The organism is Georgenia ruanii, assembly GCF_009193175.1.
GTDB lineage: Bacteria > Actinomycetota > Actinomycetes > Actinomycetales > Actinomycetaceae > Georgenia > Georgenia ruanii.
Genome location: NZ_VUKE01000007.1, coordinates 1 through 57,156, shown reverse-complemented (window position 1 = coordinate 57,156; position 57,156 = coordinate 1). Strand labels below are relative to the sequence as shown.

Genomic DNA, 57,156 nt, shown 5'->3' with positions numbered 1-57,156 from the left:
CCCGATCTCGGTGATCTCCGCACCGGCGGGCGAGCCGCCGGTGGTCTCGAGGTCGGTGACGACGAAGGTCACCTCGTGCAGCGGGGTGCCCAGGTCGTCCAGGCCGAGCTGGACGGGCCTGCCCTGCCCGGTGGCCGCGCGGGTGGCGTCGTCGAGCGGGAGACGGCCGCCGGGGGCCACGTCGAGGAGCGAGCGCTGCATGAGCGGCACGCTACGTCCCGGCACCGACATCGCCGGTGAGGCCACCGCGGCGTGGCCGCCCGGACGGCCGCGCGCCGCACCGGGCGCAGGGGCCCTGCGCGGCGCCTACCGGCTCAGCTCGCCGCCTCGGCGGCGCCCTGGGCCGCCTCGGCGGCGCGCTGGGCCGCGGCGGCGGCGCGCTGGGCCGCGGCGCCGGCGTACAGGTCCTCCACGGTGTCGGCGTGGTCGGCGAGCACCGCGTCCCGCTTCACCTTGAGCGAGGGGGTGAGGTAGCCGTTCTCGACCGTGAAGTCCGTCGTGAGGACGCGGAACTGGCGGATGGACTCGGCCCGCGAGACCTTGGCGTTGGCCCGGTCGATGGCGAGCTGGAGGTGCTCGCGGACGAACGGGTCGGCCGCCGCCCGCTCGACGGTCAGCGCCGGGCGGCCGTGGTTGGCCAGCCATCCCGGGAGCATCTCGCCGTCGAGGGTGATCAGGGCCGCGACGTAGGGCCGGTGGTCGCCGACCACGACGCACTGGGAGACGATCGGGTGGGCCCGGATGGAGTCCTCGAGCGGGGCCGGCGCGACGTTCTTGCCGCCGGCCGTGACGATGATCTCCTTCTTCCGGCCGGTGATCCGCAGGTACCCGTCCTCGTCCATCGAGCCCAGGTCGCCGGTGTGGAACCACCCGTCCACGATCGCCGCCGCGGTGCCCTCCGGGTTGTTGCGGTACCCGCGGAAGACGGGGATGCCCCGCACGAGGATCTCGCCGTCGTCGGCGATCCGGACGGCGGTGCCCGGCAGGGGTGGGCCGACCGTGCCGATCTTGATCTTCTCGGGCCGGTTGACGTTGGTGGGTGCGGTGGTCTCGGTCAGCCCGTAGCCCTCGAGGACGGTCAGGCCGAGACCGCGGTAGAAGTGCCCCAGCCGCTCCCCGAGCGGGGCGCCGCCGGAGACGGCGTAGGTGGCCTGGCCGCCCATCGCCGCGCGGATCTTGGCCAGGACGAGCCGGTCCGCCACCCGGTGCTGCAGCGCCAGGGCCGGGCGCGGGCCGCCGGTGTCCAGCGCGCGGGAGTAGGCGATGGCCACCCGGGCGGCCCAGCGGAAGATCCGCAGCTTCAGCCCGCCGCCGGTCTTCTGCTCGGCGCCGTTGTAGACCTTCTCCCACACCCGCGGCACCGAGAGGATGAAGGTGGGCCGGAAGGTGGCGAAGTCCGCCACCGCCTGCTTGGTGTCGGGGGTGTGGCCCAGCGGGGTGCCGGCGAGGAGGACGAGGACCTCCACGAACCGGGCGAAGACGTGGGCCAGCGGCAGGAAGAGCAGCGAGCGGGCGCCCGGCTGCTCGAAGACCTCCCGGATGGCGTCGATGGCCTCCAGCCCGAGCAGGACGAAGTTCCCGTGGGTGAGCTCGGCGCCCTTGGGGCGCCCGGTGGTGCCGGAGGTGTAGATGATCGTCGCGAGGTCGTCGAGGCCCACCGCCGCCCGGCGCGCCTCCAGCGCGGCGTCGGGCACGTCCCGGCCGAGCTCGGTGAGGGTGGCCAGGGCGCCGTCGTCGATGCGCCACACCGGGCCGAGCGCCGGCAGGCCGCCGTCGACCGCCCGCGCCGCCTCCACGGTGGCGGCGTTGTCCGCGTTCTCGACGACGACGGCGCGGGCGCCGGAGTCGGAGAGGATCCAGTGCGCCTGCTCGGGCGAGCTGGACTCGTAGATCGGGACGGGCACGGCGCCGGCGTGCCAGGCGGCCAGGTCGAGCAGCGTCCACTCCAGCCGGGTGCGGGACATGATGGCCACCGTGTCCCCGGCCCCGATGCCGGCCGCCATGAGCCCCTTCGCGAGCTCCTCGACCCGCGCGAGGGTCCAGGCCGCGTCGTGCGCCACCCAGGCGCCGTCGACCTGCTCCTCGTAGAGCACCTGCTGGGGCCGGAGCCGCGCGTGGTCGACGAGGTAGTCGGTGATGCTGCGGCTCGGGTCGACCTCGACCCGGCGCGGCATGCGGAACTCGTCCATGCTGTCTCCATCGGCAGGCGGATCAGTGCAGGTCGCGACAGCGTACCGGCCCGGTCCGACGGCCCGGCGCGGGTTGGGGACGCCCGGCGTGGCGATTCCCCCGTGGCGGCCGGACCGGCGACGATCGGGCGGAGCGGGATTTCGACGAGAGGTGAGGCATGGACGCCATCGGCGTGGACATCGGCGGCACCAAGATCGCGGCCGGGGTGGTGGACGGCGCCGGTGCCCTGCGCGCGCAGCGGCGCTACGACACCGACCCCACCGACCCCGTCGCCATCGAGAGCGCGGTGATCCGCGCGGTGAACGAGCTGCGCGCCGAGCACGACGTGGTCGCCGTCGGGGTGGCCGCCGCCGGGTACGTCAGCCCGCAGCGCGACGGCATGGTCTTCGCGCCCAACATCGCCTGGCGCGACTACCCGCTACGCGACCGGCTCGCCGCCGGGATCGGCCTGCCCATGGTCATCGAGAACGACGCCAACGCCGCCGGCTGGGCCGAGTTCCGCTTCGGCCGGGGCCGGCACGCCGAGCACATGGTCATGCTCACGGTGGGGACCGGGCTCGGCGGCGCGATTATCGTCGACGGCAGGCTCCTGCGGGGCGCCTTCGGCGCGGCCGGGGAGATCGGCCACATGCAGATGGTGCCGAACGGCCGCTACTGCGGCTGCGGGCACGAGGGCTGCTGGGAGATGTACGGCTCGGGGCGCGCCCTGACCCGGGCCGCCCGCGCGGCCGCCGTCGCCTATCCCGACCGGGCCCGCGCCATCGTCGAGCTCGCCGGCGGGCCCGCGCAGAAGATCAGGGGCCCGCACGTCACCCAGGCCGCGCAGGCCGGTGACCCCCTCGCCGTCGAGCTGCTCGCCGAGCTGGGCACCTGGCTGGGCGCCGGCATCTCCGACCTCGCCGCGATCGTCGACCCCGAGCTCGCGGTCATCGGCGGCGGCGTCGCCGCCGCGGGGGACCTCCTCCTCGAGCCGGCGCGGGAGTCCTTCGGTCGCCACCTCACCGCCCGCGGCTTCCGGGGCGAGCTGACGATCCACCTCGCCGAGCTGGGCAACGAGGCCGGGATCGTGGGCGCCGCGGACCTCGCGCGCACCTGAGCCGGCCGGCGAAGCCGGCCGGGCTCCGGACCCGGCCGAGCCGGCGTCGACCCGGCCGGGCCTTCTCAGGCCACCGCGCCCTCGGCGGTTGTCAGACCACCGCGCCGTCGGAGGGGTCGTGGTCGTCGTCGCGCCCGTCGGGCATGCGCCACAGCAGCAGCCCGACGCCGCCGAGCAGCGTCAGGCCGAGGACGGCGAGCATGCCGGTGGGCACCGGGCGCCACACGAGGGAGAGCACGATGCCGACGAGCACGGAGCCCAGCGCGGCGACCCAGCCGAGGGTCAGGGCCGGGTCGGCGTGGGTGAGCGGCTCCGGGTCCGGCGGCTCGTAGCCGTCCTCGTCCTCCTCGGCGGGGGAGTAGTCGCGCGGGCCGGGCGGCTGGGCCGACGGCGGCCCGCTCCAGCCCGTCGGGGCGGCGTCGCGCCGGTCCGGCGCGCCGGCAGCGGCGCCCCTGTCGCCGCCCGCCGACTCGCCGGTCGAGGTGTTCCCTGCGACCGGGGATTCGCCGCCCGGGCGGGCGTCGGCCGGCCCGCCGGCGGTGTCCGGGCTGGTGCCGACCGGCCGGGCGCGCCCGTCGTCGTCCGTCTCCACCGGGACGTGGAGCTCCCCGAGCGAGGCCGTGAGCTCGGCCCAGCGGGCGGCGACGGCGTCGTCGTCGAGCGAGTCCGAGTCGCCGTCACGGGTAGGTCCAGCCATGACCAGCACTCTAGAGTGATGAAGGATGCCGCAGGCAGTGCGGCCGGCGGCTTGCGGCCCAGTGCGGAGGGTGACCAGAAGTGTTCTACCGGTTGATGAAGGCGACGCTGGGCAGCATCCTGCGGGTCTTCTACCAGCCGTGGATCCGCGGCGCGGAGAACATTCCCGGCTCGGGCCCGGCCATCCTCGCCTCGAACCACCTCGCGGTCATCGACTCCTTCTTCCTGCCGCTCATGATCAGCCGGGAGGTCGTGTTCCTCGGCAAGCAGGACTACTTCACCGGCCGGGGCCTCAAGGGCCGGTTCGTCGCGGCCTTCATGCGCGGGGTGGGCACCATCCCGGTCGACCGCTCCGGCGGCAAGGCCTCCGAGGCCGCGCTGCACACCGGGCTGCGCCGGCTGCGGCAGGGCGGCCTGTTCGGCATCTACCCAGAGGGCACCCGCAGCCCCGACGGGCGGCTCTACCGCGGCAAGACGGGCGTGGCCCGCCTGGCGCTGGAGTCCGGCGCGCCGGTCGTCCCGGTGGCGATGATCGGCACGAACATCGCCCAGCCCATCGGCAAGCGCATCCCCAAGCTGCACCGCATCGGCGTCGTCGTCGGCGCGCCGCTGGACTTCAGCCGCTACCGCGGCCTGGAGAACGACCGCTTCGTGCTGCGCGCCATCACCGACGAGATCATGTACGAGCTCCTGCGCCTGTCGGGCCAGGAGTACGTCGACATCTACGCGGCGACGATGAAGACGCGCCTGGCGGCGGCGAAGAAGGAGCCGGGCAAGAAGCAGGACGCGGTGGCCGCGGCCGCCGCCGCCGCCCCGGTCGGCGCGCCCGGCGGGCGGCCGGTGCCCGAGGTCACCGTGCCCGTGCCGGCCGAGGCCGACGCCGGACCCGAGGCCGCCCCCGACGCCCCCGGCGCGACGGCCACGGCCGACGGGTCGACGCCGGCCGGCACCGACGCGCGGCTGAGCACCGGCCCGGACGTCCCGGCGGGCGCCCCATAGGATGGGTCGTGGTCGGGCACGGCCCGATCCGGCCGCGGCCGGACGCCGCGGCGACGCCCCTTGCCACGAACGAGAGGTTCTCGATGTCGGTCCGTCGTGTCGCACTGCTCACCGCGGGGGGCTTCGCCCCCTGCCTGTCCTCCGCCGTCGGCGGCCTCATCGAGCGCTACACCGAGATCGCCCCCGAGGTCGAGATCATCGCGTACCAGCACGGCTACCACGGCCTGCTGACGGGCACGTCCGTCGTCGTCGACGACGAGGCACGCCGCCACGCGGGGGTCCTGCACCGCTTCGGCGGCAGCCCGATCGGCAACTCGCGCGTCAAGCTCACCAACGCCAAGGACCTGGTGAAGCGCGGCCTCGTCAAGGAGGGCGAGGACCCGCTCAAGGTGGCGGCCGACCGGCTGCGCGCCGACGGCGTCGACGTGCTGCACACCATCGGCGGCGACGACACCAACACCACCGCCGCGGACCTGGCCGCCTACCTCGAGGACAACGGCTACCACCTCACCGTGGTCGGCCTGCCCAAGACCATCGACAACGACATCGTCCCCATCCGGCAGTCGCTCGGCGCGTGGACCGCGGCGGAGGAGGCCAGCGAGTTCGCGCAGAACATCATCGGCGAGCACAGGGTCAACCCGCGCATGCTCATCGTCCACGAGGTGATGGGCCGGCACTGCGGGTGGCTGACGGCGGCCGCCGCGCGCTCCTACCGCCGCTGGCTCGACACCCAGGAGTGGGTGCCCAGCATCGGGTTGAGCCGGGATCGGTGGGACATCCACGCGGTGTTCCTGCCCGAGATGACCATCGACATCGACGGCGAGGCCGACCGGCTGCGCAGCGTCATGGACCAGGTCGGCAACGTCAACATCTTCCTCTCCGAGGGTGCCGGCGTGCCGGAGATCGTCGCCGAGCTGGAGGCCAAGGGCGAGGACGTCCAGCGCGACCCGTTCGGCCACGTCAAGCTCGACACCATCAACCCCGGGGCCTGGTTCGCCCAGCAGTTCGCCGCGAAGATCGGCGCCGAGAAGGTCATGGTGCAGAAGTCCGGGTACTTCTCCCGCTCCTCACGCGCCAACGCCGAGGACCTGCGCCTCATCCACTCCATGACCGACCTCGCCGTCGAGTGCGCGCTCCGCGGGGAGTCCGGCGTCATCGGCCACGACGAGGAGGACGGCGACCGGCTCAAGGCCATCGCGTTCCCGCGCATCGCCGGCGGCAAGGCCTTCGACATCGACCAGGGCTGGTTCCGCGACCTCATGGGCGGCATCGGCCAGGAGGTCCGGGCGGCGGCCGCCGCGCACTGACGCCGGCACCCAGCACCACGGCGCCCCGCCCGCACGGGCGGGGCGCCGTCGTTCCCGGGGGATGGACGCGGTCCGGGGCACGGACGCGGGCGACCTATCCTGGCCCGGTGAGCATCGAGGCAACTGACGAGGTTCTGGCCGGGCTGGAGCACTGGCGCGGGATTCCGGCAGCCCACCAGCCGACCTGGCCCGACATCGAGGCGCTGGAGGCCGTCACCAGCGAGCTGCGCGAGTGGCCCCCGCTCGTCTTTGCGGGCGAGGCGGACAGCCTGCGCGCGAAGATGGCCGCCGCGGCCCGGGGCGAGGCGTTCGTCCTCCAGGGCGGCGACTGCGCGGAGACCTTCGCCGAGTCCACCGCGGACCGGATCCGCAACAAGATCCGCACCATCCTCCAGATGGCCGCCGTGCTCACCTACGGCGCCTCGGTGCCCGTGGTCAAGCTGGGCCGGATGGCGGGGCAGTACGCCAAGCCCCGCAGCAGCGACCTCGAGACCCGCGACGGCGTGACGCTGCCGGTCTACCGCGGCGACGCGGTCAACGGCCACGCCTTCACCGCCGCCTCGCGCACCCCGGACCCCGAGCGGCTGCTGCGCGCTTACCACCACTCGGCCACCACCATCAACCTCATCCGCGCGTTCACCCAGGGCGGCTACGCAGACCTCCGGCTGGTGCACGACTGGAACCGGGGGTTCATGTCCAACCCCGCGTACGCCCGCTACGAGGTGCTCGCCGGTGAGATCGACCGCGCGATGCGCTTCATGGACGCCGCCGGGGTGGACTTCGACGCCCTCAAGACGGTGGACTTCTACTCCTCCCACGAGGCGCTGCTGCTCGACTACGAGGCCGCGCTGACCCGCATCGACTCGCGCACCGGCGACCCGTACAACACCTCGGCGCACTTCCTGTGGATCGGCGAGCGCACCCGCCAGGCCGACGGCGCGCACGTGGACCTGCTCTCCCGGGTGCGCAACCCCATCGGCGTCAAGCTGGGCCCCACCACCAGCGGGGACGACGCGCTGGCGCTCATGGACAAGCTCAACCCCGAGGGGGAACCCGGCCGGCTGACGTTCATCACCCGCATGGGCGCGAGGAAGATCCGCGACGTGCTGCCCGGCCTGGTCGAACGGGTGACCGCCGACGGCCGCCCGGTCACCTGGGTGTGCGACCCCATGCACGGCAACACCATCACCTCGCCGTCCGGGTACAAGACGCGCGAGCTGGCCACCATCCTCGACGAGGTGCGCGGGTTCTTCGAGGTCCACCAGGCGCTGGGGACCGTGCCGGGCGGGCTGCACGTCGAGCTCACCGGCGACGACGTCACCGAGGTGCTCGGCGGCAGCGAGGAGGTCGACGACGCGGCCCTGGCGAGCCGCTACGAGACCCTCGTGGACCCGCGGCTCAACCACCAGCAGTCGCTGGAGATGGCCTTCGACGTCGCCGAGATGCTCCGCGGCAACTAGACGCCCGTGCGCGACGACGACGTCACGTCCCTGCCCGCCGACCGGCACCTGCCGCCGGGGCAGCGGCTCGTGACGCCCGCCCCGGTGATGCACTACGGCCCGGTGCCGCGTCGGCGGCCCGAGCGGTGGCGCTTCACCGTGGGCGGGGCGAGCGAGGACGGCGCGGAACGGGTCTTCACCTTCGCCGAGGTCACCGCCCTGCCCCGGCACGACCTGGTCGCCGACCTGCACTGCGCCACGGGCTGGTCGTCGGTGGACGAGCGCTGGTCCGGGGTGCTCGCGCGCGACGTCGTCGAGCTGGCGCCCCCGCGCCCCGACGTCGAGCACGTGCTCGTCTTCGCCGAGTACGGCTACAGCGCCACCGTGCGGCTGGAGGACCTCGTCTCGGCCCGCACGCTGCTGGCCACCCACCGCGACGGGGCCGAGCTGAGCGACGAGCGCGGCGGGCCGCTGCGCCTCATCCTCCCGCACCTGTACTCCTGGAAGGGTCCGAAGTGGCTGCGCGGGTGGAACTACCTCACCGAGGTCGAGCGCGGGTTCTGGGAGGAGCGGGGCTACCACCTGCGCGGGGACGCCTGGCGCGGGGAGCGCTACTCCTACCAGGAGTGACGACGGCGCGGCCCGCTCAGCCCACGGCGCGGTCCGCTCGGACCACCGCTCGGTCCACCGCGCCGCACGCTCTCCGCGCCCCTCCGGGCACTCCCACCGCGGTGCCTCACACCACCGTCAGCGCGACGACGCTGCCGCGCGGGAGCATCGTGCCGGCCGCCGGGTCTTGCGCGCGCACGGTGCCGAAGAAGCCGCCGAGCACCTCGTGGACCTCGACCCGGAACCCGGCGCCCTCGAGCGCGCCCCGGGCCTCGCGCACCTGCTTGCCGACGACGTCGGGCACCGCGAAGAGCTCGGGCCCCTTGGAGACCACCAGGGCCACGGCGTCGCCGCGGTAGAGCTGGGCGCTGCCGGCCGCCGGAACCTGGCTCATGACCTGGCGCGCGGGCACGGCGTCGGAGAACTGCTCGGTGACCTCGCCGACGGTCAGGCCGGCGCCCTCGAGCGCGGCGGCGGCCGCGTCCCGGGTGGCACCGGTGACGTTCGGCAGGTCGACCGGCTGGCGTCCGGCGGAGACGACGAGGTCGACGGCGGTGGTGTGCGGCACCACCTCGCCGGCGCCGGGGGAGGAGGAGATGATCGTGCCCTGCGGGACGGTGTCGTGGTACTCCTCGCGGACCTCCCCGCGCGGCAGCTCGGCAGCGTCGAGCGCGGCCAGCGCGTCGGCCTGGGACTTGCCGGCGAGCTCGGGCACCTCGCGGGTGAGGATGCCCAGGGACACCGAGACGGCGACGTCGCCGCCCTTGCGCACCGGCTCGCCGGCGCCGGGGTCGGTGCTGATGACCTGCCCCTCGGGGACGGTGTCGTGGTGGGTCGGGGTCACGACCGGGACGAGCTCGGCGTCCTTGATCGTGGCGACCGCCTCGTCCTGGGGGCGGCCGACGACGTCGGGGGCGGGCACGGTGGCCCCGGGCCCGACCTGGAACCACCACAGCGCGCCGGCGCCGGCGGCGAGGAGCAGGACCAGCAGCGCGAGGAGCAGGCGCGGCCGGGCGCGCCGGCGCCGGGGGGCCGGCGCGGACTCGGTCTCCGGGGCGGGGCCGATCGCGCCGATCGGCAGGGCGACCGTGCCGTGGCTCGGGCGCACGTCGGTGGCCCGGGTGGCGTCGGGGTCGGCGGCGGCCGCCGCGCCGGCCGGGGCGTCCGCGCGGCGGGCGAGGACGGCCGGGTCGAGGGCGGCGAGCGTGCGCCGCACCAGCGTCAGCGCGGCGCCGGCGTCCTGAGGGCGCTCGTCGGCGCTGCGCGCGGTCAGCGCCGTGACCAGCTCGTCGACCTCGGCCGGCAGCCAGGGCACGGCAGCCGACGGGGCCGGCACCGCCGAGTTGACGTGCTGGAAGGCCACCTGGATGGGCGCCTCGCCGGTGAAGGGCTGGGCGCCGGTGATGAGCTCGTAGAGCAGCACGCCGACGGCGTAGACGTCCGCGCGCGGGTCGGCGCGCCCGTCGGTGACGATCTCGGGCGCCAGGTAGGCCACCGTCCCCAGCACGGTGCCGGTGGTGGCGGCGGTCGCCTCGGTGACGGCGCGCGCCAGGCCGAAGTCGGCCACCTTGGCCCGGCCGTCCGGGGTGAGCAGGACGTTCTCGGGCTTGATGTCACGGTGCACGAGCCCGGCACGGTGGGCGCTGGCGAGGGCGTCGAGGACCTGCTCGACCAGGCGCAGCGCCTCGCCCAGCGGCAGCGGGCCCCGCTCGCGCAGCACGGTGCGCAGGTTCGGACCGTCGACGTACTCCATCGTGAGGTAGCTGGCGTCGCCCGCCATGCCCTGGTCGTGCACGGCGACGACGCCGGGGTGGCTCAGCCGGGCCGCGGCGCGCGCCTCGCGGCGGAAGCGGGCGACGAAGTCGGGGCTCTCGGCCAGGTGGGGGTGCATGACCTTGACCGCGACGGTCCGCTCGAGGCGGCGGTCCATCGCCCGGTAGACGGTGGCCATGCCACCGCGGGCGATGCGCGCGGTCACCTCGTACCGGTCGTCGACCAGCTGGCCGATCATCGGATCGAGGGCGGTGGTATCCACAGGCGAAGCCTACTTGGCGGTGGCCGGCGCTCCCCGGCGCCGGGCCGTGTCGTTCCTGACAGTCACCGGCGGCCCGTCGGAGCGGGACCGGCGGCGCGGGCGCGGCGCGGTCAGAACCGCGCCATGTGGGCGCGGACGGCGGCGACGTACCGCTGGGTGTCGGGGTACATCCCGTTGCGCTGCACCGAGGCGGCGCCCTGGTAGTAGCCGGCGATGGCGGTGTCGAGGTCCGGGCTGGTCCGCACGAGCTGGCGGATGATGGCCACCCCGGCGACGACGTTGTCGTGCGGGTCGAGGAGGTCGAGCGGGCGACCGACCAGCTGGGAGGCCCACGCGCCGGCGGAGGGGATGACCTGCATCGTGCCGACGGCGTTGGCGGGGGAGACCGCGGTGTGGTTGAAGCCGGACTCCTGGTAGGCGTGCGCCTGGGCCAGCGCGGGGTCGACGCCCATGGCCCCCGCCACCTGGGCCACCGTCGCCTGCATCGCGCCGCGGGAGGGCACGCCCCGCGTCAGCAGCGCCGCCTTGTTGGCGTTCGCGGCGTCGACGGTCGCGGCCGGGTAGGTGCGCCCGGCGAAGGTGCTGCCCACCAGCCGCGCGCCCGCCGCGGCGCCGCCGGGCATCGTCAGCGACTGCCCGGCGTAGATCCGCCCGTCGCCGCCCAGCCCGTTGGCCTCGACGACCGCGCCCACGGACGTGCCCCAGCTGCGGGCCAGGCCGGTGACGGTGTCGCCGGCTCGCACCCGGTAGGTGCCCGACGGCGCGGCGGCGCTCGTGGGGGCCGCGGCGCCGGCGCCTGGGATCTGCAGGGACTGGCCGACGTAGATGAGGCCACGCCGGTCCAGGCCGTTGGCCTGGATGAGGGCGGCCACCGTGGTCCCGTAGCGTTTGGCGAGGCCGGAGGCGGTCTCCCCGGCGGCGACCCGGTGGGTGACGCCGGCGATGGCGGGCGCGGCCGGCGCCGCGGTGGCGGAGGGGATCCGCAGCATCTGCCCGGCCCGGATCCTCGCCGCCGCGTCGAGGCCGTTGGCGCTGACGATCGCCGCCACCGACGTGCCGGTGCGCCGGGCGATGTGGGTCACCGTGTCGCCGGGGCGGACCTGGTAGGTCATCTGCGGGACCGCGGCCGGCAGGACGGCCCTCGGAGCCGCCGCCGGCAGACCCGCCCCCGGAGCGGCGGGCAGCGCCGCGCCGCGGTGCAGCGGGGCGGGCGCCGCCGCGGCGTGCGCCTGCCCGGCCGGCGCGGCGACGCCGACGGCGGTGGCCGCCGCCGCGAGGGCCAGGCCCACGCCGGTGCGGCCCGCTCGGGGGTGGGCCTTGCGGATTCTCTCGGCCTGGGACATCGAGCCTCCATCGGGCGTGCGGGGACGGGAGCCGCCGCGCGGCCCGGCCGGGACGCACGGACACCTCGGACGTTGCTGGTGTGGCGCATGTGCCGCTAGCGACACGAGTGGCATGCGACAACCGGATCGGTCGCGGAGGTCGTAATCTGGAGCGATGTCTGCCGCCCCCATGGAGCCCGCCGCCTGGTACTCGGTGCCGGAGGTGGCCGAGCTGCTCGGCCTGCGCCAGCGCGACGTGCGGGCGATGATCAAGGAGCGGCGCCTGCTCGCCGTCCCGCACGGACCGAACGCGGCGGCGTCGATCCCGGCGGAGATGCTCGTCCGGCCCGGCGAGGGCGACCGGCCCGCCGTGCTCGGGTCCCTGCAGGGCACCCTCACCCTCCTCGCCGACTCCGGCTACGACGACGTCGAGTCCCTGCGCTGGCTCTACGCGCCGAACGACGAGCTCGGCACGACGCCGATCCACGCGCTGCGCGAGGGGCACACCCACGCCGTGCGCCGGGCGGCGCTGTCGTTGGCTTTCTGAGGTCGCGGCGCAGTCGTGGGCCTGAGCGGCGGCGGGCGGCCGTCACCGGCGGTCCGAGGCGGCCGGCCTGTTGCCACGTGGCCGCTGCTGCCGCGTGGCCGCTGAGGCGATCCGCGCGGCGGCCGGTCAGGCGGCCCGCGTCGTCAGGGCGTCGGCGAGCTCCTCGAGCCGGGCCGTCGCGACCGCGGGCAGCGCGGCGGCGCGCAGGGCGGCGATCCCCGCGTCACGCCGCTCGGCGATGAGCGCCTCGTGGGTGTCGCGGGCGCCGGTGGCCCGCATGACCCGCTGGAACTCCGCCACCTCGGCGGCCGTGAGGTCCGGCTGACCCACGCGGGCGCGCAGGCGCTCCCGCTCGGCGTCCTCGGCCCGGCCCATGGTCATGGCCAGCAGCACGGTCCGCTTGCCCTCGCGGAGGTCGTCGCCGGCGGGCTTGCCGGTGACCGCCGGGTCGCCGAAGACGCCCAGCTCGTCGTCGCGCAGCTGGAAGGCCTCGCCCAGCGGCAGCCCGACCGCGCTGAGCGCGGCGAGCAGGGCGTCGTCGGCGCCGCCGAGGGCCGCGCCGAGCAGCAGCGGGTGCTCCACCGAGTAGCGGGCGGACTTGTGGCGGACCACCTGCAGCGCCCGGCGGACGGCGGCGTCGGCGTCGTCGCCCCACGGCATGTCCTGGGAGCGGATGTCGAGATACTGACCGAGCGCGACCTCGGCCGTCATGAGGTCGTAGATGTGCCGCGCTCGCAGGCCGGCGGCGGGGGCCACGAGCGCGCGGGCGCGCTCGAGCTCCATCGCGGAGACCGCGAGCAGCAGGTCGCCGAGCACGATGGCGGCGGCCTGCCCGTAGTCGTCGGGGCTGCCGAGCCAGGCGTGGGCGGCGTGCTCGGCGGCGAAGGTGCGGTGCGCCGCCGGCAGGCCGCGGCGGGTGAGGGAGCCGTCGATGACGTCGTCGTGCACCAGGGCGGTGGCCTGGAACAGCTCGAGCGCCGACCCGGCCAGCACCACGGGCTGCAGGGCCGCGGCGTCCGTGGCGCCCCCGGCCGCCACCCAGCCCGCCGCGCACAGCTGGGCCCGGAGCCGCTTGCCCCCGCCCAGCAGGTTGCGCGCTGGGGCCAGGAAGTCGCGCAACGGGGCGCCCGCGTCGGCGAAGTGGGCGGTGTGCTCGTCCAGAGCGGCGACGACCCGCTCGGAGACGCGGTCGCGGACGTCGGCGGGGGAGGCAGGCATGGCACGAGCCTACGGGCGCGGCACGGCCGGTCCAGAATCCGAGGAGGGCCGCCGCGGCGCTGTCCACAGGCCGCCAGCGGGCGGCCGGGCGGACGCGGTGCGATGAGGCATGGACAAGACCAGGATCCGCCTGCGCGAGCCGCGCGACCTCATCGCCTACGTGCCCTACCGGCTGGGCTTCCACCCCGAGCGGTCGGTCGTGCTCCTCGGCCTGACCCCCAACGCGGCCGGGCGCGGCGAGGCCGGGCTCATCGCCCGGGCGGACCTCGCCCACCTCGCCCATCCCGACGCCGGCCCGGCGGTCGCCGCCACCATCGCCGACGCCATGCGCCGCGACGGCGCCCGCGACGTCGCGGCCGTCGTCTACACCAACCTGCCCCATCCCGAGCGGGCGGACGACCTCGAGCTCGGTGCCGCCCTCGCCACCGTGGAGGCGGCCCTCGACTGGGTCCACGTCGACCCGTGGGTGGTCGGCCCGGACGGCTGGGGACACCTCGACTGCGGCTGCTGCCCGCCCGGGGGCCGGCCCCTGGCCGAGCTGGAGGCGTCCGCGGCCGCCGCCGCCCTCGTGCTCGAGGGTCTGGCGGCGGCACCGCGGCGCGCGGACCTCGGCGTCTTCCGGCTGCCCGACGGGCCGGGCCGCCGCGCCGCGGCGCGGGCGGCCGCCGCGGAACGAGCCCGGGGACGCTCGGCGGCGACGGCGAGCAGGGGTGCTCCGCGGGTGCGGGGCGCCGCGTTCGGGGTCCCCGGGGCGCGGCCCGCCCGCGACCAGGGCCCGCTGCGGCGCTGGCGCCGGGAGGGGGCGGCACTGTGGGACGCGACCGCCGCCACGATGACGGGCCGGCCCGGGACGTCGCCGCCGAGTCCACCGGCCGAGGCGCTCGGCCGGCTCCTCGCGTACCTGGCCGACCGGCAGGTGCGCGACGCGGTGGTCGCCCGCACGATCGCCGGCGACCACCGGCCCGTGACGGCCTACCTCGACACCGCCGCCGTCGTCGCCGCCTACGACGCCGCCCGGGCCCCGGAGCCGGGGGTGTTCGCCGCCGCCGTCGCCCTCGGCACCGCGGTGGCCGAGACCGCCCCGGACGGCGCGGGCGCACCCGCGCTCGGGCTGCTCGCCTTTCTCGCCTGGTGGCGCTCCGACGGCGCCCGCGCCGACGTCCTGGCTCGTCAGGCGCTGGCCGAGGAGCCCGGGCACCACCTCGCGGAGCTGGTCGTGCGAGCCCTCGACGCCGCCGCCCCGCCGCCGTGGTACGAGCCGCGGCAAGCCGGGCGCGCCGCGGCGGGGGCCCGGGCCGAGCGCGCATCGGGTAACGTCGCGGGGCATCAGCGGACGGATGGCGGACCGTAGCGGCGCCGGGACGGGGGACGCGCATGTCGATCGTGGTGGGCTACCTCTCCACCAGGGAAGGGGAGGCGGCGCTCGCCGCCGCCGTCGCCGAGGCCCTGCGCCGGGAGACCCGCCTCGTCGTCGTCCTCTCCCGGCGGGCGCAGGGCGAGGACCACGCCGCCTTGGAGGCCGAGGCCGACGCGGTCCGCGACCGGCTCGACCTCGCCGACGTCGCCTACGAGGTGCGCCAGCTGCGCCGGGGCACCGATGTGGCCGAGGACCTCATCACGGCGGCCGAGGAGGAGGACGCCGAACTCATCGTCATCGGGCTGCGCCGGCGCTCCCCGGTGGGCAAGCTCATCCTCGGCTCCAACGCCCAGCGCATCCTGCTCGACGCGCCGTGCCCGGTCCTCGCCGTCAAGGCCGATCCCGAACCTGCCCGCTGACCGCCGGACCGCCATGGCAGCGACGTCGCCGGCAGCGCTCCTGACCACGCCCCTGTACGGCGTGCACGCGGCGGCGCACGCCGCCCTCGCACCGCACGCCGGGTGGCTGGTCGCCGCCCGCTACCCCGACCCGGCCGACGAGCTCCGCGCGCTGCGCGAGCGCGCCGGGCTCGTCGACCTGTCGCACACCGGCCAGGTCGAGGTGTCCGGGCCCGACGCCGCCGCCGCGGTGGCGGCCGCCCTCGCCCTGCCCGGGGGCGTGCCCGGCGTCGGCGGGACCGCGCCGGCCGGCCTGCCCGGGCCGGCCGGGAGCACAGCGCCCGGCCGGCGTGCCCGGGGCCCCGGCGACCTCACCGTCCACCGCCTCGCCCCGGCCGAGTTCCTCGTCACCACGGGCACCAGCGACCGGCTCGCGGTCCTGGACGCCCTGCTCCTCGCCTCCCACCGCTCCGGCGCCGAGCGGGTCCTCGCCGCCGACCGCACCGAGGGGCGGGTGCTCCTCGGCCTGGGCGGCCCGGCGGCGCCGGCGGTCCTGCGCGCCGCCGCCGGCACCGCGCCGGCGGTCGGTGCCTGCACGCCCGGCGCGGTCGCCGGGGCGCCGCTGGTCCTCGCCCGTCCGTGCGAGGGCCTTCTCACCCTCGGCGGCCCGGCCGCGTCCGCCGTCGCACTGTGGGACGCCGTGCTCGCCGCCGGCGCGCCGAGGGGGGTGCGGGCATGCGGCCTGGAGGCGCTCGGGGCGGTCCTCGGCGCGGGCGCGTGTGACTTCCCTCACCCCCCGGGCGGCGCGTACGGTCGCCCCACCAGCACCGATGCGCCGCGACGCCCCCGGCCCCCGCGCGGCGGGGCGGCGTCCGCACGAGAACTCGACGAGGAGACCCCATGACCTATCCCGCGGACCGCCGATACACCCGCGACCACGAGTGGATCGCCGTCGACGGCGACGTGGCCACCGTGGGGATCACGTCCTACGCCGCCGAGGCGCTCGGCGACGTCGTCTACCTCGACCTGCCCGAGGTGGGCGCGACCGTGACCGCGGGGGAGAGCTGCGGGGAGATCGAGTCCACGAAGTCGGTCTCGGACCTCATCGCGCCGGCCAGCGGGGAGGTGCTGTCGGTCAACGCCGCCGCCGTCGACGCCCCCGAGAGCGTCAACGCCGACCCGCACGGCGAGGGCTGGCTCTACACCGTCCGCGTGGGCGAGATGCCCGAGGACCTCCTCGATGCGGAGGCGTACGCCGAGCTGGCGCAGGCGCAGCAGTGAGGAGCTTTGCCGGCCGGCACATCGGCACCGACGCCGCCGCCCAGGAGCACATGCTCGCCGCGGTGGGCGCCGGCTCGCTCGGGGAGCTGCTCGGGCGGGCGGTGCCGGGCAGCATCCGCCACGAGGGCGTGCCGGCGGGCCTGCCCGGCGCGGCCGGCGAGCCGGAGGTGCTGGCGCGGCTGCGCGCCTACGCCTCCAGGAACGCCGTGCGCACCTCGATGATCGGGCAGGGCTACTACGACACCTTCACCCCGCCGGTGATCCAGCGGAACGTGCTCGAGAACCCCACCTGGTACACCGCGTACACCCCCTACCAGCCGGAGATCTCCCAGGGGCGGCTCGAGGCGCTGCTGAACTTCCAGACCATGGTCATCGACCTCACCGGCCTGGCCGTCGCCGGGGCGTCGATGCTCGACGAGGGCACCGCCGCCGCCGAGGCCATGCTGCTGGCCCGGCGGGTGGCCAAGGGGGCGGGGCACCGCTTCGTGGTCGACCGCGACACCTTCGCGCAGACCCTCGCCGTGCTGGCCACCCGCGCCGAGCCGGTCGGCATCGAGCTGGTCGTGGCCGACCTGGCGGCCGGGCTCGCCGGCACCGACCTCACCGACGTCTTCGGCGTGCTCGTCCAGGTCCCCGGCGCGTCCGGGCGGGTGCCCAGCCGCGCCGTCCTGGAGGGGATCACCGCCGCGGCCCACGAGGCGGGGGCGCTGGCCGTGGTCGCCGCCGACCTGCTCGCGACCACCCTGGTGGCCGGGCCGGGGGAGTACGGCGCCGACGTCGCCGTGGGCACCACCCAGCGCTTCGGCGTGCCGATGGGCTTCGGCGGGCCCCATGCCGGGTACCTCGCGGTGCGGTCGGGCCTGGAGCGGCAGCTGCCCGGCCGGCTGGTCGGGGTGTCCAAGGACGCCGCCGGCGCGCCCGCGCTGCGCCTGGCCCTGCAGACCCGCGAGCAGCACATCCGCCGGGAGAAGGCCACCTCGAACATCTGCACCGCCCAGGTGCTGCTGGCCGTCATGGCCTCGATGTACGCCGTCTACCACGGGCCGGACGGCCTGCGCGAGATCGCCGGCGCGGTCCACGCCCGCGCCGGCGAGCTCGCCGGGGCGCTGCGCGCCGGCGGGGTGCGGCTGAGCCACGAGCAGTTCTTCGACACCCTCGAGCTGGTCGTGCCCGGCAGGGCGGAGGACGTCGCGGCCGCCGCGCTGGCCCGCGACATCACCGTGTTCGTCGCCGACGCCGACCACGTGCGGGCGTCCGCCGACGAGCTGACGACGCCCGACGTCGTCGCTGAGCTGGCGGACGCGGTCCTGGCCGCGCTCGGCGGACCCACGGGGGGCGAGGCGCCGGCCGCCGCCGCGTCGTCGGCGCGCGGCACGCCGCCGGACCCCGGGCCGGCCGCGCCGGCGGACACACCGCAGGCCACGCCGTCCGCCCTGCCCGACGACCTGCGGCGCACCAGCGACTACCTCACCCACCCGGTCTTCCACGCCCACCGCTCCGAGACGGCGATGATGCGTTACCTGCGCCGCCTGGCCGACAAGGACTACGCCCTCGATCGCGGCATGATCCCGCTCGGCTCGTGCACGATGAAGCTCAACGCCGCGGTCGAGATGCAGGCCATCACCTGGCCCGAGTTCGCGAGGATCCACCCCTTCGCCCCCGCCGGCGACGTCGCCGGCTACCTCGACCTCGTCCACGAGCTGGAGGGCTGGCTGGCCGCGGCCACCGGCTACGACGCGGTCAGCCTGCAGCCCAATGCGGGCTCGCAGGGCGAGCTGTCCGGGCTGCTCGCCATCCGCGGCTACCACGCCTCGCGAGGGGAGGCGCACCGCGACGTGTGCCTCATCCCGGCCTCGGCGCACGGCACCAACGCCGCCTCGGCGGTGCTGACCGGGCTGCGAGTGGTCGTGGTGGCCACCGACGCCCAGGGCGACGTCGACCTCGAGGACCTGCGCCGCCTGGTGGCCGAGCACGCCGACCGGCTCGCCGCGATCATGATCACCTACCCCTCGACGCACGGGGTGTACGAGGAGCGGGTGCGCGAGGTGTGCGCCGCCGTCCACGACGCCGGCGGGCAGGTCTACGTCGACGGCGCCAACCTCAACGCCCTCCTCGGCCACACGCTGCCGGGGGAGTTCGGCGGGGACGTCTCGCACCTCAACCTGCACAAGACGTTCTGCATCCCGCACGGCGGGGGCGGGCCCGGCGTCGGTCCGGTGGCCGCGCGGGCGCACCTGGCGCCGTTCCTGCCCGGCCACCCGCTGGCGCCCGACGCCGGCGCGCGCCGGCTGCGCACCGACGGCGCGGTGTCCTCGGCGCCGTACGGCTCGCCGTCGATCCTGCCCATCAGCTGGGCGTACATCGCCCTCATGGGCGGGGAGGGGCTGCGCGCGGCGACCGACGCCGCGGTCCTCGCGGCGAACTACGTGGCGGCCCGGCTGGGGGAGCACTATCCGGTGCTCTACCGCGGCCGGCACGGCCTGGTCGCCCACGAGTGCATCCTCGACCTGCGCCCGCTGCGCGCCGCCACCGGCATCACCGTCGACGACGTCGCCAAGCGGCTCATCGACTACGGCTTCCACGCCCCGACGATGTCCTTCCCGGTGGCCGGCACGCTCATGGTCGAGCCCACCGAGAGCGAGGACCTGGGGGAGATCGACCGGTTCTGCGAGGCGATGGTCGCCATCGCCGCCGAGGCCGCGCGCGTCGGGTCCGGCGACTGGCCCCGCGCGGACAACCCGCTGGTGGGCGCGCCGCACACGGCCGAGGCGCTCGTGGGGGAGTGGGACCACCCCTACGCCCGCGCCGAGGCGGTCTTCCCGGTCCCCGGGCTGGTGGACGGCAAGTACTGGCCGCCGGTGCGCCGGGTCGAGGGCGCCTACGGCGACCGGCACCTGGTGTGCGCGTGCCCGCCGGTGGAGGCCTTCGGCGCGGTGTCCTGACCCGGCGCCGCCGACGTCACGCACACGGCCCGGCCCGGCGGGCGCGTGCGCGAGGCGCGTGCTCCGGCGCGTCCGCCGGGCCGGCAGATCGTGGCGCCGGCAGGTCTCACCGACCGTTGCCGGTCTCACGGCAGCTGCAGGCCCCGCTGAGGGCGCCAGTCCTCCCTGGAGCGCTCGACGAGTCCTGGAGCGCCGGGTGAGTGCTCACGGTCGGGGGAGTCCCGGGGCGGGCTGGCCCTCGGCGAGTGCTGCAGCGCTCGCGGCACCCGGGCGCCGAAATTGCTCCCGCCCGGCGGGCATATCCGGCGCGGGAGCGGTGTTATGCCAGGCGGTCGCAGGGTCCGGACGCCGGGTACGCGCAGGCGTGCCGCCGTCCCCGCTCGATTCGGGCGCCCTGAACGGCCGCTGGAAGTTATAATTGTAGGGCTGCCACGTCACGTCGTCGGCCCCGCGCCCCCCGCCGAAAGGTTCTCTGTGTCGCCCACCCCTGCCTCCAAGTCCCGCACCGCACGCACCGCTGCGGAGGCCGCCAGCGAGGCCTCGGTCGACGAGGCCACCGAGGCGACCGCGTCCACCCCCCCCAAGAAGGCGTCGTCGCGCACCAAGGTCGCCGCCGCCTCCGGCGAGGCCGCGGCCACCGCGAAGAAGCCGGCGGCCCGCAAGGCGCGCGCCACGTCGTCGCGGTCCAAGACCGCCACCGCCAAGAAGCCGACCCTCAAGGCCGTGCCCGCCGCCGACGCCCCGGCCGGGGAGGACGAGGAGGTCGAGGAGACCGGTTTCGTCGTCTCCGACGCCGACGACGACGACGCGCCCGTCCAGCAGGTCGTCACCGCCGGCGCCACGGCCGACCCGGTCAAGGACTACCTCAAGCAGATCGGCAAGGTCGCGCTGCTGAACGCCGAGCAGGAGGTCGAGCTCGCCAAGCGCATCGAGGCCGGCCTGTTCGCCGAGGAGAAGCTCGCGAACGAGGTCGACCAGCTCGAGCCGAAGCTGCGCCGCGAGCTGCAGTGGATCGCCAACGACGGGCACCTGGCCAAGAACCACCTGCTCGAGGCCAACCTCCGCCTGGTCGTCTCCCTCGCCAAGCGCTACACCGGCCGCGGGATGCTCTTCCTCGACCTCATCCAGGAGGGCAACCTCGGCCTGATCCGCGCCGTCGAGAAGTTCGACTACACCAAGGGCTACAAGTTCTCGACCTACGCCACGTGGTGGATCCGTCAGGCCATCACCCGCGCCATGGCCGACCAGGCCCGCACCATCCGCATCCCGGTGCACATGGTCGAGGTCATCAACAAGCTCGCCCGCGTGCAGCGCCAGATGCTCCAGGACCTGGGCCGCGAGCCCACGCCGGAGGAGCTGGCCAAGGAGCTCGACATGACCCCGGAGAAGGTCGTCGAGGTCCAGAAGTACGGCCGCGAGCCCATCTCCCTGCACACCCCGCTGGGCGAGGACGGCGACAGCGAGTTCGGTGACCTCATCGAGGACTCCGAGGCCGTCGTCCCGGCCGACGCCGTGAGCTTCACGCTCCTGCAGGAGCAGCTGCACGCGGTGCTCGACACCCTCTCGGAGCGCGAGGCCGGCGTGGTCTCCATGCGCTTCGGCCTCACCGACGGCCAGCCCAAGACGCTGGACGAGATCGGCAAGGTCTACGGCGTCACCCGCGAGCGGATCCGGCAGATCGAGTCCAAGACGATGTCGAAGCTGCGCCACCCGAGCCGGTCGCAGGTGCTGCGCGACTACCTCGACTGAGCACGGACCCGGCAGCGCGCGAGGCCCGCACCCCGGCAGGGGCGCGGGCCTCGCGCATTCTCGCGCGACGCGCCCGCGCCCCCGCGCCACGACGGCCCGCGGCTCCCTGCGGAAGCCGCGGGTCTCGCGCTGTCTGGCCCCCGCGCTGGTGGCGCCGCTCAGCCCTCCTCGAGGTACCGGGCGCTCGCCAGCTGGAACAGGCCGAAGCACATGAGCCCGACGGCGACGGCGCCGAGCAGCACCGCGCCGAGCGGCAGGGCGAGCAGGGCGCCGAAGGCGGCGTCGATGCCGCCGGCACGCGAGGGGTCGCGGCGCGCGGCCGCCAGGACGAGCAGGACGCCGAGGACGGCGATCGCGACCCCCCGGGCGACGTGGCCGACCCGGCCGGCGGCAACGAGCCGGCGGTCCACCCCCACGCGCAGCTTGTCCCGGAAGGAGGCGGTCCAGCCGCGGTAGACCCAGTAGCCACCGAGCCCGAGGAGGACCAGGCCGGCGACGGCGACCACCACCGCACCGCCGGGCACCGCGAGGGCCCCCGCCGTCAGCTGCTGCTCCGCCTGACCGGAGCCGGCGGACCCCGTGCGCGCCAGCACGCTCACCGCCACCCCGGCCAGCGCCAGGCCGACCACCGCCCGCCCGCCGGACGCGACCCGCTTCGCCGCCCGGTGCCGCGGCTCGAGGGTGCGGAAGCCCCAGATCGCCTCGACCGCCTGCCACAGCGCGTACGCGGCGAGCCCCGCCGCCATGAAGACGATCAGGGCCCGGCCCGGGCCCGTGGCGGCGAGCTGCTCGAACGCGCCGCGCTGGTTGGGAGACTGGCGGGAGGAGCCGACGGCGAGCTGCAGGGCGATCCAGCCCAGCAGGAGCCACAGCACGCCCTTGGCGGCGTAGCCGGCCCGGCCCAGCGTGCGCAGCCAGCCGTACTCGGCCGACGCGCGCGCCGCCTGGCCCGCCTCCCGGGCGAGACGTTCGCCGTCGGTCTCGGGACTCACCTGTCCGGACATGGCCACACCGAACCACGGCGCGGGTGCCCGGGCATCCGGACACAAGACGGCCGCCGCCCGAGTGGGGCGGCGGCCGTCCGTGCGCGACGGGCCCGGGTCAGCGGGCCGCGGCGGCGGTCTTGTCCTCGTGGAGGCGGTCGGTCTCGTCGTGGATGCTCTTGGCGACCCCGGCGAGGGCGTCGGCGTGCTTGCGGGCGTGGTGGGCGCAGAAGAGCAGCTCGCCCGACTCCAGCTCCACGCGCACGTACGCCTGCGCACCGCAGGCGTCGCAGCGGTCCTGGGCGGTCAGTTCGGGGGTGGCGGTCGTTGCGGTCATGTCAGCATGCAACCACCCGCGCGCCCGATTCATGCCATCGAACCGGACCGGTTCGCTCCCGGCGTAGCGAAGGTCGTCCGGGACCCCCGTCGGGCGAGATTCTCCCCACCTGAGGCGGGTCGGAGCGCAGCGGGAGGAGCCGGGAATCTTAAAGTGGTCGGGTGTCGACTGCCACCGCGAACGCCGCCTCGAGCTACACCGCCCGTCACCTCTCCGTCCTGGAGGGGCTCGAGGCGGTGCGCAAGCGCCCCGGCATGTACATCGGCTCCACCGACTCCCGCGGGCTCATGCACTGCTTGTGGGAGATCATCGACAACGCCGTCGACGAGTCGCTGGAGGGGCACGCCCAGAACATCGAGATCATCCTCTACCCGGACAGCTCGGTCGAGGTGCGCGACGACGGACGCGGCATCCCGGTCGACACCGTCGCGTCGCTGGGCCTGAGCGGCGTCGAGGTCGTCTTCACCAAGCTGCACGCGGGCGGGAAGTTCGGCGGCGGCTCCTACGCCGCCTCCGGCGGCCTGCACGGCGTGGGCGCCTCGGTGGTCAACGCCCTCTCGGCGCGGCTCGACGTCGAGGTGGACCGGGGCGGGAAGACGCACCGGATGAGCTTCCACCGCGGCGAGCCGGGCACGTTCGACGACGGCGCCGGCGCCTCCCCGGACTCCCCGTTCGAGCCGTTCACCAGCTCCTCCGAGCTCGCCGTCGTCGGCAAGGTCCCGCGCACCCGCACCGGCACCCGCGTGCGCTACTGGGCCGACCGGCAGATCTTCCCGGTGACGGCGCACTTCTCCTACGAGGACCTCATCGCCCGCGCCCGGCAGACCTCCTTCCTCGTGCCCGGGCTGACGCTGACCGTCCGGGACGAGCGGCGCCTGCCCGGCACCCCGGGCGAGGAGGGGCCGGTCGAGGAGGTCTTCCGGCACGACGGCGGCGTCGTCGACTTCGCCGACTTCCTCGCAACCGACGCCTCGGTCACCGACACGTGGCGGCTGCGGGGCACGGAGACGTTCACCGAGATCGTCCAGCAGCTCGACGGCAAGGGGCACCTGCGGCCCCAGGAGGTCGAGCGCGCCTGCGAGGTGGAGATCGCGCTGCGCTGGGGGATCGGGTACGACACGAACGTCCGCTCCTTCGTCAACATCATCGCCACCCCCAAGGGCGGCACCCACCAGGCCGGCTTCGAGCAGGGCCTGGTCAAGACGCTGCGCAAGCAGATCGACGTCAACGCCCGCCGGCTGAAGGTCAGCGCCAAGGAGGGCAAGGTCGAGAAGGACGACGTGCTGGCCGGCCTCACCGCCGTCGTCACGGTCCGTTTCCCCGAGCCGCAGTTCGAGGGCCAGACGAAGGAGGTCCTGGGCACCGCACCGGTCCGCGGGATCGTGGGCAAGGTGGTCGAGCGGGAGCTGACCGCGCTGCTGACCTCCACCAAGCGCCACGAGAAGGTCCAGGCCGCCGCCCTGCTGGAGAAGGTCGTCGGGGAGATGCGCGCGCGGGTCTCGGCCCGGATGCACAAGGAGATCTCCCGGCGGAAGAACGCCCTCGAGACCTCGACCCTGCCGGCCAAGCTGGCCGACTGCCGCAGCGACGACGTCGACAACTCCGAGCTGTTCATCGTCGAGGGCGACAGCGCCCTGGGCACGGCCAAGCTCGCCCGCTCCAGCGACTTCCAGGCCCTGCTGCCCATCCGCGGCAAGATCCTCAACGTCCAGAAGGCCTCGCCCGCCGACATCCTCAAGAACGCCGAGGTGGCCTCGATCATCCAGGTCATCGGCGCCGGCTCGGGGCGGACCTTCGACCTGGCGCAGCGCCGGTACGGCAAGGTCGTCCTCATGACCGACGCCGACGTCGACGGCGCCCACATCCGCACCCTGCTGCTCACCCTGTTCTTCCGGTACATGCGGCCCCTGGTCGAGGCCGGGCGGGTGTTCGCCGCCGTGCCGCCCCTGCACCGGGTGGAGATGGCCGGCTCCGGCGGGAAGAAGGGGGAGGTCGTCTACACCTACTCCGAGGCGGAGCTGACGAACCTGCTCAAGAAGCTCGAGCGGTCGGGGAAGAAGTACAAGGAGCCCATCCAGCGCTACAAGGGCCTGGGGGAGATGGACGCCCACCAGCTCGCGGAGACCACCATGGACCCGGCCCGCCGCACCCTGCGGCGCATCTCGATGGCGGACGAGGAGTCGGTCAACGAGGCGGAGCGGGTGTTCGAGCTGCTCATGGGCAACGACGTCGCCCCGCGCAAGGACTTCATCGTCGCCGGCGCCCAGCAGATCGACCTGGACCGCATCGACGCCTGACGCCGTCGTGCCCCACCTCACCTCGGCGCGGCGGGGGACCGGCGTCCCCGGGCCCCTACTATCGAAGACATGCCTTCCGACCGTCCTCTGGCGGCGCTCGCCGAACGTCTGCACGTCCCGGCGGTGGCGGAGGTGCCCGCCCCGCACCTCGGCCTGCGGTGGCGTCCGGTGACGGAGCCGGATCTGGACCAGGCGCGTGGGCTGATCGAGCGCTGCGCCGAGGTGGACCGGCCCCTCGCCCGGCTGTGTCCGGCCGAGATCACCGAGCGGCTCGCGGGGACGGCGGCCGCCGCCACGGAGTCCCTGGGCGGCTTCAGCCAGGACGGCACCCTGCGGGCGATGGCCACGGTGTACCTGCCCGCCGACGACGTCGACGTCCTGCGCGCCTTCCTCACCGCCACCATCGACCCACGGTGGCGCGGCCGGGGGATCGGCCGGGCCCTGTTGGACTGGCAGGACGCGCGCGCCCGGCAGCTCCTCGCCGCCGAGGGGCGCGACCTGCCGGTGCGGATCGGCGCCTACGTCGACGAGCACCTGGCCGACCGGCGCAAGCTCTACGTCGCGGCCGGGTTCAGCCCGAAGCGGGTGTACCAGGAGATGCGCCGGCCGGTGGCCGCGCCGGCGCCGGACGCGCCGCTGCCCGAGGGGCTGCGGCTCGTGGACTGGGCTCCCGACCTCGACGACGCCGTCCGGCGCGCCTCCAACGAGGCCTTCGCCGACCACTGGGGCGCGGAGCCGATGTCGCCCGCCGCATGGGCGGTGGCCCGCGACGAGATCGAGCCGGCGTGGTCGAAGATCGCCGTGACGCCGGCCGGCGAGGTGGCCGCGTTCGCCCTGACCAGCCGGCACGCCCACGCCTGGGCGCGGCTGGGGACCAGCGAGGGCTACACCGAGCAGCTCGGCGTCCGGGAGGCGTACCGCGGCCGGGGCGTCGCGCGGGCCCTGCTGGTCGCCGTCGTCGAGGCCCTGGCCGGCGACGGCGTCGAGACCGCCGCCCTGACCGTCGACACGGTGGACCCCGCCCTCCGGGGGTTCTCCGAGGACCTCGGCTACCGGCGCGAGGGCGCGCGGATCCTGTACACCATCGAGATCTGACACGCCTGACCGCTTCAGGTGATGGCGTCTCCGACGCCCACCACGTAGTGTCACGACGTGTCCACACCCATTCCCGCGCCGGGAGCCGGTGCGCCCGCGGCGGCGCTCCGGCCGCTCGCTGAGCGCGCCCAGGCGCCCGCCACGCTGGTCGCGCCCGCCGATGCGGGCGGGCTGAGCTGGCGGGAACTGGGCCAGGACGACGTGGCCGCCCTGGGTGGGCTGGTGCAGCGCATCGAGGACGCCGACGACCCGCCCTACCGCACCTCCCCGGACGAGGTCGCCGAGTACTACGACGCCAGCCACTACTGGAGCGCCATGGGCGGCTGGGACGCCGACGGGACGCTCCGGGCGTTCGGGTTCGTGCGCATCCAGCGCGGCGACCTCACGGTGCTGCGCGCGTTCTGCTCCGGCGGGGTGGACCCCGCCTGGCGGCACCACGGCGTCGGCGGGGCGCTCATCGACTGGCAGGTGGGCCGCGCCCGCCAGATGTTCGTCGAGACCGGGGTGGAGGCGCCCGCGCGCATCGTCGTGCACGTGGACGAGGGCATGGACGCCATGGCGCGCCTGCTCACCGAGCGCGGCTTCGCCCCGCGACGCTGGTACATGGAGATGCGCCGGGACCTCTCGCGGCCCATCCCCGAGGTCACCCTCGACACCCACCTGTCGGTGGTGCCCTGGACCGCCGAGCTCGACGACGCCGTCCGCCGCGCCCACAACAAGGCCTTCGGCGAGCAGTGGGACGCGCAGCCGCACACCGCGGAGACCTGGCAGCAGGGCCGCACCCACTTCGTGCCGTCCTGGAGCTTCGTCGCGCTGGACCGCAGCACCGATCGGGCCCAGGTGGCCGGGTACCTCATCTCCGGCCGGTACGAGCAGGACTGGCCGGCGCTGGGCTGGACCGAGGGCTACACCGAGATGATCGGCGTGCTGCCGGAGTGGCGCGGGCGGCACGTGGCCAGCGCGCTGCTCACCCGGGCGATGCGCGCCTACGCCGACGACGGCATGGAGTACGCCGGGCTGGACGTCGACACCGACAACCCCACCGGCGCCCCGCTGCTCTTCGCCCACCTGGGCTACGAGCGCACCCGCGGCTCGGCGATGTACACCATCGAGATCTAAAGCGCGTCTCTCAACTCTGGGTTGTGAGGCACCGCCCTTCTCGGGCGTCCGAGGCTCTCAGGCCGGGTGGCCGGCCTGGGGTTCGGTTCCCACGTCTTCCGGGCTGGTTTCACCCGCGCTGGTGCGCGGGCCAGAGCCGTCCCGTCGGTGGGCGTTGGTGACGGGGCCGTCTGCTTGACGGGCCCCGGCCCCTGGGGCGGTGCCGCTCGTGTGGCGTTCGGCCCAGGTGGCGAGGTTGGCCGCGGCGTTGAGGTCGCGATCGATGACGAGCCCGCACGGCGCGCACCGGTAGACCCGCTCGGTCAGCAGCAGCGCGTCCTTGCGCGTGCCGCAGGCGGAGCAGGTCTTCGAGGAGGCGAACCACCGGTCCGCCAGGAGGACCTGCCCGCCGCGCCAGGTCTGCTTGTAGGCCGATCTGGCGGGCGAGCTCACCCCAGGCGGCGTCGGAGATGGCCGCGGCGAGGCGGTGGTTGGCGAGCATGCCGGCCACGTGCAGGTCTTCGAGGACGAGCCGGTCGTGGGTCTTGACCAGCTGTCCGGAGACCTGGTGCAGTCGTGTGCCGGCTCACACCGCAGAGGCTGCCAGCACCCACCCACCCTGGGAGACGGGCCCTAGCCGCGCCGAACCTCCGCCGCGACGCGGGCGAGCAGCGGGTAGGGCAGGCGTCGGTTGGCGATCTGGTTGACCGTGCCGGCGACGAACAGGTCGAGCTCGGGGGCGTGGAAGAGCACCGCGCCGGAGGACCCGCCGTGCCCGACCATCGCGGGGACGGGCGCGAACGGCGACATCACCCGCGGCACGGCAAAGCGCATCAGCCCCGTGCCGTACCGCATCGGCGGGAAGATGCGGTTCCACCGGGCCTGCATGTGCTCCAGGTGGGCGGCGTCGAAGAACTCACCGGCGAAGAAGGCGCGCAGGAAGCGCAGCGTGTCCGCGGTGGTGGAGACGATGCCGCCCTGGGCCTGGGTCGAGGCCAGGGTGCGGGGGATGCGCAGGGGCCGCCGGCCGTTGAGGATGGGGTCCACGCCGTCGTACCGGTCCAGGGTGGCGGCCTCGAAGACATAGGTGCCGGGCAGGGCCAGCGGCTGGGTGATGCGCTGCTCGACGACCCGGGCGTAGGGCAGGCCCGTGACGGCCTCGATGATCCGGCCCAGCAGCTGGAAGTTCGTGTCCGAGTACTGCGCCTTCCCCGGCGTGCCCGGCGGGAAGGCTGGACGGATCCGCTCCTTGGCCACCACCAGCAGCTCCTCGAACGTCCAGCCCGGGTCCGCGGCGAACGCGACCTTGAACAACGTCGAGCCGTCGGGCTGCTTCTGCTCCGAGACGTCGCCCAGGCCGGAGGTGTTCGACAGCAGTTGGCGCACCGTGATCCGGTCGCTGCGGTCGACCCCGTCGATCACGTGCAGGCCCGCGACGACGTCGTCGGGCAGGTAGACGGGCAGCGCGGCGTCGAGGTCGACCTGCCCGTCGTCGACCAGCTGCATCACCACGGCGGTGGTGAACAGCTTGGTGATGCTGGCGATGAAGTACTGGCCGTCCGGCTCGCCATACGTCCACTCGAGGCCGGTGGACGGGCGGGCGAGGGCGAGCCGGACGGTGCCGGTGTCCGGCCGGGCGGCGTACTTGTCGAGCAGGACGGTGAGGCGGGACTCGAGGCGGCGCGTCATGGCGCGCATCGTAGCGGTCCGGGAAGGACGGTATTCCTCGTCTGTGTGTGGCGCGTCGGCCGACGGCGTCAGCGGCGAGGTCAGCCGATGGCGGCGATCGGCGCGGCCAGCGGGTGGCCGGAGCCGTCGCGGCGCTCGTCGAGCTCGGGCAGCTCGACCGCCTGCCCGCCCGAGCCCACCGCGCGCGCCGGCTCGGGGCCGACCCAGGCCAGATGCAGGCAGTCCTCCCCGCGCAGGAAGCGTTGCGCCCGCACGCCGCCGGTGGCCCGGCCCTTGGCCGGGTAGCGGTCCAGCGGGGTGACCTTGGCGCTGCCCGCCACCGTGCCGGGCAGCGCGTCGGAGGAGCCGGCCACGGTGACGAGCACGGAGGCGGAGACCTCCGCGTCCGGCACCACGCCGAGGTAGACGACCGCCGCGCCGTCGGCGAGCCGGATCCCGGCGATGCCCTGGCCCGAGCGGCCCTGGGGGCGCACCGCGGCGGCGTCGAAGCGCAGCAGCTGGGCGTCGGAGCTGACCAGCACGAGCTTGTCGTCGTCGGTGGCGTGCCCGGCGCCGACGACGGCGTCGCCGTCGCGCAGGCTGATGACGTCCCAGGTGTCCTTGTTGCCCGGACGGTCGCCGGTCACCCGCTTGACCACGCCCTGCGCGGTGGCGAGCACGAGCGGCGGGGCGGCGTCGTCGAGCCGGGCGAGGCCGACGACGCGCTCGCCCTTCTCCAGGGTGAGCAGCTCGGCCACCGGCACCCCGCCGGAGAGCCCGGGGGCGGCGCCGGTCGGCGGCAGCGCGGGAGCGTCGAGCACGTCCAGGCGCACGAGCCGCCCGGCGGAGGTCACCAGGGCCACCTGGCCGCGGGCGGTGGCCGGCGCCGCGTGCGCGATGGCGTCGTGCGCGGAGCGCGGGCCGGTGCGCAGCGGGGCGTCCGGGGTGGAGGTGCGGGCCAGCAAGCCGGTGCCCGAGAGCAGCACCCAACACGGGTCGTCCGCCACCTCGAGCGGCAGCGCCGCGCCGCGGCCCGCCGGCCCGGCGGCCGCCGTCGTCGCCGGGCCGCCGGCGTGCTCGAGGAGGACCGTGCGGCGCGGGGTGCCGAACTTCGCGGAGACCTCGGCCAGCTCGTCGGAGACCAGCCCGCGCAGCCGCTCCTCGGAGTCGAGGATCGCCTTGAGCTCCTCGATCTGCTTGGCGAGCTCGTCGGCCTCGGCCTCGAGCTCGAGGCGGGAGAACTTCGTCAGCCGGCGCAGCCGCAGGGCGAGGATGTACTCGGCCTGCGGCTCGGACAGGTCGAAGACCTGCATGAGGCGGGTGCGGGCGGCCTCGGCGTCGTCGGAGGAGCGGATGACGGCGATGACCTCGTCGATGTCCGCGATCGCGATGAGCAGGCCCGCGACGAGGTGCGCCCGCTCGGTGGCCCGGCCCAGCCGGAAGGCGGTGCGCCGGCGCACCACCGAGATGCGGTGGTCGACGAACACCGCGAGCAGCTCGCGCAGCCCCAGCGTGCGCGGCTGGCCCTCGACCAGCGCGACGTTGTTGATCCCGAAGGACTCCTCCATCGGGGTGAGCTTGTACAGCGCCTCGAGCACCGCCTCGGGGTTGAAGGCGTTCTTGACCTCGATGACCAGGCGCAGCCCGTGGTGGCGGTCGGTGAGGTTCTGGATGGTGCTGATGCCCTGGAGTTTCCCGCCCTTGACCGCGTCGGAGATCTTCTCCATGACCCGTTCCGGGCCGACCATGTAGGGCAGCTCGGTGACGACGATGCCCTTCTTGCGCGCGGTGACGTTCTCGATCCGCGCCGTCGCGCGGGTGCGGAAGCTGCCGCGGCCGGTGGCGTAGGCGTCGCGGACGCCCTCCAGGCCGATGATCTTGCCGCCCTCGGGCAGGTCCGGGCCGGGGACGAACTTCAGCAGGTCCTCGAGCGTGGCGTCGGGGTGGGCGATGAGGTGCCGGGCGGCGGCCACGACCTCGACGAGGTTGTGCGGCGGCATGTTCGTCGCCATGCCGACGGCGATCCCGGTGGCCCCGTTGACCAGCAGGTTCGGGATGGCCGAGGGCAGCACGCCCGGCTGCATGATCTGGTTGTCGTAGTTGGGCACGAAGTCGACGACGTCCTCGCCCAGGTCGGCGACCATGGCCAGGGCCGCCGGCGCCATGCGCGCCTCGGTGTAGCGCGGGGCCGCGGGGCCGTCGTCGAGGGAGCCGAAGTTGCCGTGCCCGTCCACCAGCGGCAGGCGCAGCGCGAAGGGCTGGGCCAGGCGGACCATGGCGTCGTAGATGGCGCTGTCCCCGTGCGGGTGCAGCTTGCCCATGACCTCCCCGACGACGCGGGCGGACTTCACGTGCCCACGGTCCGGGCGCAGGCCCATCTGGTCCATCATGAACAGGATCCGGCGCTGCACCGGCTTGAGGCCGTCGCGGGCGTCCGGCAGGGCCCGCGAGTAGATGACCGAGTAGGCGTACTCCAGGAACGAGCCCTGCATCTCCTCGGAGACGTCTATCTCGACGATCTTCTCGTCGACGGGCACGGGGGAGGGCGTGGTCTTGCGGGCCATGGGGCAGATTGTCCCCGATGACGGGCCGATGCGGGTGCATCGCCGCAGTGGTGTCGGACTCCCTGGGTAGGCTCGCGGCATGGGAGAGGTCGACACCGGGGCCGCCTACCCCGCGCACTGGGCGGCCGACGTCGTCCTGCGTGACGGCGCCACGATGCACATCAGGCCCATCCGCCCCGACGACGCCGACGCGCTGCAGCGCATGCACGTGGCCCAGTCGGCGCAGTCCATCTACTTCCGGTTCTTCGCCCCGGTGCCGCGGCTGGGGGAGAAGGACCTGTACCGCTTCACCCACGTCGACCACCACAACCGCGTCGCGCTCGTGCTGGTGCAGGGCGAGGAGATCCGCGCCGTCGGACGGTTCGACGTCGTCGGGCCGGGCGAGGCGGAGGTGGCGTTCAACGTCGCCGACACCGAGCAGGGCCGCGGGCTGGGCTCGGTCCTGCTCGAGCACCTCGCGGCCGCCGCCCGCGAGCTCGGGGTGACGCGGTTCGTCGCCGACGTCCTGCCCGCCAACGCCCGGATGGTGCGGGTCTTCACCGACGCGGGCTACGACGTGCAGCAGCGCCTCGAGGACGGCGTGCTCTCGATCTCGCTGAGCATCGAGGAGACCGAGCGGTCCTGGCGGGTCATGGCCGAGCGGGAGCGGCACGCCGAGGCCCTGAGCATGACCGGGCTGCTCCAGGCCGGGTCGGTGCTGGTCCTCGGGCTCGGCCCGGCCGGCCAGGAGGGCCAGGTGCTCGCCGGCCGGGCGGCGCAGGCCCTGACGGGCGGCGCCTTCGGCGGCCCGGTGCACCTGGTGGGCGTGTCGGCGGCGACCGGCGACCCCGGCGGCGGTTCGCCGGCGGGCCGGGTCGGCGCCGGCGGCGGCGGCCAGGTCCGGCGGTACGGCGCCCTGGCGGACGTGGCCGGCGGCGTGGACCTCGCCGTCGTCGCCGGCCCGGCCGGGGAGGTCGTCGACGCCGTGCCGGCCCTGCACGCGCTCGGCGTGCGCGCCCTCGTGGTGCTCTCGCACGGCTTCGGCGAGTCCGGCGCGGAGGGCATGGCGCTGCAGCGCGAGCTGTTGCGCCGCACCCGGGAGGCCGGCATCCGGGTGGTCGGGCCGGCCTCCTACGGCGTCATCGGGCACGGGCCCGCGGGCCGGTACAACGCGACGCTGTGGGGGGAGGACGGCGACGACGCCGCGGCCGGGCTCGGGCTGTTCACCCAGTCCCTCGCCTCCGGCCTGGCCGTGCGCTCGACCGGCGCACGCCGCGGCCTGCCGGTGGCCACGTTCCTCTCCGCGGGCAACCGGGTGGACGTCTCGGGCAACGACACGATGCAGTTCTGGTCCGCGCACGGCGCCACCGCCGTCGGCGCCATGGTGCTGGAGTCCATCGGCAACCCGCGCAAGTTCTCCCGCATCGCCCGGCGCCTGTCGGCCAGCAAGCCCGTGGTCGCGATGGTCTCCGGCCAGACCGGGCAGGTCACCCCGCCCGGGCACGCCGTGCGCACCTCCCGCCAGCCCCAGCGGGTGCTCACCGAGATGCTGCGGCAGGCCGGCGTGGTGCGCGCCCGCACGCACCGGGAGCTGCTGGACGTCGCCTCGCTCCTGCTCGCCCAGCCGCTCCCGGCCGGCCCGCGCACCGCGATCGTGTCCTCCTCGGCGGCGCTGGCGGGGCTGGTGGCCGACGTCGCCACGGCCGAGGGGCTGGTGGTGGCCGGCCGGCCGGTCACGTTGCCCCCGCTGGCCGGGCCGGAGCAGTACGCCGCGGCGCTGCGCGAGCTGACGGCGCGGGAGGACTTCGACGCCGTCATCGTCGCCCACGCCCCGCCGCTGGGCACGACCGACACCGCCGTCGCCGCCGTCGTCGCCGAGGCCGCCGCGCGCGACCCGCGCCCCTGGGTGGCCACCATCTACGGCCTCCACGGGCTGACCCCGGCGCTGACCGCGCACGGCGCCGTGGTCCCGGCGATGACCACCGTCGAGGACGTCGTCACCGCGCTGGCCGGCGCCGTGGCCTACGCGCGGTGGCGCACCGGCGCCGCGGACCCCCTGGTCGCCCCGCCCGGCATCGACCCGCCCGCCGCCCGCCGGGTCCTGGCCGAGCCGCTGGCCGAGCTCCCCAGACACGCCCGCCGCACCCTCGACCCCCCGACCGCGCAGGCGCTGCTGGCGTGCTACGGCATCGGGGTGCTGCCCGCCACCGTCGTCACCGACGAGGACGGCGCCGTAGTGGCGGCCGAGCGGATCGGCTGGCCGGTGGCCCTCAAGGTGGCCGACCAGGTGCTGCGCCACCGCGTCGACCTCGGCGGGGTGCGCCTGGACCTGGCCGACGCCGACGCGCTGCGCGAGGCCATGGCCCAGATGCGCGCCCGCGCCCGGCACGTGCTCGGCCGCGCCACCGCCTTCGAGGTGCAGGCCATGGCCCCGCCCGGGGTGGCCTGCGTGGTCCGCGGCGCCGAGGACGACCTGTACGGGCCCGTCGTCTCCTTCGGCCTGGGCGGTGACGCCAGCGAGCTGCTCGGCGACGTCTCCTTCCGCATCCCGCCGCTGACGGCCCGGGACGTCTCCGAGATGGTGCGCTCGGTGCGGGCCGCGCCCCGCCTGCTCGGCCACCGCGGGTTGCCGGCGACGGACGTCGCCGCGCTCGAGGACGTCGTCGCGCGGGTGTCGATGCTCACCGACGACCTGCCGGAGGTGGCCGAGGTGCTGCTCCACCCGGTCATCGTGGGGGAGGAGGGCGTGCAGATCGCCTCGGCGGTGGTGACGATCGCCCACCCGCTGCGTCAGGACGCCGGGCGCCGGGCGCTGCCCGCCCCGCCGGACGCAGCCGAGGTCCCTGCGCCGTCCGGCTGAGGGGCACGGCAGCGAGCGCGGCCCGCCGCGTGTCCACGGCCGCGAGCAGCGGGGGGACGGGAGGGGCCCGCAGGTGGGATGATGTCGGCGTGCCGGACACCAACCTCGCCAACCAGCTGCGTTCCGAGCTCGACCTCGCGGGCTACTACCCCGAGCTCGTCGCCGGCGTCATCGACATCGCCCTGGCCGACGAGCCCGTCGTCTCCTACCTCGTCCACCCCGAGACCACCTTCGACGACACCGAGGTGTTCCGGCACCTGACCGCGTTGGTGCTCACCCCCTCGCGGCTCGTCGTCGCCCACGTCGACGACGGCCCCGGCCCGGACGGGCGCGCCTCCGCGCTGGCCACCACCGAGTCCGTGCCGCTGCGCGAGGTCCGCTCGGTCTCCCTGACCCACGGCGTGAGCGACCCGGCGCGCGCCCGCAGCATGCGCACCCAGGAGCTCACCGTCGCGGTCAGCTGGGGCACCGCGGACAGCGTCGACCTCAAGCCCGACCACTGCGACGACCCCGAGTGCGACGCCGACCACGGCTACATCGGCACCGTCACCCCCGAGGGGCTCGAGGTGCGCATCAGCGCCCAGGCCGAGGGGGCCGACGCGCTCAGCGGCGCCCTCGGCTTCGCCCGGGCGCTGTCCGCCGCCACGGCCGGGAGCGCGGCCCGCGCGTGATCCCGGAGTTCCAGCCGCCGTCCACCGACGGCCTGCACCTGCGCGCCGTCATGCCCGCCGCCCTCGACGCCGTCGGGCTGGCCACCACCTCCCACGGCCGGCCCAGCGGCGCCGACCGGGCCGCGCTCGGGCTGCCCGAGGCGCCGAAGGCCTGCGTCGTGCTGGTCGACGGGCTGGGCATGCGGATGCTCACCGAGCGCGGCGGGCACGCCCCGTTCCTGCGCGGCCGGCTGCCCGGCGCCCGCACGCTCACCAGCACGTTCCCGTCGACCACCGCCGCGGCCATCACGGCGCTGGGCACCGGGGAGCTGCCCGGGGTGACCGGCATGCTCGGCTTCTCCGTGCGCGACCCCTCCAGCGGCGGCGTGCTCAACCTCATCCGCTGGGACAACACCTCGCTGAGCCCGCGCGCCTGGCAGCGCCACGAGACCCTGTTCGAGCAGCTCGCCGCCCGGCGCGCCGCCGGGGAGAGCCTGCGCGAGGTGGTCAGCGTCGGGCCGGCGCGCTTCGTCGGCTCGGGCCTGACCGAGGCCGCCCTGCGCGGGATGCGCAACGTCTCCGCCGAGGCCCTCGCCGACCGGGTCGACGTCGCGGTCGCCCAGCTGCGCCGTCCCGACGTCGCCGCGGTGTACCTGTACTGGGGCGACGTCGACCACGTCGGCCACGAGCACGGCTGGGGCTCGTGGCAGTGGGGGGAGGCCGTCGAGGCGCTCGACGGCGAGCTGGCCCGGCTGGCCCGCACGCTGCCGCGCGGCACGCTCCTGGTCGTCACCGCCGACCACGGGATGGTCGACGTGACCGACCGGCTCGACGTCGCCGCCACCCCCGCCCTCGCCCAGGACGTCGAGCTGGTCGCCGGTGAGCCGCGCGCCAACCACGTCTACACCGCCCCCGGCGCCGCCGCGGCCGTCGCGGCGCGCTGGCGCGAGGAGCTGGGGGAGCGGGCCTGGGTCGGCACCCGCGCCGAGGTGGTCGAGGCCGGCCTGCTCGGCGAGGTCGCGCCCGACCGGCTCGAGGTGGTCGGCGACGTCGTCGCCCTCATGCGGGGCCGGCACGCGGTGGTGGACTCGCGCACCCAGACGCCGGAGTCGCTGGCGCTGGTCGGCATGCACGGCTCCCTCACCGCCGGCGAGATGGCCGTGCCGCTCCTGGCGGAGGTGGTCTAGGTGGCCCAGCTCGTGTTCTTCTCCGGGACGATGGACTCCGGCAAGTCCACCCTCGCCCTGCAGATGGACCACAACCACGCCGCCCGCGGCCGCGACGGGCTGATCTTCTCCCGCAACGACCGCGCCGGCGAGGCGGTGCTCTCCTCCCGGCTGGGGCTGGCCGTCCCCGCCGTCGAGGTCACCGACGGCACGGACTTCTGGGACGAGGTGGTGCGCCGGCGCATCGCGGGAGGCCGCGTGGACTACCTCATCTGCGACGAGGTGCAGTTCTACAGCCCCACCCAGGTCGAGCAGCTGGCCCGGCTCGTCGACGAGATGGGCGTGGACGTCTTCGGCTTCGGCATCACCACCGACTTCCGCACCCGGCTCTTCCCCGGCTCGGCGCGCATGCTCGAGCTCGCCGACCGGATCGAGCGGCTCCAGGTGGAGGCGCTGTGCTGGTGCGGCGCCCGGGCGACGCACAACGCCCGCACGGTCGACGGCGAGATGGTCACCGAGGGTGAGCAGGTCGTCGTCGGGGACACGACCGAGGCGCGCACGCCGGTCGGCCCGGCCCAGGGCGAGGTCGGCTACGAGGTGCTGTGCCGCTTCCACCACCTGCGCCGGGTCACCGCGGCACGGGCGCACGCGGCGAGCCTGAGCCCGCAGACACTGCCGCTGGGGGACTGAGGCGGCGAGCCGCAGACGCCGCCGCTGGGGCGCCGAGCCCGGGCCGCGACGTTTCCCCGCTGGACCGAGGGCGCCGGGCCTACTCCGGCTTGGCGCCGAAGACGATCTCGTCCCAGCTCGGCACGCTGCGCCGGGTGGACTTGCGCCGGCGGGGCTGGGCCGCGGGACGCGCGGCCGGCTCGGCGCGGACGGGCGCGGGACGCAGGGCCTCCGGGCGGCCCGCCTCCGGGTGGCCCGGCTCGGGGCGGCCCGGCTCGGGCCGCTCGCCGTCGCGCGCCTCGTCGTCGTCGGCCGCGGGCGCCTCGTCCCCGTCCGGCCCCTCGGCGGCCAGCGCCGGCGTGGTGCCGGGGATGGTGGGCGGCGGGCCCGGCAGCGCCGGGATGGTGCCGATCCCGCTGTCGGTGAGGTGTCGGTCGTCCGTGGTGTCCCGGCGCGGCAGGGAGAGCACGTGGGCGTCGGTGGCCAGGTCGGGCCGGGAGGCGGGCGGGTGCGCGCCGCCCGGGAGGTCCTCGTCCTCGGGGTCGAGCAGGGCCTCGCGGGTGCCCCGGTGCGCGGCCAGCTCGGCCAGCAGCGCGTCGGTGGACGACTCCACCCGGTCCTCGCCCGGGTCGTCGAGCGGCGACGGCGCGACCGGGCTCACGGCGTCGTGCCAGGGGGAGAGGCCCTCGACCGCGCGGGGCGAGCCCACCGGGGCGAGGTGGCGGCGCGGGTACGCGGCCGGGCCGACCTCCGTCTCGGACAGCCAGCGCGCCTCGTCGTCGACGGCGGCGAGGGTCCTGGCCGCCAGGTCCACCTGCCAGCGCGCCTCCCGCTCCCGCTCGCCGGCCACGAACGTCACGAGCACCTCCCACGGCTGGCCCGGGCGGCGCACCGCGTCCCACTGCAGCGTGGTGGCCCGCACCCCGCGGGCGGCGAGCCGGTCGACGACGAGGTCGCCCAGCCGCGGCGCGTCCTGCTCGTGGCCGAGGCGCTGGGCCTGCGCCTGCTGCACCACCCAGGCCCGCTCGGCGAGCACCGGGCCCTCGTAGCGGCGCACGTGCTCGATCGTCAGGCCCGCCTCCGCGGCGACCTCGTCCACGCTCGCGCCGGCACGGATGAGGGCCTGGATGTCCTTCGGCCGCAGCGTCGACTCGCCGGCGGCCCGCAGCGCCTCGAGGCCCGGACGGTCGCGTCGCACGGCGGCGCGCAGCGCGTCGTTGATCACGAGGCGGTAGCGCTGGCCGTCCCCGTCGGAGAGCGTGAGGTGCTCGCCGTCACCGTGCAGCCCGAGCAGTTCGAGCTCAACCATGGGGTCCTCCTTCGAGGTTCTCCCCCCGAGGGTGCCATCTGGGCTGGGCTGCTGGAAGGATTGGGGGCGGTGTGTTCGGTGTGGCCTGGTCGACACGGATCGGCCGGAACCGGGCACGAGCTGTCCCCGCCGACGAGAGGTACGACGTGACCCTGCCCCTGCGCGAACGACCCGCCGAGCTGCCGCCGGAGGAGGTCGGCCGGCTCCAGAGCCTGTGCGAGCGGCTGGCCCGGGAGGCCGGCGACCTCGTGCGGCAGCGATCGGGGTCCGCGATCGCGGTGGCGGACACGAAGTCCTCGGTCAACGACGTCGTCACCGCGGTGGACCGGGAGGTCGAGGAGCTGCTGCGGGCGCGGGTCCGCGCCGAACGGCCCGGGGACGCGTTCCTTGGCGAGGAGGACGGTGCCAGCGCCGGCACCACGGGGCTGACCTGGGTGGTCGACCCCATCGACGGCACGGTGAACTTCCTCTACGGCATCCCGTCGTACGCGATCTCCGTCGCGGTGGTGGCCGGGGAGCCGGACCCGCGCCGCTGGACGCCGCTGGCCGGGTGCGTGCACGCCGTCAGCACGGGCACCACGTGGACCGCCGGGCGCGGCCGCGGCGCCTACCGGGACGGCGCGCGGCTGCGCATCAAGGACGCCCCGCCGCTGGCCCAGGCCCTGGTGAGCACCGGCTTCGGCTACACCGAGGAGCGCCGCCGCGAGCAGGCCACGGTGGTGGCGCAGCTGCTGCCCCAGGTGCGCGACATCCGCCGGCTCGGCTCCGTGGCGATCGACCTGTGCCTCGTCGCCGACGGCCGGCTGGACGCCCACTACGAGCGCGGGCTCAACCCCTGGGACGTGGCCGCCGGGACGCTGGTGGTCCTCGAGTCCGGCGGGGCGGTGCAGGGCCTGCGCGGCGCGCCCGCCTCAGAGGCGATGACAGTGGCGGGCCCGGCGGGGCTGGTGGCCGAGCTCGGCGCCGCGCTGGAGGCGGCCGGGGCTGGTGAAGTTGGTCACCCGGACGGCGAATCCGGTCGCTAGGCCTGGGCACCGTCACGGTCGGTGGTGCACAATCCGGTGTCCCCGGGAACAAATGCGCCCCGAGGACGTTTTCCGGGTACTGGCTTCGACGTACTGGCTTCGATGCCACGACCACCACGACTGACGACCACGAAGAAACCGGAGCGTGACGCCGAGATGGCGACCGACTACGACGCACCTCGCAAGAACGAAGAGGACCTCAACGAGGACTCGATCGAGGAGCTGAAGGCGCGCCGCGCCGACAAGAACTCCGGGGCGGTCGACGAGGACGAGGCCGAAGCCGCTGACAGCTTCGAGCTTCCTGGCGCCGACCTCTCCGGGGAAGAGCTGTCCGTGCGGGTCCTGCCCCGCCAGGCAGACGAGTTCACGTGCGCCAAGTGCTTCCTGGTGCACCACCGCAGCCAGCTGGCCTACGAAGACAACGGCCAGCTCGTCTGCTCCGAGTGCGCCGCCTGACGGCGAGCCCTCGTCAGCGCCGGCCCAGCGCAGCCACGAGCTGCGCGGGCCGGCGCGTGCATATCACCCAGTAGGGCGTCGCGTCCCGCGGGTCGGTGACCGGGACCAGGACCCCACCGTGCACCCAGGCGCGGTGGCAGGCGTGCGCGCGCGCATCCGCCCCCGGGCCCATCACCCGCCGCAGCCCGTCGGCGTCGAGCACCTCCGGCTCGCCGAGCGCCTCCACCGGGATGACGGCGTCACCCGCGCGCAGCCGCAGGGCGTCCGGGCCGCCGCCGTCGGCCGGGTCCCCGCCCCGCACCACGGCGACGACGGGCGAGCTGAGCACCGCGATCACCGACGCCGCGACGGCGACGACGACGCCGACCGTCACGGCCACCGCGACGGAGGAGAACGGCGTCACGGTGAGGAAGCCGAAGGCGCCGAGCAGCAGCGAGATCAGGTGCATGCTCGGCGGCGGGCTGAGACGTTCGGCGTAGAGCGGGGCGGTGGTGTTCACACCGCCACTGTGCCAGGCCGACGAGGCGCGCCGCGGCCGCCGCGCGCCGGGCACTGGTCCTCGCCCCTCGGCCTCTCGCCGCGCCCCTGCGCCGCCGCCGCGGCGGGCCGGGCACGGTCCTCCCGCCTCGGCCCCTCGCCGCGCCCTGCGCCGACGGCGAACCGGGGCGGAGCGGGCGCCGCCGCGCGGGTAGGCTCTGGTGGTCATCCGGCGCGAGGCGCCGCGGAAGATGCGAGGAGACGTTTCCGATGGGCCTGTTCACACGCCGCAAGAGCGACGCCGTCGACGAGGGCGTGGAGGCGGTCGCGCAGGACGCCGCCGAGGACGCGGACGACGCGGCGCAGCCCGACCAGCCCCGCCGCGGCCCGCACGACGTGGCCGACGTCCCCGACCTCGAGGCCCGCCTGGACCTCGGCGCGCTGCGCATCCCCGCCCGGCCCGGCATGCAGGTGCGGCTCGAGGTGGAGAAGCGGACGAACAACATCGTCGCCGTCACGCTCGGCCTGACCGGCTCGGCCATGCAGCTGCAGGTCTTCGCCGCGCCCCGGACCCAGGGGATCTGGGACGAGCTGCGCGAGGAGATCAGCGGCTCCATCGCCAAGCAGGGCGGCACCGTGGACCAGATCGACGGCCCCTTCGGCACCGAGCTGCTCGCCCGCCTGCCCGTCAAGGTCGCCGACGGGCAGATCTCCCACCGCGCCGCCCGTTTCGTCGGCATCGACGGCCCCCGCTGGTTCCTGCGCGCCGTGCTCACCGGCAAGTCCGCCGTCGAGCAGGAGGCCGCCGCCGAGCTCGAGGCCGTCCTCGCCGACGTCGTCGTGGTGCGCGGCGCCGAGGCGCGCGCCCCGCGCGACGTCCTCCTGCTCCACGCCCCCGGCAAGCCCCAGGCCCCGCAGCAGTCGGGCGCGGAGCCCGACCTCGACATCACCCGGCGCGGTCCGGAGATCACGGAGGTCCGATGAGCGGCCTCGGCCAGCTCCTGCACCGGCTGACCGCCACCCGGCAGGAGCTCGACGCCGCTGACGAGCGCCGGGCCAGCCTGCTGCAGGGCGCCACGGCCTGCGCGGACATCCCGGCGCGCACCCGCGGCAAGGTCGCGGGCGTCGTCTCCGCGCTGACCTACCGCCCACGCGGGGAGGCGCCCGCCCTCGTGGCCCAGCTCTTCGACGGTTCGGCCACCATCGACCTGATCTTCCTCGGCCGGCACGACGTCCCCGGCGTCGAGCCCGGCCGGCGCCTCGTCGCCGAGGGCATGGTCGCCGAGGAGGACGGCCGGCGCGTGATGTTCAACCCCGACTACCAGCTCATCGCCCGCTCCGGGGCGCACGCATGACGGCCGGGCCCGGGGACCAGGGCCCCGAGCGGCCGGCGAGCGGCCCGAGGGACTGGGACGACGACGGCGCCGCGCAGCCCGCCCCCGCCGAGCACCCGAACGGCGAGGACGCCGTCGCGGCCGCCGCGGCCGCGGCCACCCGGCGCAGCGGGATGAGCCAGATCCTCGGCGAGGACTTCTCCGTCGCCGGCGCCGTCGGCGGCGTGCGCGGCCTGGTCGAGGCGGTCGCCCCGGGGCTGGTGTTCGTGGTGGTGTTCATCGCCACCGGTGCCCTCGTGCCGCCGCTGGTGGCCTCCCTCGCCGTCGCCGTCCTCGCGATGATCGTCCGGCTCGCCCAGCGCACCGCCGTGACCCAGGCGGCCGGCGGGCTCGTCGGCGTGCTCATCGGCGTCGTGTGGGCGTGGCGCTCCGGGGCGGCCGAGAACTACTTCGCGATGGGCCTGTGGACCAACGCGGCCTACGCCGTCGCGCTGCTCGTGGCGCTGGTGGCCGGCTGGCCCGCCGTCGGCGTCGTCGTCTCCCTGCTCAAGGGCGAGGGCTTCGCGTGGCGCAAGGACCCGGCCCTGCTCGCCCGGCGCCGGCGGTTCGTCATCGCCACGTGGCTGTGGATCGGGATGTTCCTGCTGCGCCTGGCGGTGCAGGTCCCGCTCTACCTCGACGCCTCGGTCGCGTGGCTCGGCACCGCCCGGATCGTCATGGGCGTGCCGCTGTGGGCCCTCACTCTATGGGCGACGTGGGTGCTGGTGCGGGAGCCAAGAGCTCCTGCAGCGCGCTGAGCTCGGGCTCGGCGTCCGCCGAGACGACGATGAGGAGCTCGTCGCCGGCCTCGAGGGTGTCGTCCTGGCTCGGCGTGATCGGCCGGTCCTCCCGGATGATCGCCGCCAGCGCGGTCTCCGCCGGCCAGGTCACCTGACCGACGCGTCGCCCCACCACCGGCGAGCTCGCCGGCAGGGTCAGCTCGTGCATGCTCGCCCCGGACTGGTGGAACCGGAAGATGCGGACGAGGTCGCCGACCGAGACCGCCTCCTCCACCAGCGAGGTCATGATCCGCGGGGTCGAGACCGGCACGTCCACGCCCCACGCCTCGTCGAACATCCACTCGTTCTTGGGGTTGTTGACGCGGGCGACCACCCGCGGCACCCCGAACTCGGTCTTCGACAGCAGCGAGACGACGAGGTTGACCTTGTCGTCGCCGGTGGCCGCGACGACGACGTCGCACTGGTCCACCGACGCCTCGGCCAGCGCGCTGGGCTCGCAGGCGTCGGCCAGGAGCCACTCGGCCTCGGCCACGCTGGCGATGCGCATGGCCGCCGGCTGGCGGTCGATGAGGGTGACCTGGTGGCCGTGGCCGAGCAGCTCGCGGGCGATCGAGCGCCCCACCGATCCGGCGCCGGCGATGACGACGCGCATCAGTCCTCCTTGGCCGGGCTGGCGGCCAGCACGCGCTGGACCGCCCCGATCCGGTCGGTCTCGACGGCCAGGTGCACGAGGTCGTTCTCCTGCACCACCATGCCGGGGTGCGGCACCACGCCCTGGCCGAGGCGTGTCAGGAACGCCACCCGCGTGCCGGTGAGGTGCTCGAGCCGGTCGAGCTCCTGGCCCACCCACGCCGGGTGGACGTCGCAGGTGACGATGGACACCTTCGACGAGGCGTCCTGGTACTCGGACACGGCGCCGAGCGGGAGGATCCGGCGCAGCACCTGGTCTGCCGTCCACCGCACCGTGGCCACCGTGGGGATGCCCAGGCGCTGGTAGACCTCGGCCCGGTTGGGGTCGTAGATGCGGGCGACGACGTTGCTGACCCCGAACGTCTCGCGCACCACCCGGGCGGCGATGATGTTGGAGTTGTCGCCGTTGGAGACCGCCACGAAGGCGTAGGCGTCCTCGATGCCCGCCTGCGCCAGCGCGTCGCGGTCGAAGCCCAGGCCGGTGACCCGGCGCCCCTCGAACGTCGACGGCAGCCGGCGGAACGCGTCGGGGTTCTGGTCGACGACGGCGACGGAGTGGCCGTGGCCCTCGAGCTGCCCGGCCAGGGACGCCCCGACCCGGCCGCAGCCCATGATCACGAAGTGCACGACGACGACGGTACCGCTGGCCAGAGGCGGTGGGGCAGCGACGCGGTCGCGCGCGCGGGCGTGTCCTCCGCCACCCCGGTGCGCGGCGGCCGCGCGATGCGCGCGGGCCTACCATGGGGCCTCGTGCCGGACATCACGGAGGCCCTCAAGCGGGCGCTGGTCGGACGACCGATGCGCAGCGAGCGCCTGGGATCCACCCTTCTCCCGAAGCGGCTCGCCCTGCCGGTCTTCGCCTCCGACGCTCTCTCCTCCGTCGCGTACGCCCCGGACGAGATCCTGCTGACCCTGGCCCTCGCCGGCGTCGCGGCGATCACCATCTCGCCGTGGATCGGCCTGGTGGTCGTCGTCGTGCTGCTCACCGTGGTGGCCTCGTACCGGCAGACCGTGCACGCCTACCCCTCCGGCGGCGGCGACTACGAGGTCGCCACCGAGAACCTCGGGCGGCGGGCCGGGCTGACCGTGGCCAGCGCCCTGCTGGTCGACTACGTGCTCACCGTCGCGGTGTCGATCTCCTCGGCCGCGCAGTACCTCTCCGCGGCCATCCCCGCCGCCGACGGGCACGAGGTCGCCGTGGCCGTCAGCGCCGTCGTCATCCTCGCCCTCATCAACCTGCGCGGGCTGCGCGAGTCCGGCCGCGGGCTGGCCGTGCCGGTGTACCTCTACATGGCGTCCATCGGGCTCATGGCCGTCGCCGGGTTCATCCAGAGCGCCGCGGGGACGCTGCGCCCGGCGGAGTCGGCGGGCCTGGAGATCGTGCCGCAGGCCGGGTACGAGCAGGGGCTGATCGGGCTGGCCGGGGCCTTCCTGGTGCTGCGCGCGTTCTCCTCCGGGTCGGCGGCCCTGACGGGTATCGAGGCGATCAGCAACGGTGTGCCGCACTTCCGGCGGCCGAAGTCCCGCAACGCCGCGACGACGCTGCTGCTGCTGGGCCTGATCTCGGCGACCATGCTCATGTCGATCCTGGCGCTCGCCCGCGAGACCGGGGTCCGCTTCGTCACCGACCCCGCCACCGAGCTCACCCGCGACGGCGTGCCGGTGGGCGACAGCTACGTCCAGCACCCCGTGATCGGGCAGATCGCCGGCGCCGTCTTCCACGACGTGCCCCTGCTGTTCGGGCTGGTCACCATCGTCACCGGCCTCATCCTCGCGCTGGCCGCCAACACCGCCTTCAACGGGTTCCCGGTGCTCGGCTCGATCCTCGCCCGCGACGGCTTCCTGCCGCGCCAGCTGCACACCCGCGGCGACCGCCTGGCCTTCTCCAACGGCATCATCCTGCTGGCGGTGGCCGCCGTCGTGCTCATCGTGGCCTTCCAGGCCGAGGTCACGCGCCTCATCCAGCTGTACATCGTCGGCGTGTTCATCTCCTTCACGGTGAGCCAGACCGGCATGGTGCGGCACTGGACGCGCCAGCTGCGCGTCGAGACCGACCCGGCCGAGCGGGCGCGGATGCGCCGCGCCCGGGCGGTGAACACCTTCGGCCTGTGCATGACCGGCGCGGTGCTCCTCATCGTGCTCGTCACCAAGTTCACCCACGGCGCCTGGATCACGCTGCTGCTCATGGCCTTGCTGTTCGTCACGATGAACGCCATCTACCGCCACTACGACACCGTCGCGCGCGACCTCGCCGTCCCCGACCTGGCCGCCGCGCGGGCGCTGCCCTCGCGGGTGCACGGCGTCGTGCTCGTCTCCAAGCTGCACCAGCCGACCATGCGCGCGGTGGCCTACGCGCGGGCCACGCGGCCGTCCACGCTGGAGGCGGTCACGGTCGCCGTCGACCCGGAGGACACCGCCCGGCTGCGCGCCGCGTGGGAGGCGGCGGAGATCCCGGTCCCGCTGACGGTGCTGGACTCCCCGTTCCGGGAGATCACCCGGCCGGTGGTCGACCACGTGCGGCAGGTGCGCCGGGACTCGCCGCGCGACCTCGTCGTCGTCTTCGTGCCCGAGTACGTCGTCAGTCACTGGTGGGAGCAGCTGTTGCACAACCAGAGCGCCTTGCGCCTCAAGAGCCGGCTGCTGTTCACGCCCGGCGTCGTCATGGCCTCCGTGCCGTTCCAGCTCGACAAGGTCGATCACGTCGGGACCGGTCCCGGCCACGAGGAGACCCATCCCCACGGCGTCAGGGAGCTGCGGGTGACCGCCAGCCCGACGGAGGCGGCCGGCACGGGCGTGGCCGGTCCGGGCGGGATCGCTCCGGCGGGTGCCGCTCCCGGCGGGCCCGCTGACCCGCGGGCGTCCGTCCCCGGAGCCGGTGCGGGCGCCAGGCACGGCCGCGGGCCGGAGGTGCGCTCGTGAGCGCCGGGACGGGAGGGACCGGGCGTTCGCGGGGCGGCCGGCCGCCGGGGCGTCGTCCGGCTCGCCCGGGGCGGGCCGGAGACGCCCGTGCGGGGGAGCCCCGGGGCGACGAGCACGCGGGGGAGAGCCGCGCGGACCGGCGCCGCGGGGCGCCGCGCCGCGGGGACGGCCGTGGACCCGCCCGGCAGCAGGGGCGCGGCGTTGCTGCGTGCTCGGCCGCGGAGGCGGCGCCCGAGGCCGTGGTGACGGTCGGCGCGCCGGCGCACGGCGGGCACTGCGTGGCCCGCCTCGACGACGGCCGCGTCGTCTTCGTCCGACACGCCCTGCCCGGAGAGACCGTCCGGGTGCGCATCACGGAGCAGCGCTCGAAGTACTGGCGGGCCGACGCCGTCGAGGTCCTCGAGCCCTCGGCCGACCGGGTGCCCAGCGTGTGGCCCGAGGCCGGCCCGGGGGGCGTGGGCGGCGGGGAGCTCGCGCACGTGGCCCTGCCGGCCCAGCGCCGCTGGAAGGCCACCGTCCTGGCGGACACGCTGCGCCGGATCGGTGGGGAGCAGGTGGCGGAGGACGTCGCCGCGCTCACCGGCGGCGCCGGGGCGGAGGTCGAGGCGCTGCCCGGGGACGACGAGGCGGGCGGGCTCGGCACCCGCACCCGGGTCGACCTGACCGTCGACGGCGCGGGCCGGGCGGGCATGTACCGCTTCCGCAGCCACGAGGTGCTCGCGCTGCGGGAGATGCCGCTGGCCCACCCCGCCCTGCTCGAGCTGGGCCTGCTGGGCGAGGACGCGCCGTGGCGGCGGGTCTGGCGCCCCGGCGCACGGGTGGAGGCGGTCGCGCCGAGCACCGGGGAGCCGATGGTGCTCGTCGACGGCGAGGCGGCCGCCCTGCGGCGCCGCTCCGGCCCGCCGCGCCGCGCCGTGCGCGAGCGGGTGGAGTCCTCGGTGGGGGAGCTGACCTACCGGGTGAGCGCCGCGGGCTTCTGGCAGGTGCACCGCCAGGCCCCGCGCACGCTGGTCGAGGCGGTGCTCGACGCGGCGGGGTCGGTGGCGGGTGCCCGGGTGCTCGAGCTGTACTCCGGTGCCGGGCTGCTGACGCTGCCGCTCGCGCGGGCCGGCGGCGCCGTCGTCAGCCTCGAGGGTGCCGAGGGGGCCGTGCGCGACGCCCGCCGCAACCTCCACGAGCATCCCGAGGTCGACCTGCACGCGGGCCGGGTCGACGCCGCCGCCGTGCGGACGCTGGGCGGCGGCGCGGGCGTCGTCGTCCTCGACCCCCCGCGGGTCGGGGCCGGCGCCGAGGTGATGTCCGCCGTCGCCGACCTGGCGCCGGAGACGATCGTGCACGTGGCCTGCGACCCCGCCGCGCTCGCCCGCGACCTGCGAGCGGCTCGGGAGAAGGGCTACGTCGTGCGGTCGCTGCACGCCTACGACCTGTTCCCGCACACCCACCACTTCGAGGTGGTCGCGGCCCTCGGCCGGGCAGGCTGAGCTGAGCCTCTCGGCCGAGAAGGCCGCGCCCGGGGCCACCTTCCGCGCGAAGGGTCCGTCCATCACGGGGACGGGAGCTCGGTGAGGTCGGCCCTCTCCGGGCCGTGGGGAATCTCGATGCGTGCCTCGCCGGTCCGCAGCGCCCGCAGGATCACCCTCCCGACGTACTCGGCGCTGTGCACGACCAGCCCCGGCGCCAGCTCCTGGCCCGGCGTCATCTGCCGGCCGGCGAACTCGGTCGCGGTGATCGACGGTGACACCAGCGAGACGCGGATGCCGTCGTCCTGAAGCTCCTCGCGAGCCACCGCGGTAAGCATGTCGGCCGCCGCCTTGGTCGCCGCGTAGGCGCCGATTCCGGGACGCGGGCTCCTCGTGGTCCCGGATCCGACGTTGACGATGCGGCCCGACCGCTGGGCGCGCATGGCGGGCAGGACGGCCTGCATCAACGCCACGACGCTGACGACGTTGAGGTCCAGGACCCGGATGAACTCCTCGAGATCGAGCTGGTCGAGCGGGGTGTGCAGCGCAGCGCCGGCGTTGTTGACCAGCCCGTCGATCGTGCCGAAGCGCTCGACGGCGGCGTCGACCAGCCTCCTGACGGCCGCGGGGTCTGTCACGTCGGTCTCGAGCGCCAGCGCGCCGCCGAGGCTGCCGCTGAGCTGGTGGAGCCGATCCCCGCGGCGGGCGGCCAGCACCGGGTGCGCGCCCGCGGCGTGGAGCAGGCGCGCCGTCGCCTCACCGATGCCGGAGGAGGCGCCGGTGACGATGACGACCTTGCCCCACAGATCCCACGGATCCATGCACCTCATCCTGCGCGCGGTGCGGGCGGGTGGCCCGGCGAGGCGGGACCCGGCGTCGGGCCCACGGGCGCGGGGACGCGTGGGGATGCGTCCGTCCAGGTCAGGCGAGCCGAGCGCCGTCCCGCGTGTCGGTGGACACACTTGCCCGCCGCGAAGTATCTTGATGTCGAGATATCCGCCGAACGGTCGTCGTGGCACGATGACCGAGGACGCGCAGGGTGGCGCCAGCCGCCGCGGCGCAGGCCAGCACGAGCCGAGGAGCACATGTGAGCACTGACAGCTTCAAGTCCAGGGGCACCCTGCAGGTGGGGGACAAGGGCTACGAGATCTTCCGGCTCTCGGCCGTCGAGGGTCTCGAGCGCCTGCCCTACAGCCTCAAGATCCTCGCGGAGAACCTCCTGCGCACCGAGGACGGCAAGAACGTCACGGCGGACCACGTCAACGCCCTCGCGACCTGGGTGCCCGACTCCGAGCCGAGCACGGAGATCCAGTTCACCCCGGCCCGCGTGGTCATGCAGGACTTCACCGGCGTGCCCTGCGTCGTCGACCTCGCCACCATGCGCGAGGCGGTGACCGACCTCGGCGGCGACCCGGCCCGCATCAACCCGCTCGCCCCGGCCGAGCTGGTCATCGACCACTCCGTGGTCATCGACGTCTTCGGCCGCGAGGACGCCTTCGAGCGCAACGTCGAGCTGGAGTACGGCCGCAACAAGGAGCGCTACCAGTTCCTGCGCTGGGGCCAGACCGCGTTCGACGACTTCAAGGTCGTCCCCCCGGGCACCGGCATCGTCCACCAGGTCAACATCGAGTACCTCGCGCGCGGCGTCATGACCCGCGAGGTCGACGGCGTCCTGCGCGCCTACCCGGACACCTGCGTCGGCACCGACTCGCACACCACGATGGTCAACGGCCTGGGCGTGCTCGGCTGGGGCGTCGGCGGCATCGAGGCCGAGGCCGCCATGCTCGGTCAGCCCGTCTCGATGCTCATCCCGCGCGTGGTCGGCTTCAAGCTCTCCGGCGCCATCCCCGCCGGCGCGACCGCCACCGACGTCGTGCTGACCATCACCGAGATGCTGCGCAAGCACGGCGTGGTGGGCAAGTTCGTCGAGTTCTACGGCGAGGGCGTCGCGCAGGTGCCGCTGGCCAACCGCGCCACCATCGGCAACATGAGCCCCGAGTTCGGCTCCACCGCGGCGATCTTCCCGATCGACGACGTCACCATCGACTACCTGCGCCTGACCGGCCGCTCCGACGAGCAGGTCGCGCTCGTCGAGGCCTACGCCAAGGAGCAGGGGCTGTGGCACGACCCCTCGCGCGAGCCGGAGTTCTCCGAGTACCTCGAGCTCGACCTGTCCACCGTGGTGCCCTCCATCGCCGGCCCCAAGCGCCCGCAGGACCGCATCGCGCTGTCGGACGCCAAGGAGGCCTTCGCCGACGTGCTGCCGCACTACGTGGGCGAGGAGCCGGCGCTGGGCGAGAACAAGCTGGACGAGGCGGTCGAGGACACCTTCCCGGCGTCCGACCCCATCGCCGCGGGCACCGACGGCCTCGAGGAGGTCGTGCACGAGCACCGCCTGGGCCTCGGCCGTGCCTCCAAGAAGGTGCCGGTGACCATGGAGGACGGTCGCCAGACCGAGCTGGACCACGGCGCCGTCGTCATCTCCTCGATCACCTCGTGCACCAACACCTCCAACCCCTCGGTGATGCTCGCGGCCGGCCTGCTGGCCAAGAACGCCGTCGAGAAGGGCCTGCAGGTCAAGCCGTGGGTGAAGACGTCGATGGCGCCGGGCTCGAAGGTCGTCACCGGCTACTACGACAAGGCCGGCCTGTGGCCCTACCTGCAGGAACTGGGTTACCACCTCGTCGGTTACGGCTGCACCACCTGCATCGGGAACTCCGGCCCGCTGCCGGAGGAGATCTCCGCCGCGGTCAACGAGAACGACCTCGCCGTCGCCTCGGTCCTCTCGGGCAACCGGAACTTCGAGGGGCGCATTCAGCCCGACGTGAAGATGAACTACCTCGCCTCGCCGCCGTTGGTCATCGCCTACGGCCTGGCCGGGACCATGGACTTCGACTTCACCAACGAGCCCCTCGGGAAGGACAAGGAGGGCAACGACGTCTTCCTCAAGGACATCTGGCCCTCCGCGGCCGAGGTCGAGGCGACGATCGCCAGCTCCATCGACCGGGAGATGTTCCAGGAGGACTATGCCGACGTCTTCGCCGGCGACGACCGGTGGCGTTCGCTGGAGACCCCCGAGGGCAAGACCTTCGACTGGCAGGGCGACTCCACCTACGTGCGCAAGCCCCCGTACTTCGAGGGCATGCCGGCCCAGCCCGCAGCGGTGCAGGACATCACCGGCGCCCGCGTGCTCGCCAAGCTCGGCGACTCGGTGACGACGGACCACATCTCCCCGGCCGGCTCGATCAAGCCCGACAGCCCGGCGGGCACGTACCTGGCCGAGCACGGGGTGGCCCGCCGCGACTTCAACTCCTACGGCTCGCGCCGCGGGAACCACGAGGTCATGATCCGCGGCACGTTCGCCAACATCCGCCTGCGCAACCAGCTCGTGCCGGGCGTCGAGGGCGGGTTCACGAAGAACTTCCTCACCGGCGAGCAGGAGACGATCTTCGACGCCTCCATGGCCTACCAGGAGGCCGGCGTGCCGCTGGTGATCCTGGGCGGCAAGGAGTACGGCTCGGGCTCCTCGCGCGACTGGGCCGCCAAGGGCACCTCGCTGCTCGGCGTCAAGGCGGTGATCACCGAGAGCTTCGAGCGCATCCACCGCTCGAACCTCATCGGCATGGGTGTGCTGCCGCTGCAGTTCCCGGCCGGCGAGAGCGCGGAGTCGCTCGGCCTGGACGGGACGGAGACGTTCGACATCTCCGGGGTGGCCGCCCTCAACGCGGGCACCACGCCGAAGACGGTCAAGGTGACGGCGCGCAAGGAGGACGGTTCCAGCGTGGAGTTCGACGCGGTCGTCCGCATCGACACGCCCGGTGAGGCGGACTACTTCCGCCACGGCGGCATCCTGCAGTACGTGCTGCGCCAGCTCGTCGCCGCCGCCTGACCCGGCACGGCACCCGCCCCGCTCGAGGGCGGGGCGCGCGGCCCCGTCCCTCTCGGAGGGGCGGGGCCGCGCCGCGCGCGGCGCCTTGGCGCGGCCGCGTCTGACGCGGCGGCCGAGGTTGTGACGGTCTCGTGGTCTGGCAGGTGGCTTCGTGACCGTCCCGTGGCCTGGCAGGTGGCTTCGTGATCGTCCCGTGCTTCCAGGCGCACACGGTGGTACCTAGGTTCGTCCGTATGTTGCGGCGAGGGACCCTGGGGAAGCTGCTTGTCCTTCCCTTGGTGCTCGCCACGGCCACGTGCGGCGGCCCCGACGACGGCGTCACGCTGCAGTCGGACGTTCCTCGCGAGCACGTGGCGGTCGTGGACGCCGCCGGCGTCCCGGACGTCGTCGCCGCCACCACGGAGCTCGGTGCGGAACTCCTCGCTGGAGCCCCTCCGCGACAGAACGCCGTCATCTCACCGGCCTCACTCACCGTCGTGCTCTCGATGCTGGCCGAGGGCGCCCGCGGCGCCACCGCCGCCGAGCTGGACGGTGCGCTCGGCGCGTCGGGCGAAGTTCGAACTGCGGCCGTCAACGCGCTGCTGACCGAGCTGTCGCAGCACGAGGGGGAGCCGTCCGTCGCGTCAGACGACAAACTGCCGCACCGCCCGGTGCTGCACCTGGCGAGCCGCGTCGTCGTCGACGATGGCATGGACGTGCAGGACGCCTACCTGGACCGGCTCGCGGCCGGCTACGGCGCGGGGGTCGCCTCGGCGGACCTCTCCGGGGCCTCCGGCAAGGCGGCGCTGGATGCGTGGGTGGCCCACCACTCGGGCGGGCTGATCGAACACTCGGGGATCGAGCCCGACGAGTCGCTCCGGCTGGTGCTGCAGAACAGCGTCTTGCTGGCCGCGGCCTGGACCGCACCGTTCGACCCGCAGCTGACCAGCACCGATCCCTTCACCACGGGTTCGGGCGCACGGGTCGGTGTGCCGACGATGCACCGCACGGGCGAGGTCGCGTACACGGCGGACGGTCCGTGGCAGGCCGTGCGCCTGCCCTACGTCGACGGCTTCGCGCTGGACGTCGTGCTTCCCTCGAAGGGGAGGTCGCCCGCCTCCCTCACCGGCGACGAGTGGGCGGCGCTCGGCGCCGCCCTGCGGACGGGGGAGACCGCCACCGACGTCGTCCTGGCGCTGCCCTCCGTGCACCTGACCAGCGCGGTCGACCTCGCGGACGGGCTGCGTGACGCCGGTGTGCGGGCGGTGTGGTCCCCCGCGACCGCGGACCTGCGTGGCATCGCCGAGACGGACGACGGCGCGCCGCTCTACCTCGGGGTGGTCGGCCAGCAGGTGACGCTGTCCATCGACGAGGCGGGCACCGTCGCGGCGGCGACCACCGAGGCAGGGATGATGAGTGGCGCCATGCTGGAGCCGGCACGGCCGGTCGAGATGACCGTTGACCGGCCGTTCGCCGTGCGCATCGTGCACGTCCCGACGGAGCTGCCGGTGTTCATGGCCGTGGTGAACGACCCGCGAGGCTGACGGTCGCCGTCGCCTGCCAGCGGCCGTCCGGGCTGCCGCGTCTCTCATACCCGCCGTCCGGATCAGCCTCGGCGCGCTGGCGCCGGTGTTCCGCGTAGCTGGCTCGCCGTCGGTGATCACCGTGTCGATCTCGGTTCGTGTCGCTGTGGCCGGTGTTTCCACAGGGGTGGTGGGTGTCGTGGTCGGTGTGGGTGGGTCGTTCTAGGCTGGACGTATGTTCGAAGAAGAGCGGGGTGGGGGTGCCGTGCCGGGCGGGGATGCCGGGGCGTGTTGCGAGGTGGCGGCGGACCGGCGGGTGTGTGGGCACATGGAGGCGGTCATGGCCGCCGCGCGGGCCGAGGTCGAGGCGGAGGAGGCCGCGGAGCGGGCGGCGTGGGCGGCGGGCCCGGTGCTGGAGGCGCGGGCGGCGGCGATCGAGGGGGACCGGCACGCGCGGGCGTTGCTGGGCTGGTGGGACGAGGAGGAGTGGGCGGCGGCGGCGGCGCGGGCGGAGTGCCCGGAGTCCTTCGCCCCGGCCCCGCCGGCGCCGGCGGCGTCGGTGCCGCCCCCGCCGGGGCGGGCCGGGTGCCTGGCGCAGGACTTGCCCGCGGCGGTGCTGGCGGAGATGGCGCCGGACGCCCAGCTGGCGGCGGTGCTCGAGGGGGTGGACGTGGCCGCCTTGGACCCCTACGCGGGCGTGGAGGTGGTGGCGGCGTTCAAGCGGGTGGAGGCGTGGGCGGCGGGGCGGGCGGCGCTGGCGGCGGCGGAGCTGGCGCGGATGCCGGCGATGAGCGCCCAGCGGATCATCGCCCCGGGGGTCAGCGAGGAGGTCAACGGCACGGTCGCGGAGCTGGCGATGCGGTTGGCGACCACCCGGGCCGAGGCGCGGCGGCTGGTGGCGGTGGGGGCGGGGCTGCGGGGGAGCTTCGCGGAGACGGGCGAGGCGTTGTTGGCCGGGGTGCTCGACTGGCGCAAGGCGGCCACGATCGTGCACGCGTTGGGGCCGGTGGCCGATGACGTGTGGGTATGCCAGTCTGAAGTGGCCCCGCTTCACCAGCTAGTGATGGCTTGAAGTGGCCCCACCCTCGACCCTCCGGCCCTTAGCGTCCGGATCGTCTGCCAAGGCGATTCGGATCAGCGAAGGGGCCGGTTATGAAGGAGATGTCGAGAGTGGAGCAGTTCGAACGTATCCGACGAGACGCCCGTGATGAAGGTTTGTCGATCCGGGCGCTGGCTTCGAAGCACAAGGTGCACCGTCGCACGGTGCGGCAGGCGTTGGCGGATCCGACCCCGCCGGCGCGCAAGGTCCCGGACCGGGTGGCCCCGGTGCTGGGGGCGCACGTGACCACGGTGCGGGCCTGGCTGGTCGCCGACCAGCAGGTCCCGCGCAAGCAGCGGCACACCGCCCGAAGGGTCTGGCAGCGGCTGGTGGAGGAGGAGGGAGCGGTGGTGGCCGAGTCGTCGGTGCGGGCCCTGGTCGCCGAGCTGCGCCGGGAGATCGGGGTTCAGGTCGCCGCGGTCACGGTGCCCCAGACGCATCCGCCCGCGGAAGAGGCCGAGGTCGACTTCGGGGAGTTCCGGGCGCAGATCGGCGGGGTCTGGATGCGGTTATGGATGTTCGTGCTGCGCCTGTCGCACTCGGGCAAGGCGATCCACATCGCGTACGCGAATCAGTCCCAGGAGTCCTTCCTCGACGGGCACGTCCGCGCCTTCGAGCGCCTGGGCGGGGTGCCGACGGGAATGATCCGCTACGACAACCTCAAGCCCGCGGTGCTCCGGGTGGCGCTGGGCCGTCAGCGGCTGGAGAACCCGCGGTTTATCGCGCTGCGCTCGCACTACGGGTACGACTCGTTCTACTGCCTGCCCGGCATCGACGGCGCGCACGAGAAGGGCGGGGTCGAAGGCGAGGTCGGCCGGTTCCGCCGAAGGCATCTGGTCCCGATGCCCCAGTTCGCCACGCTGGCCGACCTGAACGAGCACATGGCCGCCGCGGACGCGAAGGACGACTACCGGTACATCTCGGGCCGGGCCGAGACGGTCAAGGCCGCGGCGGCCCGGGAGCTGCCCGGCCTGCGGCCGCTGCCCGCCGGCGGGCCGTTCGACGCCTCCGCGACGCTGTCGTGCCGGGTCGACGCGAAGGCGCGGGTGTGCGTGCGGCAGTCGTTCTACTCTGTCCCGGCCCGCTACGCCGGACGGCGCCTACAGGTCCGCCTCGGCGCCACCACGGTCACCGCGATCGCCGAGGGGCGGGTCGTCGCCGAGCACACCCGGTCCCTGCACAAGAACACCGAGGACCTCCAGCTCGACCACTACCTCGAGGTCTTGACCCGCAAGCCCGGCGCGCTGCCGGGGGCGACCGCGCTGGCCCAGGCCCGCGCCGCGGGCACCTTCACCCGGGCCCACCAGCGGTTCTGGGACGCCGCCAGGGCCGCGGGCGGGGACCGGGAGGGCACCCGCGCCCTGGTCGGGGTCCTGCTGCTGCACCGCACCCTGCCGGTCACCGCGGTCCAGGCCGGCATGCGTGCCGCGGTGACGACGGGCTGCTTCGACCCCGATCTCGTCGCCGTCGAGGCCCGCCGCCACCACCACGCCAGCGCCGGCACACCGGTCGAGGTGCCGGACGGTGTGCCGGTCGATGCCAGGCCCGCCCCGTCCCTGGACCGCTACGACGACCTGCTGGGGGTCGGGGCATGAGCACCGCCACCGCCGCCGCGGCGCGAGCCCGACCGGCGGTCACCGCCCTGTCCGACCCGGCCGCCTCCGCAGCCGTCACCGCGGCGTGCCGCACCCTGGGCCTGCCCACCGTGAGGGAACAGGCCGGCGAGCTCGCTGCCGCCGCGGCCCGGGAACGACTGACCCACACCGCCTACCTCGCCGAGGTCCTCGTCGCCGAGTGCGACGACCGCGACGCCCGCCGCCGCGTCCGCCGCGTCCAGGAAGCGAAGTTCCCCCGCGCCAAGCGCCTAGAGGACTTCGACGCGACCGCGATCGCCGACCTGCCCGCGGCAACCCTGGCCCACCTGGCCACCGGGGCGTGGATCGACGCCGGCGAGCCCCTCGTCCTGCTCGGCGACTCCGGCACCGGCAAGACCCACCTGCTCATCGCCCTGGGCACCGCCGCCGCCGAGCAGGGCCGCCGGGTCAGGTACGTGACCACCGCGGCCCTGGTCAACGAGCTCGCCGAGGCCGCCGACACTCACCAGCTCTCCCGCGTCGTCGGCCGCTACGCCCGCATCGACCTGCTCTGCCTCGACGAGGTCGGCTACGTCCACCTCGACCCCCGCGGCGCCGAGCTGCTCTTCCAGATCATCACCGAACGCGAGGAACGCGCCTCGATCGCCTGCGCCTCCAACGCCCCCTTCTCCGAATGGGGCGCCACCTTCACCGACCCCCGCCTCGCCGCCGCCGTCGTCGACCGCCTGACCTTCAACGCCCACCTCATCAACACCGGCACCAGCAGCTACCGCCTCCGCGCCACCCGCGCGCAGAAGGGAGCCACCGCCCCAAGCTGAACCACCAGCCCCCTAGCCGGCCCCCACCCTTCCCGACATCGAGACGGAAGCGGTCGCCCGGCAACTCAGCAGCACGACCCCGGGTGGGGCCAAATCAAACCAGCACAGTGGGGCCAAATGAGGTTGTCATTCCCAGACGTGGCCTGGACGGTCCAGCACGACGTGCTGGCCACGGCGGCGGGGCGCACGCACAACCAGATCACCCGGGACCTGGCCCGCGAGCTGGTCAAGGTGGACCCGGAGGAGGCCGCGGCGCGGCACGCGCGGGCGGTGCGGGGCCAGCACGTGACGCATCCGCGGGCGTTGGCCGACGGGATGGCGTCGATGTATGTGGTGGCGGGGGCGGAGGACGCGGTCCCGTTCGATCTGTTGTTGACCAACGCCGCGCGGGCGGCGCGGGCGGACGGGGATCCGCGCAGCGTGGACGTGCTGCGCGCGGAGGCGTTGTTCGCGCTGGCCGCCGGGGCGTTGCACACCGGCACCGCGGGCCCGCCGGCCGGGCACTGCACCTGCCCGCGTCACGACCCCACCGACCACCTCACCCCGGGCGGCGCCGACGCCGACGCCGACAGCGACGGCGACGGCGACCGCGGCGACAACGGGAGCGCGGACCGCGAAGGCGGCCCGCCCGACGACACCACCGGCGCGAGAACCGGGAGTGACGGCGCAGCGGCCAGCGGCAGCGCCGCGGACGGGGATGTCGCCGGCGCCACGAGCGGCCCCGAGGGCGTCGCCAGCGGCGGAAGCGGCCCGGATCGCGCCGCCGGCACGGCCGGCGCCGCGGAGGCCGGCGCGACACCGGCCGGCTCCCGCGCCGACGCCGATCCGTCCGCGGCCGATCCGCCCGGCGGTGGCCATGCCGGCGCCGATGGCCGTCCACCCGATGCCGATCCGCCAGACGCCGATCCACCGGGCGCGGGCCCGCCCGCCGCGACCGCGGGTGCCGGTGCCGGTGGTGGTGGTGCGCCTGCCGCGCGGCTGCCCGGTGGTGGCTCACCGCCAGCGGCGGGGGAGGCGATGCTCCCGCCGATCCACCTGCTGATGCGCCAGCGGCGCGGGATGCGCCTGGGCGACCCGGGCATCTTCCGCACCGAGGTGCGCGTGAGCGTGCCCATCGACCAGCTCCTGCCGCCCGCCGACGCCTCGCCCGGCGCCGCGCCCACCGGCCCCGCCGGGGCCGCGGCAGCGACGGCGGGCGCGCCGGCCGGGACCGGCGCCGACACCGGCGCGGCGGGCGCCGGCGCGGCGGCGGG

Annotated in this window: 48 protein-coding genes (1 of these 48 only partly in view); 32 read left to right on the top strand and 16 right to left on the bottom strand. The window is 75.0% G+C overall.

Annotation, left to right across the window (positions count from 1 at the left end; translation table 11 throughout):
• Window positions 1-201, bottom strand: partial view of a DEDD exonuclease domain-containing protein gene (locus GD880_RS08765; RefSeq protein ID WP_152231245.1) — the 5' portion only. The gene continues 1,578 nt to the left of window position 1, outside the view; only the first 201 of its 1,779 coding nucleotides appear in the window; its start codon is at window positions 199-201; the stop codon falls past the left edge of the window.
• A gap of 113 nt (window positions 202-314) precedes the next feature.
• Complete coding sequence (locus GD880_RS08760; RefSeq protein WP_152231244.1) at window positions 315-2,189, bottom strand: AMP-dependent synthetase/ligase; 1,875 nt, start codon at window positions 2,187-2,189, stop codon at window positions 315-317.
• Between the two features lie 158 nt (window positions 2,190-2,347).
• Here GD880_RS08760 and GD880_RS08755 point away from each other — a divergent pair, with 158 nt between their 5' ends.
• On the top strand, window positions 2,348-3,286 hold the full coding sequence (locus GD880_RS08755; RefSeq protein ID WP_152231243.1) for an ROK family glucokinase: 939 nt from the start codon (window positions 2,348-2,350) through the stop codon (window positions 3,284-3,286).
• Window positions 3,287-3,377: 91 nt separating this feature from the next.
• Here the strand turns inward: GD880_RS08755 and GD880_RS08750 are convergent, their stop codons facing one another.
• Window positions 3,378-3,983 carry a hypothetical protein gene (locus GD880_RS08750; RefSeq protein WP_152231242.1) on the bottom strand — a complete coding sequence of 202 codons (606 nt, stop codon included), beginning with the start codon at window positions 3,981-3,983 and terminating at the stop codon, window positions 3,378-3,380.
• A 95-nt stretch (window positions 3,984-4,078) separates the two neighbouring features.
• Here GD880_RS08750 and GD880_RS08745 point away from each other — a divergent pair, with 95 nt between their 5' ends.
• From GD880_RS08745 to GD880_RS08730, 4 genes are all read left to right on the top strand, one after another.
• On the top strand, window positions 4,079-4,981 hold the full coding sequence (locus GD880_RS08745) for a lysophospholipid acyltransferase family protein (RefSeq protein WP_193314437.1): 903 nt from the start codon (window positions 4,079-4,081) through the stop codon (window positions 4,979-4,981).
• An 83-nt stretch (window positions 4,982-5,064) separates the two neighbouring features.
• A complete protein-coding gene (locus tag GD880_RS08740; RefSeq protein WP_152231240.1) occupies window positions 5,065-6,288 on the top strand; it encodes a pyrophosphate--fructose-6-phosphate 1-phosphotransferase in 1,224 nt (407 codons plus the stop codon).
• A gap of 107 nt (window positions 6,289-6,395) precedes the next feature.
• Complete coding sequence (locus GD880_RS08735; RefSeq protein ID WP_152231239.1) at window positions 6,396-7,748, top strand: class II 3-deoxy-7-phosphoheptulonate synthase; 1,353 nt, start codon at window positions 6,396-6,398, stop codon at window positions 7,746-7,748.
• An 87-nt stretch (window positions 7,749-7,835) separates the two neighbouring features.
• Entirely contained in the window at window positions 7,836-8,357 is a 522-nt protein-coding gene (locus tag GD880_RS08730) for a molybdopterin-dependent oxidoreductase (protein ID WP_152231336.1), read from the top strand.
• A 106-nt stretch (window positions 8,358-8,463) separates the two neighbouring features.
• On the opposite strand, the gene pknB is transcribed toward GD880_RS08730, so the two are convergent.
• Window positions 8,464-10,371, bottom strand: a complete 1,908-nt coding sequence (gene pknB / locus GD880_RS08725) for a Stk1 family PASTA domain-containing Ser/Thr kinase (RefSeq protein ID WP_226909492.1) — start codon at window positions 10,369-10,371, stop codon at window positions 8,464-8,466.
• 110 nt (window positions 10,372-10,481) lie between these two features.
• Window positions 10,482-11,714: a LysM peptidoglycan-binding domain-containing protein gene (locus tag GD880_RS08720; RefSeq protein ID WP_152231238.1), complete on the bottom strand. Its 1,233-nt coding sequence runs from the start codon at window positions 11,712-11,714 to the stop codon at window positions 10,482-10,484.
• 154 nt (window positions 11,715-11,868) lie between these two features.
• Between GD880_RS08720 and GD880_RS08715 the strand changes: the two genes are divergently transcribed.
• Window positions 11,869-12,240 (top strand): Rv2175c family DNA-binding protein, encoded by a 372-nt coding sequence (locus tag GD880_RS08715; protein WP_226909491.1) that lies wholly within the window; start codon window positions 11,869-11,871, stop codon window positions 12,238-12,240.
• A 126-nt stretch (window positions 12,241-12,366) separates the two neighbouring features.
• Here the strand turns inward: GD880_RS08715 and GD880_RS08710 are convergent, their stop codons facing one another.
• The gene (locus GD880_RS08710; RefSeq protein ID WP_152231237.1) at window positions 12,367-13,458 is read right to left on the bottom strand and encodes a polyprenyl synthetase family protein; all 1,092 of its coding nucleotides are present in this window, start codon (window positions 13,456-13,458) and stop codon (window positions 12,367-12,369) included.
• A gap of 109 nt (window positions 13,459-13,567) precedes the next feature.
• On the opposite strand from GD880_RS08710, the gene GD880_RS08705 reads away from it, so the two are divergent.
• The 6 genes from GD880_RS08705 (at window position 13,568) to GD880_RS08685 (ending at window position 21,185) form a co-directional block, all read left to right on the top strand.
• Window positions 13,568-14,809 carry a DUF4192 domain-containing protein gene (locus GD880_RS08705; protein ID WP_152231236.1) on the top strand — a complete coding sequence of 414 codons (1,242 nt, stop codon included), beginning with the start codon at window positions 13,568-13,570 and terminating at the stop codon, window positions 14,807-14,809.
• A gap of 23 nt (window positions 14,810-14,832) precedes the next feature.
• Entirely contained in the window at window positions 14,833-15,234 is a 402-nt protein-coding gene (locus GD880_RS08700) for a universal stress protein (protein WP_152231235.1), read from the top strand.
• 13 nt (window positions 15,235-15,247) lie between these two features.
• Window positions 15,248-16,117: an aminomethyltransferase family protein gene (locus GD880_RS08695; protein WP_152231234.1), complete on the top strand. Its 870-nt coding sequence runs from the start codon at window positions 15,248-15,250 to the stop codon at window positions 16,115-16,117.
• Window positions 16,114-16,494: a glycine cleavage system protein GcvH gene (gcvH, locus tag GD880_RS20685; RefSeq protein ID WP_226909490.1), complete on the top strand. Its 381-nt coding sequence runs from the start codon at window positions 16,114-16,116 to the stop codon at window positions 16,492-16,494. The genes GD880_RS08695 and gcvH overlap by 4 nt, the downstream gene beginning before the upstream one ends.
• On the top strand, window positions 16,491-19,436 hold the full coding sequence (gene gcvP / locus GD880_RS08690; protein ID WP_226909489.1) for an aminomethyl-transferring glycine dehydrogenase: 2,946 nt from the start codon (window positions 16,491-16,493) through the stop codon (window positions 19,434-19,436). Before gcvH ends, gcvP begins: the two co-directional genes overlap by 4 nt.
• A 321-nt stretch (window positions 19,437-19,757) precedes the next feature.
• A complete protein-coding gene (locus GD880_RS08685; protein WP_405002738.1) occupies window positions 19,758-21,185 on the top strand; it encodes an RNA polymerase sigma factor in 1,428 nt (475 codons plus the stop codon).
• A 158-nt stretch (window positions 21,186-21,343) separates the two neighbouring features.
• On the opposite strand, the gene GD880_RS08680 is transcribed toward GD880_RS08685, so the two are convergent.
• Together GD880_RS08680 and GD880_RS08675 are read right to left on the bottom strand one after the other, a co-directional pair.
• Window positions 21,344-22,189, bottom strand: coding sequence for a DUF1206 domain-containing protein (locus GD880_RS08680; RefSeq protein WP_152231232.1), 846 nt, complete (start codon window positions 22,187-22,189; stop codon window positions 21,344-21,346).
• A gap of 97 nt (window positions 22,190-22,286) precedes the next feature.
• Entirely contained in the window at window positions 22,287-22,505 is a 219-nt protein-coding gene (locus tag GD880_RS08675) for a DUF7455 domain-containing protein (protein WP_152231231.1), read from the bottom strand.
• A 161-nt stretch (window positions 22,506-22,666) separates the two neighbouring features.
• Between GD880_RS08675 and GD880_RS08670 the strand changes: the two genes are divergently transcribed.
• The 3 genes from GD880_RS08670 to GD880_RS08660 all read left to right on the top strand — a co-directional run bounded on the left by GD880_RS08670 (window position 22,667) and on the right by GD880_RS08660 (window position 27,016).
• Complete coding sequence (locus GD880_RS08670; RefSeq protein ID WP_152231230.1) at window positions 22,667-24,802, top strand: DNA gyrase/topoisomerase IV subunit B; 2,136 nt, start codon at window positions 22,667-22,669, stop codon at window positions 24,800-24,802.
• A 69-nt stretch (window positions 24,803-24,871) separates the two neighbouring features.
• Entirely contained in the window at window positions 24,872-25,897 is a 1,026-nt protein-coding gene (locus tag GD880_RS08665) for a GNAT family N-acetyltransferase (RefSeq protein ID WP_152231229.1), read from the top strand.
• A gap of 57 nt (window positions 25,898-25,954) precedes the next feature.
• The gene (locus GD880_RS08660; RefSeq protein ID WP_226909487.1) at window positions 25,955-27,016 is read left to right on the top strand and encodes a GNAT family N-acetyltransferase; all 1,062 of its coding nucleotides are present in this window, start codon (window positions 25,955-25,957) and stop codon (window positions 27,014-27,016) included.
• Between the two features lie 57 nt (window positions 27,017-27,073).
• On the opposite strand, the gene GD880_RS08655 is transcribed toward GD880_RS08660, so the two are convergent.
• From GD880_RS08655 to GD880_RS08645, 3 genes are all read right to left on the bottom strand, one after another.
• Window positions 27,074-27,448, bottom strand: coding sequence for a zinc ribbon domain-containing protein (locus GD880_RS08655; protein WP_193314430.1), 375 nt, complete (start codon window positions 27,446-27,448; stop codon window positions 27,074-27,076).
• A 180-nt stretch (window positions 27,449-27,628) separates the two neighbouring features.
• A complete protein-coding gene (locus GD880_RS08650; RefSeq protein ID WP_193314429.1) occupies window positions 27,629-28,684 on the bottom strand; it encodes a serine hydrolase domain-containing protein in 1,056 nt (351 codons plus the stop codon).
• An 80-nt stretch (window positions 28,685-28,764) separates the two neighbouring features.
• The gene (locus GD880_RS08645; protein WP_152231226.1) at window positions 28,765-31,227 is read right to left on the bottom strand and encodes a DNA gyrase/topoisomerase IV subunit A; all 2,463 of its coding nucleotides are present in this window, start codon (window positions 31,225-31,227) and stop codon (window positions 28,765-28,767) included.
• A 79-nt stretch (window positions 31,228-31,306) separates the two neighbouring features.
• Between GD880_RS08645 and GD880_RS08640 the strand changes: the two genes are divergently transcribed.
• From GD880_RS08640 to GD880_RS08625, 4 genes are all read left to right on the top strand, one after another.
• Window positions 31,307-34,066: a bifunctional acetate--CoA ligase family protein/GNAT family N-acetyltransferase gene (locus GD880_RS08640; RefSeq protein ID WP_152231225.1), complete on the top strand. Its 2,760-nt coding sequence runs from the start codon at window positions 31,307-31,309 to the stop codon at window positions 34,064-34,066.
• 89 nt (window positions 34,067-34,155) lie between these two features.
• Window positions 34,156-34,737 (top strand): DUF5998 family protein, encoded by a 582-nt coding sequence (locus tag GD880_RS08635; protein WP_152231224.1) that lies wholly within the window; start codon window positions 34,156-34,158, stop codon window positions 34,735-34,737.
• Window positions 34,734-35,903, top strand: coding sequence for an alkaline phosphatase family protein (locus tag GD880_RS08630; protein WP_226909486.1), 1,170 nt, complete (start codon window positions 34,734-34,736; stop codon window positions 35,901-35,903). The genes GD880_RS08635 and GD880_RS08630 overlap by 4 nt, the downstream gene beginning before the upstream one ends.
• Complete coding sequence (locus tag GD880_RS08625; protein ID WP_152231223.1) at window positions 35,904-36,572, top strand: thymidine kinase; 669 nt, start codon at window positions 35,904-35,906, stop codon at window positions 36,570-36,572.
• A 79-nt stretch (window positions 36,573-36,651) separates the two neighbouring features.
• Here GD880_RS08625 and sepH read toward each other — a convergent pair whose 3' ends face one another.
• Window positions 36,652-37,860, bottom strand: coding sequence for a septation protein SepH (sepH, locus tag GD880_RS08620; protein WP_152231222.1), 1,209 nt, complete (start codon window positions 37,858-37,860; stop codon window positions 36,652-36,654).
• A 146-nt stretch (window positions 37,861-38,006) separates the two neighbouring features.
• Here sepH and GD880_RS08615 point away from each other — a divergent pair, with 146 nt between their 5' ends.
• Together GD880_RS08615 and GD880_RS08610 are read left to right on the top strand one after the other, a co-directional pair.
• A complete protein-coding gene (locus tag GD880_RS08615) occupies window positions 38,007-38,885 on the top strand; it encodes an inositol monophosphatase family protein (protein WP_319593259.1) in 879 nt (292 codons plus the stop codon).
• Between the two features lie 156 nt (window positions 38,886-39,041).
• Complete coding sequence (locus GD880_RS08610; RefSeq protein ID WP_152204128.1) at window positions 39,042-39,341, top strand: DUF4193 domain-containing protein; 300 nt, start codon at window positions 39,042-39,044, stop codon at window positions 39,339-39,341.
• A 13-nt stretch (window positions 39,342-39,354) separates the two neighbouring features.
• On the opposite strand, the gene GD880_RS08605 is transcribed toward GD880_RS08610, so the two are convergent.
• Window positions 39,355-39,840: a DUF3093 domain-containing protein gene (locus GD880_RS08605; protein WP_226909485.1), complete on the bottom strand. Its 486-nt coding sequence runs from the start codon at window positions 39,838-39,840 to the stop codon at window positions 39,355-39,357.
• A gap of 248 nt (window positions 39,841-40,088) precedes the next feature.
• On the opposite strand from GD880_RS08605, the gene GD880_RS08600 reads away from it, so the two are divergent.
• From GD880_RS08600 to GD880_RS08590, 3 genes are read left to right on the top strand one after another with little or no spacing between them, the layout of a single operon-like run.
• Complete coding sequence (locus tag GD880_RS08600; protein ID WP_152231221.1) at window positions 40,089-40,802, top strand: DUF3710 domain-containing protein; 714 nt, start codon at window positions 40,089-40,091, stop codon at window positions 40,800-40,802.
• Window positions 40,799-41,173, top strand: coding sequence for an OB-fold nucleic acid binding domain-containing protein (locus GD880_RS08595; protein ID WP_152231220.1), 375 nt, complete (start codon window positions 40,799-40,801; stop codon window positions 41,171-41,173). Before GD880_RS08600 ends, GD880_RS08595 begins: the two co-directional genes overlap by 4 nt.
• The gene (locus GD880_RS08590; RefSeq protein WP_226909484.1) at window positions 41,170-41,949 is read left to right on the top strand and encodes a DUF3159 domain-containing protein; all 780 of its coding nucleotides are present in this window, start codon (window positions 41,170-41,172) and stop codon (window positions 41,947-41,949) included. Before GD880_RS08595 ends, GD880_RS08590 begins: the two co-directional genes overlap by 4 nt.
• On the opposite strand, the gene GD880_RS08585 is transcribed toward GD880_RS08590, so the two are convergent.
• Together GD880_RS08585 and GD880_RS08580 are read right to left on the bottom strand one after the other, a co-directional pair.
• Window positions 41,891-42,583: a potassium channel family protein gene (locus tag GD880_RS08585; RefSeq protein ID WP_152231219.1), complete on the bottom strand. Its 693-nt coding sequence runs from the start codon at window positions 42,581-42,583 to the stop codon at window positions 41,891-41,893. The genes GD880_RS08590 and GD880_RS08585 overlap by 59 nt on opposite strands.
• Window positions 42,583-43,233, bottom strand: a complete 651-nt coding sequence (locus GD880_RS08580; protein ID WP_152231328.1) for a potassium channel family protein — start codon at window positions 43,231-43,233, stop codon at window positions 42,583-42,585. The genes GD880_RS08585 and GD880_RS08580 overlap by 1 nt, the downstream gene beginning before the upstream one ends.
• Window positions 43,234-43,371: 138 nt before the next feature.
• Between GD880_RS08580 and GD880_RS08575 the strand changes: the two genes are divergently transcribed.
• Both GD880_RS08575 and GD880_RS08570 read left to right on the top strand, forming a co-directional pair.
• Window positions 43,372-45,540, top strand: coding sequence for an APC family permease (locus GD880_RS08575; RefSeq protein WP_152231218.1), 2,169 nt, complete (start codon window positions 43,372-43,374; stop codon window positions 45,538-45,540).
• A gap of 239 nt (window positions 45,541-45,779) precedes the next feature.
• Complete coding sequence (locus GD880_RS08570; RefSeq protein ID WP_152231217.1) at window positions 45,780-47,021, top strand: class I SAM-dependent RNA methyltransferase; 1,242 nt, start codon at window positions 45,780-45,782, stop codon at window positions 47,019-47,021.
• Window positions 47,022-47,083: 62 nt separating this feature from the next.
• Here the strand turns inward: GD880_RS08570 and GD880_RS08565 are convergent, their stop codons facing one another.
• The gene (locus GD880_RS08565) at window positions 47,084-47,821 is read right to left on the bottom strand and encodes an SDR family oxidoreductase (protein ID WP_152231216.1); all 738 of its coding nucleotides are present in this window, start codon (window positions 47,819-47,821) and stop codon (window positions 47,084-47,086) included.
• 266 nt (window positions 47,822-48,087) lie between these two features.
• On the opposite strand from GD880_RS08565, the gene acnA reads away from it, so the two are divergent.
• The 6 genes from acnA to GD880_RS20310 all read left to right on the top strand — a co-directional run.
• The gene (gene acnA / locus GD880_RS08560) at window positions 48,088-50,889 is read left to right on the top strand and encodes an aconitate hydratase AcnA (protein ID WP_152231215.1); all 2,802 of its coding nucleotides are present in this window, start codon (window positions 48,088-48,090) and stop codon (window positions 50,887-50,889) included.
• Between the two features lie 278 nt (window positions 50,890-51,167).
• The gene (locus GD880_RS08555) at window positions 51,168-52,412 is read left to right on the top strand and encodes a serpin family protein (RefSeq protein WP_193314428.1); all 1,245 of its coding nucleotides are present in this window, start codon (window positions 51,168-51,170) and stop codon (window positions 52,410-52,412) included.
• Window positions 52,413-52,731: 319 nt separating this feature from the next.
• The gene (locus GD880_RS21020) at window positions 52,732-53,463 is read left to right on the top strand and encodes a DUF222 domain-containing protein (RefSeq protein WP_193314427.1); all 732 of its coding nucleotides are present in this window, start codon (window positions 52,732-52,734) and stop codon (window positions 53,461-53,463) included.
• A gap of 89 nt (window positions 53,464-53,552) precedes the next feature.
• Window positions 53,553-55,085, top strand: coding sequence for an IS21 family transposase (gene istA, locus GD880_RS08545; protein WP_152231212.1), 1,533 nt, complete (start codon window positions 53,553-53,555; stop codon window positions 55,083-55,085).
• Window positions 55,082-55,903 (top strand): IS21-like element helper ATPase IstB, encoded by an 822-nt coding sequence (gene istB, locus GD880_RS08540; protein ID WP_152231211.1) that lies wholly within the window; start codon window positions 55,082-55,084, stop codon window positions 55,901-55,903. Before istA ends, istB begins: the two co-directional genes overlap by 4 nt.
• Window positions 55,904-56,020: 117 nt before the next feature.
• The coding region (locus GD880_RS20310) for a DUF222 domain-containing protein (RefSeq protein WP_405002737.1) at window positions 56,021-57,156 on the top strand (1,136 nt) is incomplete at its 3' end.

What these genes read in the sequence shown, in the direction of transcription:
- GD880_RS08720 (WP_152231238.1), bottom strand. Translation starts at nt 11,714, where the DNA reads ATGTCCCAGGCCGAGAGAATCCGCAAGGCCCACCCCCGAGCGGGCCGC.
- istB (WP_152231211.1), top strand. Translation starts at nt 55,082, where the DNA reads ATGAGCACCGCCACCGCCGCCGCGGCGCGAGCCCGACCGGCGGTCACC.
- GD880_RS08685 (WP_405002738.1), top strand. Translation starts at nt 19,758, where the DNA reads ATGCCAGGCGGTCGCAGGGTCCGGACGCCGGGTACGCGCAGGCGTGCC.
- GD880_RS08650 (WP_193314429.1), bottom strand. Translation starts at nt 28,684, where the DNA reads ATGACGCGCCGCCTCGAGTCCCGCCTCACCGTCCTGCTCGACAAGTAC.
- GD880_RS08730 (WP_152231336.1), top strand. Translation starts at nt 7,836, where the DNA reads ATGCACTACGGCCCGGTGCCGCGTCGGCGGCCCGAGCGGTGGCGCTTC.
- istA (WP_152231212.1), top strand. Translation starts at nt 53,553, where the DNA reads ATGTCGAGAGTGGAGCAGTTCGAACGTATCCGACGAGACGCCCGTGAT.
- GD880_RS08595 (WP_152231220.1), top strand. Translation starts at nt 40,799, where the DNA reads ATGAGCGGCCTCGGCCAGCTCCTGCACCGGCTGACCGCCACCCGGCAG.
- GD880_RS08600 (WP_152231221.1), top strand. Translation starts at nt 40,089, where the DNA reads ATGGGCCTGTTCACACGCCGCAAGAGCGACGCCGTCGACGAGGGCGTG.
- GD880_RS21020 (WP_193314427.1), top strand. Translation starts at nt 52,732, where the DNA reads ATGGCCGCCGCGCGGGCCGAGGTCGAGGCGGAGGAGGCCGCGGAGCGG.
- sepH (WP_152231222.1), bottom strand. Translation starts at nt 37,860, where the DNA reads ATGGTTGAGCTCGAACTGCTCGGGCTGCACGGTGACGGCGAGCACCTC.
- gcvH (WP_226909490.1), top strand. Translation starts at nt 16,114, where the DNA reads ATGACCTATCCCGCGGACCGCCGATACACCCGCGACCACGAGTGGATC.
- GD880_RS08645 (WP_152231226.1), bottom strand. Translation starts at nt 31,227, where the DNA reads ATGGCCCGCAAGACCACGCCCTCCCCCGTGCCCGTCGACGAGAAGATC.
- GD880_RS08590 (WP_226909484.1), top strand. Translation starts at nt 41,170, where the DNA reads ATGACGGCCGGGCCCGGGGACCAGGGCCCCGAGCGGCCGGCGAGCGGC.
- GD880_RS08705 (WP_152231236.1), top strand. Translation starts at nt 13,568, where the DNA reads ATGGACAAGACCAGGATCCGCCTGCGCGAGCCGCGCGACCTCATCGCC.
- GD880_RS08675 (WP_152231231.1), bottom strand. Translation starts at nt 22,505, where the DNA reads ATGACCGCAACGACCGCCACCCCCGAACTGACCGCCCAGGACCGCTGC.
- GD880_RS08740 (WP_152231240.1), top strand. Translation starts at nt 5,065, where the DNA reads ATGTCGGTCCGTCGTGTCGCACTGCTCACCGCGGGGGGCTTCGCCCCC.
- GD880_RS08760 (WP_152231244.1), bottom strand. Translation starts at nt 2,189, where the DNA reads ATGGACGAGTTCCGCATGCCGCGCCGGGTCGAGGTCGACCCGAGCCGC.
- GD880_RS08750 (WP_152231242.1), bottom strand. Translation starts at nt 3,983, where the DNA reads ATGGCTGGACCTACCCGTGACGGCGACTCGGACTCGCTCGACGACGAC.
- GD880_RS08710 (WP_152231237.1), bottom strand. Translation starts at nt 13,458, where the DNA reads ATGCCTGCCTCCCCCGCCGACGTCCGCGACCGCGTCTCCGAGCGGGTC.
- GD880_RS08715 (WP_226909491.1), top strand. Translation starts at nt 11,869, where the DNA reads ATGTCTGCCGCCCCCATGGAGCCCGCCGCCTGGTACTCGGTGCCGGAG.
- GD880_RS08665 (WP_152231229.1), top strand. Translation starts at nt 24,872, where the DNA reads ATGCCTTCCGACCGTCCTCTGGCGGCGCTCGCCGAACGTCTGCACGTC.
- GD880_RS08585 (WP_152231219.1), bottom strand. Translation starts at nt 42,583, where the DNA reads ATGCGCGTCGTCATCGCCGGCGCCGGATCGGTGGGGCGCTCGATCGCC.
- GD880_RS08680 (WP_152231232.1), bottom strand. Translation starts at nt 22,189, where the DNA reads ATGTCCGGACAGGTGAGTCCCGAGACCGACGGCGAACGTCTCGCCCGG.
- GD880_RS08745 (WP_193314437.1), top strand. Translation starts at nt 4,079, where the DNA reads ATGAAGGCGACGCTGGGCAGCATCCTGCGGGTCTTCTACCAGCCGTGG.
- GD880_RS08580 (WP_152231328.1), bottom strand. Translation starts at nt 43,233, where the DNA reads ATGGGCTGCGGCCGGGTCGGGGCGTCCCTGGCCGGGCAGCTCGAGGGC.
- GD880_RS08700 (WP_152231235.1), top strand. Translation starts at nt 14,833, where the DNA reads ATGTCGATCGTGGTGGGCTACCTCTCCACCAGGGAAGGGGAGGCGGCG.
- GD880_RS08755 (WP_152231243.1), top strand. Translation starts at nt 2,348, where the DNA reads ATGGACGCCATCGGCGTGGACATCGGCGGCACCAAGATCGCGGCCGGG.
- GD880_RS08565 (WP_152231216.1), bottom strand. Translation starts at nt 47,821, where the DNA reads ATGGATCCGTGGGATCTGTGGGGCAAGGTCGTCATCGTCACCGGCGCC.
- GD880_RS08640 (WP_152231225.1), top strand. Translation starts at nt 31,307, where the DNA reads ATGGGAGAGGTCGACACCGGGGCCGCCTACCCCGCGCACTGGGCGGCC.
- GD880_RS08610 (WP_152204128.1), top strand. Translation starts at nt 39,042, where the DNA reads ATGGCGACCGACTACGACGCACCTCGCAAGAACGAAGAGGACCTCAAC.
- GD880_RS08695 (WP_152231234.1), top strand. Translation starts at nt 15,248, where the DNA reads ATGGCAGCGACGTCGCCGGCAGCGCTCCTGACCACGCCCCTGTACGGC.